Source organism: Thermoactinomyces daqus (genome assembly GCF_000763315.1).
In the GTDB taxonomy this organism is placed as follows: domain Bacteria; phylum Bacillota; class Bacilli; order Thermoactinomycetales; family Thermoactinomycetaceae; genus Thermoactinomyces_A; species Thermoactinomyces_A daqus.
This window is the reverse complement of record NZ_JPST01000021.1, coordinates 171,246-228,916: the sequence shown is the minus strand read 5'-3', so window position 1 is coordinate 228,916 and position 57,671 is coordinate 171,246. Positions and strand designations below refer to the sequence as shown.

54 protein-coding genes, 3 tRNA genes, 1 pseudogene and 1 other annotated feature (2 of these 59 cut by a window edge) are annotated in these 57,671 nt (G+C 50.0%); of the genes and pseudogenes, 7 read left to right on the top strand and 51 right to left on the bottom strand.

Annotated features, from left to right (window positions below):
* Positions 1–52: the 3' portion of a glycoside hydrolase family 10 protein gene (locus JG50_RS0111100; protein WP_052154222.1), read on the top strand. Its footprint begins 1,529 nt before the window's first position; only the last 52 of its 1,581 coding nucleotides appear in the window; the start codon falls outside the window, past its left edge; its stop codon occupies positions 50–52.
* Between the two features lie 286 nt (positions 53–338).
* Entirely contained in the window at positions 339–860 is a 522-nt protein-coding gene (locus tag JG50_RS0111095; RefSeq protein WP_033101145.1) for a DUF2062 domain-containing protein, read from the top strand.
* Positions 861–1,017: 157 nt separating this feature from the next.
* On the opposite strand, the gene leuB is transcribed toward JG50_RS0111095, so the two are convergent.
* The 6 genes from leuB to ilvD form a co-directional block, all read right to left on the bottom strand.
* Complete coding sequence (leuB, locus tag JG50_RS0111090; protein WP_033101144.1) at positions 1,018–2,124, bottom strand: 3-isopropylmalate dehydrogenase; 1,107 nt, start codon at positions 2,122–2,124, stop codon at positions 1,018–1,020.
* Between the two features lie 15 nt (positions 2,125–2,139).
* Positions 2,140–3,711, bottom strand: coding sequence for a 2-isopropylmalate synthase (locus JG50_RS0111085; RefSeq protein WP_309485158.1), 1,572 nt, complete (start codon positions 3,709–3,711; stop codon positions 2,140–2,142).
* A 9-nt stretch (positions 3,712–3,720) separates the two neighbouring features.
* Positions 3,721–4,728, bottom strand: a complete 1,008-nt coding sequence (ilvC, locus tag JG50_RS0111080; RefSeq protein ID WP_033101142.1) for a ketol-acid reductoisomerase — start codon at positions 4,726–4,728, stop codon at positions 3,721–3,723.
* Positions 4,729–4,767: 39 nt separating this feature from the next.
* On the bottom strand, positions 4,768–5,265 hold the full coding sequence (gene ilvN / locus JG50_RS0111075; protein WP_033101141.1) for an acetolactate synthase small subunit: 498 nt from the start codon (positions 5,263–5,265) through the stop codon (positions 4,768–4,770).
* Positions 5,266–6,990: a biosynthetic-type acetolactate synthase large subunit gene (gene ilvB / locus JG50_RS0111070; protein WP_033101206.1), complete on the bottom strand. Its 1,725-nt coding sequence runs from the start codon at positions 6,988–6,990 to the stop codon at positions 5,266–5,268.
* A 588-nt stretch (positions 6,991–7,578) separates the two neighbouring features.
* The gene (gene ilvD, locus JG50_RS0111065; protein ID WP_033101140.1) at positions 7,579–9,249 is read right to left on the bottom strand and encodes a dihydroxy-acid dehydratase; all 1,671 of its coding nucleotides are present in this window, start codon (positions 9,247–9,249) and stop codon (positions 7,579–7,581) included.
* Positions 9,250–9,624: 375 nt separating this feature from the next.
* Between ilvD and JG50_RS0111060 the strand changes: the two genes are divergently transcribed.
* On the top strand, positions 9,625–10,041 hold the full coding sequence (locus JG50_RS0111060) for a MarR family winged helix-turn-helix transcriptional regulator (RefSeq protein WP_052154221.1): 417 nt from the start codon (positions 9,625–9,627) through the stop codon (positions 10,039–10,041).
* Between the two features lie 96 nt (positions 10,042–10,137).
* On the top strand, positions 10,138–11,754 hold the full coding sequence (locus JG50_RS0111055; protein WP_052154220.1) for an MDR family MFS transporter: 1,617 nt from the start codon (positions 10,138–10,140) through the stop codon (positions 11,752–11,754).
* A 100-nt stretch (positions 11,755–11,854) separates the two neighbouring features.
* Here JG50_RS0111055 and rplT read toward each other — a convergent pair whose 3' ends face one another.
* From rplT to JG50_RS0110975, 15 genes are all read right to left on the bottom strand, one after another.
* On the bottom strand, positions 11,855–12,208 hold the full coding sequence (gene rplT / locus JG50_RS0111050; protein ID WP_033101139.1) for a 50S ribosomal protein L20: 354 nt from the start codon (positions 12,206–12,208) through the stop codon (positions 11,855–11,857).
* 42 nt (positions 12,209–12,250) lie between these two features.
* The gene (rpmI, locus tag JG50_RS0111045) at positions 12,251–12,448 is read right to left on the bottom strand and encodes a 50S ribosomal protein L35 (protein ID WP_033101138.1); all 198 of its coding nucleotides are present in this window, start codon (positions 12,446–12,448) and stop codon (positions 12,251–12,253) included.
* Positions 12,449–12,468: 20 nt separating this feature from the next.
* The gene (gene infC / locus JG50_RS0111040; protein ID WP_081943868.1) at positions 12,469–13,047 is read right to left on the bottom strand and encodes a translation initiation factor IF-3; all 579 of its coding nucleotides are present in this window, start codon (positions 13,045–13,047) and stop codon (positions 12,469–12,471) included.
* Positions 13,010–13,148, bottom strand: a sequence feature (ribosomal protein L20 leader region). Its footprint overlaps the gene before it by 38 nt.
* A gap of 194 nt (positions 13,149–13,342) precedes the next feature.
* Positions 13,343–15,250, bottom strand: coding sequence for a threonine--tRNA ligase (gene thrS / locus JG50_RS0111035; protein WP_033101137.1), 1,908 nt, complete (start codon positions 15,248–15,250; stop codon positions 13,343–13,345).
* Positions 15,251–15,592: 342 nt separating this feature from the next.
* Positions 15,593–16,462, bottom strand: a complete 870-nt coding sequence (gene ytxC, locus JG50_RS0111025) for a putative sporulation protein YtxC (RefSeq protein ID WP_033101135.1) — start codon at positions 16,460–16,462, stop codon at positions 15,593–15,595.
* A gap of 236 nt (positions 16,463–16,698) precedes the next feature.
* The gene (locus JG50_RS0111020) at positions 16,699–16,962 is read right to left on the bottom strand and encodes a hypothetical protein (RefSeq protein ID WP_033101134.1); all 264 of its coding nucleotides are present in this window, start codon (positions 16,960–16,962) and stop codon (positions 16,699–16,701) included.
* A 278-nt stretch (positions 16,963–17,240) separates the two neighbouring features.
* Positions 17,241–17,870, bottom strand: coding sequence for a metal-dependent hydrolase (locus JG50_RS0111015; protein WP_033101133.1), 630 nt, complete (start codon positions 17,868–17,870; stop codon positions 17,241–17,243).
* A 180-nt stretch (positions 17,871–18,050) separates the two neighbouring features.
* Positions 18,051–19,163, bottom strand: coding sequence for a cyclic dehypoxanthinyl futalosine synthase (gene mqnC / locus JG50_RS0111010; RefSeq protein ID WP_033101132.1), 1,113 nt, complete (start codon positions 19,161–19,163; stop codon positions 18,051–18,053).
* Positions 19,164–19,315: 152 nt separating this feature from the next.
* Positions 19,316–19,885: a nitroreductase family protein gene (locus JG50_RS0111005; RefSeq protein WP_033101131.1), complete on the bottom strand. Its 570-nt coding sequence runs from the start codon at positions 19,883–19,885 to the stop codon at positions 19,316–19,318.
* Between the two features lie 152 nt (positions 19,886–20,037).
* Positions 20,038–20,127, bottom strand: a tRNA-Leu gene (locus tag JG50_RS0111000).
* 10 nt (positions 20,128–20,137) lie between these two features.
* A tRNA-Gly gene (locus JG50_RS0110995) sits at positions 20,138–20,212 on the bottom strand.
* Between the two features lie 4 nt (positions 20,213–20,216).
* A tRNA-Phe gene (locus JG50_RS0110990) sits at positions 20,217–20,292 on the bottom strand.
* 130 nt (positions 20,293–20,422) lie between these two features.
* Positions 20,423–21,874 (bottom strand): replication initiation and membrane attachment family protein, encoded by a 1,452-nt coding sequence (locus JG50_RS0110985; protein WP_033101130.1) that lies wholly within the window; start codon positions 21,872–21,874, stop codon positions 20,423–20,425.
* Positions 21,875–22,047: 173 nt separating this feature from the next.
* Positions 22,048–22,539 carry a transcriptional regulator NrdR gene (gene nrdR, locus JG50_RS0110980; RefSeq protein ID WP_033101129.1) on the bottom strand — a complete coding sequence of 164 codons (492 nt, stop codon included), beginning with the start codon at positions 22,537–22,539 and terminating at the stop codon, positions 22,048–22,050.
* A gap of 105 nt (positions 22,540–22,644) precedes the next feature.
* Positions 22,645–23,586: an EamA family transporter gene (locus JG50_RS0110975; protein WP_033101128.1), complete on the bottom strand. Its 942-nt coding sequence runs from the start codon at positions 23,584–23,586 to the stop codon at positions 22,645–22,647.
* A 176-nt stretch (positions 23,587–23,762) separates the two neighbouring features.
* On the opposite strand from JG50_RS0110975, the gene JG50_RS18865 reads away from it, so the two are divergent.
* Positions 23,763–24,233, top strand: coding sequence for a GyrI-like domain-containing protein (locus JG50_RS18865; RefSeq protein ID WP_052154219.1), 471 nt, complete (start codon positions 23,763–23,765; stop codon positions 24,231–24,233).
* A gap of 226 nt (positions 24,234–24,459) precedes the next feature.
* On the opposite strand, the gene JG50_RS0110965 is transcribed toward JG50_RS18865, so the two are convergent.
* The 18 genes from JG50_RS0110965 to citZ all read right to left on the bottom strand — a co-directional run bounded on the left by JG50_RS0110965 (position 24,460) and on the right by citZ (position 43,339).
* Complete coding sequence (locus JG50_RS0110965) at positions 24,460–25,488, bottom strand: glyceraldehyde-3-phosphate dehydrogenase (protein WP_033101127.1); 1,029 nt, start codon at positions 25,486–25,488, stop codon at positions 24,460–24,462.
* A 117-nt stretch (positions 25,489–25,605) separates the two neighbouring features.
* Positions 25,606–26,250, bottom strand: a complete 645-nt coding sequence (locus JG50_RS0110960; protein WP_052154218.1) for a lytic transglycosylase domain-containing protein — start codon at positions 26,248–26,250, stop codon at positions 25,606–25,608.
* Positions 26,208–26,822, bottom strand: a complete 615-nt coding sequence (coaE, locus tag JG50_RS0110955) for a dephospho-CoA kinase (protein WP_033101126.1) — start codon at positions 26,820–26,822, stop codon at positions 26,208–26,210. The genes JG50_RS0110960 and coaE overlap by 43 nt, the downstream gene beginning before the upstream one ends.
* 15 nt (positions 26,823–26,837) lie before the next feature.
* On the bottom strand, positions 26,838–27,500 hold the full coding sequence (gene ytaF / locus JG50_RS0110950; RefSeq protein WP_052154217.1) for a sporulation membrane protein YtaF: 663 nt from the start codon (positions 27,498–27,500) through the stop codon (positions 26,838–26,840).
* 67 nt (positions 27,501–27,567) lie between these two features.
* Positions 27,568–28,392: a DNA-formamidopyrimidine glycosylase gene (mutM, locus tag JG50_RS0110945; RefSeq protein ID WP_033101124.1), complete on the bottom strand. Its 825-nt coding sequence runs from the start codon at positions 28,390–28,392 to the stop codon at positions 27,568–27,570.
* 15 nt (positions 28,393–28,407) lie between these two features.
* A complete protein-coding gene (gene polA, locus JG50_RS0110940; RefSeq protein WP_052154232.1) occupies positions 28,408–31,071 on the bottom strand; it encodes a DNA polymerase I in 2,664 nt (887 codons plus the stop codon).
* 198 nt (positions 31,072–31,269) lie between these two features.
* The gene (gene phoU / locus JG50_RS0110935) at positions 31,270–31,932 is read right to left on the bottom strand and encodes a phosphate signaling complex protein PhoU (RefSeq protein WP_033101122.1); all 663 of its coding nucleotides are present in this window, start codon (positions 31,930–31,932) and stop codon (positions 31,270–31,272) included.
* A 26-nt stretch (positions 31,933–31,958) separates the two neighbouring features.
* Positions 31,959–32,714: a phosphate ABC transporter ATP-binding protein PstB gene (gene pstB / locus JG50_RS0110930; RefSeq protein WP_033101121.1), complete on the bottom strand. Its 756-nt coding sequence runs from the start codon at positions 32,712–32,714 to the stop codon at positions 31,959–31,961.
* A 22-nt stretch (positions 32,715–32,736) separates the two neighbouring features.
* Positions 32,737–33,507 carry a phosphate ABC transporter ATP-binding protein PstB gene (gene pstB, locus JG50_RS0110925; protein ID WP_370589205.1) on the bottom strand — a complete coding sequence of 257 codons (771 nt, stop codon included), beginning with the start codon at positions 33,505–33,507 and terminating at the stop codon, positions 32,737–32,739.
* 66 nt (positions 33,508–33,573) lie between these two features.
* A complete protein-coding gene (gene pstA, locus JG50_RS0110920) occupies positions 33,574–34,464 on the bottom strand; it encodes a phosphate ABC transporter permease PstA (RefSeq protein WP_033101120.1) in 891 nt (296 codons plus the stop codon).
* Between the two features lies 1 nt (position 34,465).
* Positions 34,466–35,332, bottom strand: coding sequence for a phosphate ABC transporter permease subunit PstC (pstC, locus tag JG50_RS0110915; RefSeq protein ID WP_033101119.1), 867 nt, complete (start codon positions 35,330–35,332; stop codon positions 34,466–34,468).
* Positions 35,333–35,477: 145 nt separating this feature from the next.
* Positions 35,478–36,371 (bottom strand): phosphate ABC transporter substrate-binding protein, encoded by an 894-nt coding sequence (locus tag JG50_RS0110910; protein ID WP_081943863.1) that lies wholly within the window; start codon positions 36,369–36,371, stop codon positions 35,478–35,480.
* Between the two features lie 299 nt (positions 36,372–36,670).
* Complete coding sequence (gene pnpS / locus JG50_RS0110905; protein WP_033101118.1) at positions 36,671–38,401, bottom strand: two-component system histidine kinase PnpS; 1,731 nt, start codon at positions 38,399–38,401, stop codon at positions 36,671–36,673.
* Positions 38,398–39,111, bottom strand: a complete 714-nt coding sequence (locus JG50_RS0110900) for a response regulator transcription factor (RefSeq protein ID WP_033101117.1) — start codon at positions 39,109–39,111, stop codon at positions 38,398–38,400. The genes pnpS and JG50_RS0110900 overlap by 4 nt, the downstream gene beginning before the upstream one ends.
* Before the next feature lie 224 nt (positions 39,112–39,335).
* Positions 39,336–39,806: a hotdog family protein gene (locus tag JG50_RS18860; protein WP_052154216.1), complete on the bottom strand. Its 471-nt coding sequence runs from the start codon at positions 39,804–39,806 to the stop codon at positions 39,336–39,338.
* Positions 39,807–39,894: 88 nt separating this feature from the next.
* The gene (gene mdh / locus JG50_RS0110890) at positions 39,895–40,833 is read right to left on the bottom strand and encodes a malate dehydrogenase (protein ID WP_033101116.1); all 939 of its coding nucleotides are present in this window, start codon (positions 40,831–40,833) and stop codon (positions 39,895–39,897) included.
* A gap of 23 nt (positions 40,834–40,856) precedes the next feature.
* The gene (icd, locus tag JG50_RS0110885) at positions 40,857–42,152 is read right to left on the bottom strand and encodes an NADP-dependent isocitrate dehydrogenase (RefSeq protein WP_033101115.1); all 1,296 of its coding nucleotides are present in this window, start codon (positions 42,150–42,152) and stop codon (positions 40,857–40,859) included.
* Positions 42,153–42,226: 74 nt separating this feature from the next.
* Entirely contained in the window at positions 42,227–43,339 is a 1,113-nt protein-coding gene (citZ, locus tag JG50_RS0110880; RefSeq protein WP_033101114.1) for a citrate synthase, read from the bottom strand.
* Between the two features lie 435 nt (positions 43,340–43,774).
* Between citZ and ytvI the strand changes: the two genes are divergently transcribed.
* Positions 43,775–44,899, top strand: coding sequence for a sporulation integral membrane protein YtvI (gene ytvI / locus JG50_RS0110875; RefSeq protein ID WP_033101113.1), 1,125 nt, complete (start codon positions 43,775–43,777; stop codon positions 44,897–44,899).
* Positions 44,900–45,099: 200 nt separating this feature from the next.
* Complete coding sequence (locus JG50_RS0110870; RefSeq protein ID WP_052154215.1) at positions 45,100–46,044, top strand: glycerophosphodiester phosphodiesterase; 945 nt, start codon at positions 45,100–45,102, stop codon at positions 46,042–46,044.
* A 21-nt stretch (positions 46,045–46,065) separates the two neighbouring features.
* On the opposite strand, the gene JG50_RS0110865 is transcribed toward JG50_RS0110870, so the two are convergent.
* The 12 genes and pseudogenes from JG50_RS0110865 to JG50_RS0110810 all read right to left on the bottom strand — a co-directional run.
* Positions 46,066–46,461: an FxsA family protein gene (locus JG50_RS0110865; protein WP_033101112.1), complete on the bottom strand. Its 396-nt coding sequence runs from the start codon at positions 46,459–46,461 to the stop codon at positions 46,066–46,068.
* Between the two features lie 3 nt (positions 46,462–46,464).
* A pseudogene (locus tag JG50_RS0110860) lies at positions 46,465–46,815 on the bottom strand (acyl-CoA thioesterase); the annotation flags it as partial.
* 472 nt (positions 46,816–47,287) lie between these two features.
* Entirely contained in the window at positions 47,288–49,039 is a 1,752-nt protein-coding gene (gene pyk, locus JG50_RS0110855; RefSeq protein WP_181735393.1) for a pyruvate kinase, read from the bottom strand.
* A 23-nt stretch (positions 49,040–49,062) separates the two neighbouring features.
* Entirely contained in the window at positions 49,063–50,022 is a 960-nt protein-coding gene (gene pfkA / locus JG50_RS0110850; RefSeq protein ID WP_033101110.1) for a 6-phosphofructokinase, read from the bottom strand.
* A gap of 229 nt (positions 50,023–50,251) precedes the next feature.
* Positions 50,252–51,220, bottom strand: coding sequence for an acetyl-CoA carboxylase carboxyltransferase subunit alpha (locus tag JG50_RS0110845; protein WP_033101109.1), 969 nt, complete (start codon positions 51,218–51,220; stop codon positions 50,252–50,254).
* Positions 51,217–52,077 (bottom strand): acetyl-CoA carboxylase, carboxyltransferase subunit beta, encoded by an 861-nt coding sequence (gene accD / locus JG50_RS0110840; protein ID WP_033101108.1) that lies wholly within the window; start codon positions 52,075–52,077, stop codon positions 51,217–51,219. The genes JG50_RS0110845 and accD overlap by 4 nt, the downstream gene beginning before the upstream one ends.
* Before the next feature lie 133 nt (positions 52,078–52,210).
* The gene (locus tag JG50_RS0110835) at positions 52,211–52,891 is read right to left on the bottom strand and encodes a FadR/GntR family transcriptional regulator (protein ID WP_033101107.1); all 681 of its coding nucleotides are present in this window, start codon (positions 52,889–52,891) and stop codon (positions 52,211–52,213) included.
* Positions 52,892–52,906: 15 nt separating this feature from the next.
* Complete coding sequence (locus tag JG50_RS0110830) at positions 52,907–54,145, bottom strand: NAD(P)-dependent malic enzyme (protein ID WP_033101106.1); 1,239 nt, start codon at positions 54,143–54,145, stop codon at positions 52,907–52,909.
* Positions 54,146–54,356: 211 nt separating this feature from the next.
* The gene (locus JG50_RS0110825; protein WP_160173855.1) at positions 54,357–54,737 is read right to left on the bottom strand and encodes a hypothetical protein; all 381 of its coding nucleotides are present in this window, start codon (positions 54,735–54,737) and stop codon (positions 54,357–54,359) included.
* A gap of 207 nt (positions 54,738–54,944) precedes the next feature.
* Complete coding sequence (locus JG50_RS0110820; RefSeq protein WP_033101104.1) at positions 54,945–55,412, bottom strand: hypothetical protein; 468 nt, start codon at positions 55,410–55,412, stop codon at positions 54,945–54,947.
* Between the two features lie 149 nt (positions 55,413–55,561).
* Entirely contained in the window at positions 55,562–56,062 is a 501-nt protein-coding gene (locus tag JG50_RS0110815) for a phosphatidylglycerophosphatase A family protein (protein WP_309485153.1), read from the bottom strand.
* Between the two features lie 283 nt (positions 56,063–56,345).
* Positions 56,346–57,671, bottom strand: partial view of a DNA polymerase III subunit alpha gene (locus JG50_RS0110810; RefSeq protein ID WP_033101103.1) — the 3' end only. It continues 2,097 nt past the right edge of the window; 1,326 of the gene's 3,423 nt are visible here — the last part of the coding sequence; its start codon lies beyond the right edge, outside the window — the gene reads right to left on this strand; it ends in the stop codon at positions 56,346–56,348.

Genomic DNA, 57,671 nt, shown 5'->3' with positions numbered 1-57,671 from the left:
CGATCGGCTGCATAATGAAAGTAAACCAAGCAATCCGATTTTTGTCCGTTAAAAACCGTTTTAGGCATGGAGTTCGTTCCATGCCTTCCCTTCCCCGAATTCACACATGAGGCCGATTTTTAATAAATTGTAAAAGACTTGAAAAAATAAGCTGAGAGTCTGCTTTATAATGAAATTAATAAGCAATGTTCTATCATATGGAGCACAAACATTGGAATTAAAAGGATTTTTTCAATCGTTCCATAAAAGCTAAAATAGAGATAGAGAAACGAATCGGCAGCCAATCCCCTTGCTGATTCGTTCCGAAGTGGGCAGGGCTCTTTTGGGAGAGGGAAACCATGATGAAAACAAAACGAAAGCATAATTGCATAAAACGGCTGGGCAGGACCTTTCGCTTTAATTTTCTCAAGTTGTTGCGTTCACCCGGCGGGGCGAAAAAAGTATCGCTGGGGTTTGCGCTTGGTTTCGGTTTGGAAATGATCGTCATCCCCACATGTTCGCTGATCTATATCCTGTTTTACCCGATCGTCCGCCTGTGCAAAGGTTCGCTTCCGGCAGCGATTATCGGCAACATCATCGGGAAATTAACCTTCTTACCCGTCATAATGCTCCCGGTCTCCAAGAAACTGGGCGAATGGATCTACCCGGTGAATACCGGGACGATGAATTTTGAAGATCACTCTTTTACCGAGATTTTTTCAGGTAATTTGCAAATTCTTTGGGACATTTTGCACGGCGGATTGCACGTCCTGATCGGGCAGTCCATTTTGGGAGCGCTGTTCGGGTTTATCTCCTACTTTATTATTTATCGTTTGTATGAAAGTAGAAACTTCTATAAATTGCTACGAAACTGTTCATAATTTACGCCCCTTCCTTCATGGGAATCAGGGGCGTTTCTTTTTCCGCAATAGCGATTTTCAGATCAACAGATTTTCTATTTTAAAATAGAAGGCCCCCGCTTTTCCGTTTGGGCCAAAGGGAACGACAGGGAAGTGCGGGGGCCGTGGATTCATGTCTTCAGGCGGTCTCCTCGATCGGCCACTCCGTCCGGCGTAACTCTTCAACCACGAGATCGCCGAACTCCTCCGTACTGACCGCCAGTTGATTCTCGCTGGCCAAATCAGGTGTCCGCACCCCTTTTTCGAAAACGGTGCGAACCGCTTGTTCAACCGCGGCGGCGGCTGCCTCATAACCGAAGGAGTGACGAAGCATCAATGCCGCGGAGAGGATCGCTGCGGCCGGATTGGCCACGCCTTGCCCGGCGATATCCGGTGCTGATCCATGAACCGGCTCATACAGACCGATCGTACCTTCTCCCAGGCTTGCGGATGGCAACATTCCGATCGATCCGGTTAAAATCGCCGCTTCATCGCTTAAGATGTCGCCAAACATATTCTCCGTCACGATGACATCAAAAGTGGCGGGGCGGCGAATGATTTGCATCGCACAGTTATCGACCAACATGTGCTCCACCTGGACATCAGGATAATCTTTGGCTACCCGGTTGACCACTTCCCGCCAGAGCCGGGAGCTTTCCAAAACATTGGCTTTGTCAACCGAAGTAACCCGTTTTTTCCGGCCGCGTGCAATCTCAAACGCCAAGCGAACAATGCGCTCAATCTCGAACTCGTGATAAATCAACAGATCCGTCGCCACTTCTCCCTCAGGCGTTGTTGTCCGCTCTTTGTCGCCAAAGTAAATGCCGCCGGTCAATTCGCGAACCACCACCAGATCAACTCCGGCAAGCACCTCAGGCCGGAGAGTCGAGCTGTTTTCCAAGCCTGCAAACAGGGTGACGGGACGCAGGTTGGAATACAGTCCCAACCCTTTCCGGATACCGAGGAGAGCTTGCTCCGGTCTCAATTCCGGCGGATAGGAATCCCAGTCGGGTCCGCCAACGGCTCCGAGCAGAACCGCATCGGATTTTTCGCAGAGCTCCATCGTTTCCGGGGGGAGGGGAATGCCCACCCGGTCGATCGCTCCTCCCCCGATCATTCCGTACTGAATGGAGAACGAAAATCCAAATTCTTTCTCAACTTGCTGCAAAACTTTTACCGCTTCCTGGGTGATTTCCGGACCGATGCCGTCTCCCGGCAAAACGGCAATTTTTTTCACTTCGCTCACCTGACTCCACTCCTCTCAAGATGCCGTTATCTTCGCCATTCCGTCCCCGGCAGCCGCGCCTGTTCGCCTGAGCAGGCGATTCACCGCATCCAGATATGCCCGGGCGCTCGCTTCCAACACGTCGGTGCTGACTCCTCTTCCTCTCACGGTCCACTCACCTTGGCTCAACTGAACAAAAACCTCTCCCAATGCGTCTTTTCCCTGTGTAACCGAATGGATGCGATAATCTTTCAATTCCACCTGTACGCCGGTCAAACGGTCAATCGCCTTAAAGATCGCATCGACCGCCCCGTTTCCGCAAGCGGCTTCTTCCGATACCGAACCATCCGAAACCCGCTTGATCTGAAGGGATGCGGTAGGCAACGAATGACTCCCGCAGGTGACCAGCAATGACTCAAGTGTATAAGCATCTTTTGCATCGCTCATTTTTTCCTCGACCAAAGCAACGATATCCTCGTCCGCGACATCCTTTTTGCGATCGGCGAGTTCCTTAAAACGGATGAACAATTGATTTAATTGCTCTTCATTCAATTCATATCCCAACTGCAACAACTTATCCCTGAAAGCATGCCGGCCGGAATGTTTTCCCAAGACAAGGCGGCTTTCCGTCAGACCGACGGTCTCCGGCCTCATGATCTCGTAAGTTTCCCTGTTTTTGAGCATTCCGTCCTGATGAATGCCGGATTCATGTGCAAACGCGTTGGCACCGACCACCGCTTTATTGCCAGGAACCATCATGCCTGTCAATTTGCTCACCATGCGGCTGGTGCGATGGATTTCCCGCAAATTGAGAGTCGTTTGCAGCTGGTAATACTGCTCCCGCGTCTTGATCGCCAAGGCAATTTCTTCAAGCGCGGCATTGCCGGCCCGTTCACCGATTCCATTGATCGTGCATTCCACCTGGTCGACCCCGGCTTCAATCGCCGCCAGGCTGTTGGCCACCGCCATGCCCAGATCGTCGTGGCAGTGTGCGCTCAAACGAACCTGCTCCACTTCAGGCACGGCCTTTCTTACATTCATGAACATCTGCGCATACTCATTCGGAGTGAGATACCCCACCGTATCCGGCAGATTGATCACGCCTGCCCCCGCTTTAATCGCTTCCCGGACTACTTCGGCCAGAAAGTCGATTTCCGTTCGACCCGCATCCTCACATGAAAATTCAACGATCGGAAACAGCCGTTTAGCATACCGGATCGCTTCTCGCACCCGCTCAATGACCTGTTCCCGGCTCATCCGGAGCTTATACTCGCGATGAATTGGCGAGGTTGCCAGAAAGAGGTGCAGATAGGGTGATTCGGCTGCGCGCAACGCCTCCCACGCCTGATCGATATCTCCCTTGACCGAGCGGGACAAACTGCAAACAGAAGCATTTTTCACCCGGCTGGCAATCTCACGCACTGCTTGCATATCTCCGGCTGAGGAAGCGGCAAACCCGGCTTCGATCACATTTACTCCCAACCGTTCCAGCTGGATGGCAATTTCCACTTTCTCACGAGGGCTGAGGTTCACACCGGGCGACTGCTCCCCGTCGCGAAGGGTTGTATCAAAAATGGTGATCGTGCGCATAACCGCTTCCTCCTTTATGATTTATCTTTATTGTTGAATCGGTTCTTTTTGGCTCACCCATACCATCATCTCTCTCAGCTTCGCTCCGACTCTCTCAATCTCATGCTCTTTCTCCGCTTCTCTCATCGCCGTAAACTGCTTGCGGCCGGTTTGATTCTCCTCAATCCAGCGGCGGGCAAATGTTCCGTCCTGAATCTCTTTTAACAGCTGCTTCATCGCTTCACGACTGCTTTCAGCCACAACCCGTTTTCCGCTCACATAATCCCCGTACTCCGCCGTGTCACTGATGGAGTAACGCATGCCGGAAAGGCCGTTTTCATACATCAGGTCAACGATCAACTTCAACTCGTGCAAACACTCAAAGTAGGCGACTTCCGGCTGGTACCCGGCCTCAACCAGCGTCTCGAATCCGCTTTTGATCAACTGGCTGACCCCGCCGCACAATACCGCTTGCTCTCCAAACAAATCCGTTTCGGTTTCTTCTTTAAATGTCGTTTGGATCACTCCCGCTTTGGTGGAACCGATTCCTTTGCAGTAAGCCAGAGCGAGCGCGTGCGCATTGCCAGTCGCATCCTGATGAACCGCGATCAGGGCGGGAACCCCGAAGCCTTCGCAATATACCCGTCTTACCAAGTGACCCGGCGATTTGGGGGCTACCAGAATCACATCGACATCTTCGGGCGGAACAATCTGGCCGAAGTGGATGTTAAAACCGTGGGAGAAAAAGAGAGCAGATCCCGGTTTCAGGTGCGGTTCCACTTGTTCCTTGTATACTTTGGCCTGAAGCTCATCAGGAAGCAGAAGCTGCACCACATCGGCCCGTTTCACCGCTTCATCCACTTCAAACACCTGGAATCCATCGGCTTCGGCTTTTTCCCATGACTTTCCTTTTCTCAGCCCCACGATCACGTGTACCCCGCTGTCACGCAGATTTTGCGCCTGGGCATGCCCCTGGCTTCCATACCCGATTACCGCTACTGTTTTTTCCGAAAATAATGACAAATCTGCATGATGCTCATAGAACATTTGTGCCATCTTCATTCCTCCTCAGAGAATTGGTCCTTTTTTTATTGGTCAAACAGTCGCTTTTACCTTGTTTAAACCGCGTTCCAGGGCAATCGCACCGGTGCGGGCAATCTCAATGATGCCGTACGGGCGCAGCAGTTCAACCATTGCTTCCAGTTTCGCCGGTTCGCCCGTTACCTGAATGGTAAGCGACTGTGGACTCACATCGACGATCGAGGCGCGAAAAGGTTCGACAATGCCGAAAATCTCGGCTCTCACCGCCGAAGTTGCTTCCACTTTGATCAGAAGCAGCTCCCTTTCGACGGTCTTTTCTTTTTCCAAATGTTCAACCTTAATCACATCAATCAATTTTTCCAATTGTTTTCTTACCTGTTCCAATGTCTGGTGATCGCCGCCGGTGATAATGATCATGCGGGACAGGCCTTCTTTCTCCGACTCTCCTACGCTGATGCTCTCGATGTTGTAATTGCGTTGCCCGATCAGACTGGCAACGCGGGCCAACACCCTTGGCTGATTGTTTACCAGTACGGAAAGGATATGCCTCATCTAGATCTCATCTCCCATTACCATCTCATCCAAGCCTGATCCCGGCGCCACCATCGGATAAACATTCTCTTCCGGGGAAACCCAAAAGTCGACGAGGGCCGGTCCCGGGTGGGCCAAAGCTTCTTCCCAGCATTTTTTCGCCTCGTCTTTGGTGTGGGCCCGCCAGGCTTTTACGCCATAGGCTTCCGCCAGTGTGACAAAATCAGGGCTGCCAGCCAGATCGACTTCGCTATACCGCTTTTTGTAGAAAATTTCCTGCCACTGGCGTACCATGCCGAGGCACTGATTGTTGATGAGCGCCACTTTCACGGGGATATTTTCCAGTGAAACGACGGCCAGCTCCTGCGCTGTCATCTGAAAACCCCCATCGCCGACGACTGCGATTACCGTCCGATCCGGATAAGCGAGTTGTGCCCCGATCGCTGCCGGAAAACCGAATCCCATCGTTCCCAGCCCACCGGAGGTCAGCAGGGAACGCGGATGGTGGAAACGGTAGAACTGAGCCACCCACATCTGGTGTTGTCCGACATCGGTCGTAATGATCGCTTCCCCTTGAGTCGTGCGGTAGATTTGCTCAATCACCCATTGCGGTTTCAGGCCATCTTCCGTCTCTTTGTATTGAAGAGGGAACCGCTGCTTCCATTCATCCAGCTGATCCATCCACTTGTTTGAGCGACTGCGTGGAACCTCCTGATTGATCAGCTGAAGCACGGATTTGACATCCCCGTTCAGCGGAATGTAGGTCCGCACATTTTTGCCGATTTCCGCCGGGTCGATATCGATGTGGGCGATTTTGGCTTTTTGCGCAAACTTGTCAATGCGCCCCATGGTAACCCGGTCATCGAATCGCGCCCCGATCCCGATCAGAAGATCACACTCCAGCAGGGCGTGATTGGCTGCATAAGTCCCGTGCATTCCCGGCATCCCGAGCCAATGCGGATGGGTTCCGGGAAAACCGCCGATGCCCATCAAAGTGGTCGTGACCGGAATGCCCGTTTTTTCCGAAAACGCGATCAATTCACCCGCCGCACCGGAGCTGACAACCCCGCCTCCAGCCAAAATCAGCGGTTTTTTCGCCTCGGCAATGGCTTCGTAAAGCTGTTCGACTTGTTCCCTTCCGGGCGTTCGCCAAGGATGAAACCCGGGAATCTCAACGCTTTCCGGATATTCAAAAGCGGCTTTCGCATTGGATACGTCCTTCGGGATGTCGATTAACACCGGACCCGGCCTGCCCTGAGTCGCAATCGTAAACGCCTCTTTGACGATCCGCGGCAGGTCATTCACATCGCGCACTAAATAATTGTGCTTTGTAATCGGCATGGTAATGCCCGTGATATCTGCTTCCTGAAAGGCATCGGTTCCCAAAAGGGACTGATCCACATTGCCGGTGATGCAGACCAGCGGAACGGAATCCATCATCGCGGTGGCAATCCCGGTCACCAGGTTGGTTGCTCCCGGACCGGAAGTGGCCACGACGACGCCAGGTTTCCCCGTCGCACGCGCATAACCGTCCGCCGCATGAATGGCACCTTGCTCATGGCGGGCCAACAGGTGGCGGATCTGCCCATCATAAAGCGAATCATAAATCGGTAACACAGCTCCACCCGGATAACCGAAAATCACCTCGACTCCTTCCTGGATCAAACATCGAAGCAAGATTTCTGACCCGGTAAACTTTCTCTCCTCAACCTTCGTCTCAACTAACTGACCAGACAGGGTTTCCATCTGGGGAGCCACTGGCATTTCTCCTCCTTTTAAAAAAGCAAAAATAAAAAGAACCTGATCCGCCCTTTGCTCGCATGCCAAGCAGCGCTCATTGGGACGAACAGGTTCGTGGTACCACCCAATTTTGTCGACTTCTCGCGAAAATCGACCTCACTGAGTATGGATCAACTCCATACTCCTGCCGTTAACGGGACAACCGGTAGTGTACTACTCAGCGCTGCAAAGCGCCTTTCGACACTCAACTCCAAGGTGAGAGATGTACAAGGCTGCGGTTCCGGTCTCAGCAAACCCGGACTCTCTGTATCGCGCCTCCTTGCCATCGTCCTTTTCATCGTCTTAACTTATCGAATTATCCGACGAATCGGCATTGCAAAAGCAATCCCTGCAATTATTGGAGGAAATATTGGATCGGATAAATAAAGAAGCTTCAATCTTGTAACCCTCGGGTAAAGATTTTGATTATTTAGCTGATATTATAGTCATCATCCTAAACAGCTGTCAACACAGTTTCTCTCATTTTTTTATTACAAATTTGCAATCGTTTACAAAATTCTAATAATCCGCTCCCGACAGGGAACGGAAGAAAAGTCACACCTCTCTTAACACAGCTCCGGTATTGGCCGAAGTGACAAGACTCGCATACCGGCGCAAATATTTTCCGGAAACCTGAACGTCCGGAGCTTGCCAGCGGGCACGTCTGGCAGCCAGTTCTTCTTCATGGACATCCAGATGAAGGGTTCCTTTTTCCAAGTCGATCTCAATCCGGTCTCCCGACTGAACCAAAGCAATCGGTCCGCCTTCTGCGGCTTCAGGTGAAACATGGCCGATGCAAATGCCCCTTGTCGCTCCGGAAAAGCGGCCGTCTGTGATCAGCGCGACTTCCTTGCCCAGGCCCATTCCAACAATGGCCGAGGTCGGTGAAAGCATTTCAGGCATTCCCGGCCCGCCCTTGGGACCTTCATATCGAATGATGACCACATGGCCCGGTTTTACCTTGCCCAAGGCGATCCCGGCCAAAGCGGAATCCTGTGATTCAAAAACAATGGCTTCGCCGGAAAACTTCGTGATTGACGGATCAACGGCTCCCGCTTTGATAACTGCGCCATCCGGAGCAAGATTTCCGTACAAAATTTTCAGACCTCCCGTTTGGCTGTGGGCCTCTTCCACCCGTTTGATCACACGGGGATCTTTTATTTCGGCTCCGGCGATATTTTCCCCAAGCGTCCCCAGTGTCACCGTCTTCGTGTCGAGATGAAGCAAACCGTCGATGCGGCTTAACTCATTCAAGATCGCCGAAATCCCGCCGGCGCGGTCCACGTCTTCCATATGCCACTGCCCGGCCGGGCTCACCTTGCAAATATAGGGAACGCGTTTGGAAAGTTCATTGATGCGGGACAACGGATACTCCACCCCGGCTTCATGGGCGATCGCCATCGTATGCAGAACGGTGTTGGTGGAACCGCCCATCGCCATGTCCAGGATAAAGGCATTGTCCAACGCTTTTTCCGTCACAATATCCCGCGGTTTGAGGTCGGCTTCGATCAGGCGGATGATTTGCCGTGCCGCGCGCCGCGCCAATTCTTCCCTCTCAGGAGTCCGGGCGAGAATGCTTCCGTTCCCCGGCAGAGCAAGCCCGAGCGCCTCGGCCAAGCAGTTCATCGAATTGGCGGTGAACATGCCGGAACAGGAACCACATCCCGGACAACCGAATTTCTCAAGGGTTTCCAATTGCTGTTCATCAATTTTCCCCGCCTGATACGCTCCGACGCCTTCAAAAACGGACGAGAGGTCCACTTTGTCTCCTGCCGGCGTCACACCTGCAGCCATTGGACCACCGCTGATGAAGATCGTGGGAATATTAACCCGGAGCGCGCCCATCATCATACCGGGTGTAATCTTGTCGCAATTGGGGATGCAGATCAGCCCGTCAAACCAGTGGGCGAGCGCGACCGTTTCCACCGAATCGGCGATAATTTCCCGGCTGGGCAGAGAATAGCGCATTCCGATATGGCCCATGGCAATCCCATCGTCAACACCAATCGTATTAAACTCAAACGGAACGCCACCAGCTTCCCGTACGGCTTCCTTCAAAATTTCGGCAAAACGGTTAAGGTGGATGTGCCCCGGAATAATTTCCACAAACGAGTTGCATATGCCTATAAACGGTTTGCCAAAATCCTCTTCCTTGACGCCGGCCGCACGGAGCAATGCACGGTGGGGAGCCCGGTCAATTCCTTTTTTGATTCGGTCACTTCGCATCTTATCACCTTCCCTGGATGGTGCAAACTTTTTTTCATATCAGTTTATATCAAATATTTTTTTATGTCACTCTCTTATTTTCGTAAATGTAAGTTGCCGACCGGGTCGATGGAGAAGCGCTCACGCCGGACCGAAACGGGATGAGCGTTCGGTCTCCAACATTCCTGAACGAAATACGGTATTTTCCTGCGTGCAAATCAACCTGCCTGACTGGGCAAATTCCACACTCGGCTCTATATAGATAAATTAATATTTTTAATAAATAAATTTATATTGCCTGAATAAACGAAAAAAGATATAATGATGGTTAAACTATTTCACTTACTTAAACATTAGTATTATGAATCCAACTGTATGAATTAAGGAGATTTTCTTATGTCAGACCGATTGGAAATGAGTCTGGAACTCGAACAGGTTTTTCGCCATATTTTGCGTGATTTGCGACGGGATTTGGCAGAAATCTGGGGTGATCGAATTAACGGAGCGGAGTTTGGCGTCTTAAAACAATTGGAGCAAAAGAGCCCGCAAATCGTGACGGCGCTGGCACAGGAATTTAATGTTTCCGTAAGCCACATCACCCATGTCGCCGACCAGCTGGAAAAGAAAAACCTGGCCTACCGAAAGCGTTCCAAGCTGGATAAGCGGGTGGTGGAATTGCACATATCCGAACTCGGAAAAAAAACAATTGAAGAATTGTCTTATAAAAAATCGGAGTATTTTCGCCGTAAGTTTGAAAAATTAACCACCGAAGAGATTGAAACACTTTTGACTTTGCTGCAAAAGATAAGTTAAACAGATAAACAGATAATCTCTTTTTGCTCCAGTCCGGGATCATGACAGCAGTCGACCCTTGACCATTCAATCATTCCAAAAAGGGGTTACCAGTCGGTGGAACACTTATCCTCCAAGCAGAAGATGACCATCATGGTCGCGATTGTTGCCAGTTTACTGTTTGCGGCATTGAATCAAACGATCGTGGGAAACATCATGCCGCGGATTATCGCCGAACTGAAAGGAATGGAGTATTTCCAGTGGGTGTTCACCATCTATATGCTCACCTCGAGCATTACCGTGATTTTGGTCGGAAGGCTGTCAGACAACTATGGGCGGAAGCCATTTATCCTGATCGGCTTGGGCATCTTTGTGATCGGGTCACTTCTTTGCGGTACTTCATCGACAATTCTTGAATTGATCTTGTTCCGCGGATTGCAGGGATTTGGCGGAGGGATGGTGATGTCCACCGCCTTCAGCGCTGTCGGAGACCTGTTTTCACCCAGAGAACGCGGGCGCTGGCAGGGAATCATGAGCGGATCGTTTGGCCTGGCCAGCATTTTGGGGCCTGCCCTGGGCGGGTATATCGTGGATCACTTGGCGTGGCATTGGTGTTTCTGGATTTTCCTACCCTTTGGCATTATCGCATTCGTCTTGATCTGGTTCCTTTTCCCGTCCGTTCCCAGAAAAGGGCCTGTCTCAATCGACTACCTGGGCTCCCTTTTCCTGATGATCACCATGATTCCCTTGCTGCTGGCCTTTTCCTGGGCCGGCACGCGATATGCATGGACATCACCGGTCATTCTCGGACTCTTCGCCGGATCTGCCGCTTTCCTGATCCTTTTTCTGCTGATTGAACGATCGGCACAAAATCCGGTTTTACCCCTCAGCCTTTTTCGCACATCCATTTTCTCCCTGTCCAATGCGGCTCTTTTTTTGATCGGATTTGCCATGTTCGGTTCGATTATGTACACCCCCTTCTTCATTCAGGGGGTGCTGGGGCTGTCGGCAACCCATTCCAGCTTTCTCATGATGCCGATGACCCTCGGCATGGTGCTCGCCAGCACCGGGTCCGGGCAAATCGTGACCCGCACCGGACGGTATAAATGGATTGCGCTTACCGGGCTGGTCATCATGGCCTTTGGCGTATTCAGTATGACAACCCTCACGGAAAACGCCGACAATTGGCAAATCGCCTGGCGCATGCTGTTGATCGGCATCGGGCTGGGCAGCAGTTTCCCGATCTTCAACCTGACGATTCAAAATGCAGTCGATTACAGGTTTCTCGGGGTGGCCACTTCCGCTTCCCAATTATTCCGCCAGATGGGCGGTACGGTTGGGGTTTCCATCATGGGAACGGTGATGAATACAGCGATTCAAAGCCGGATGGGCACCTTGATGGCCAATATCCGCCACCATTTGCCCGCTGCGGCCAGAACCCCGCAGATGCTGAAGAAAATCGCATCGCTCGGCAATCCGCAACTGCTGATGGATCAAGCCCAGCTCATCCAGATTCGCTCCCGTTTGCCCGGTTCGCTCATTCCCGTGTTCGACACCATCGTTTCATTCTCAAGGGGAGCGCTTACCATCGCGATTCACCATGTTTTCTTCATTGCCGGCTTGATTTTGCTCATGGCGATTCTCATCGCGCTTTTGGTCAGGGAAATCCCGTTGCGCACCTCCAATGCGCAGGCGGTGGAAGAAGATCCCGACTGGCAGCGAAAAACAGCTTAATTCTCTTACACTCTCGCCACAGAGAGTGTTTTTTATGCAAAAAAGGCCCTTTTCCTCCCGGGAAATCCGGGCCGGAAAAAAGCCTTTTTGTGAGTCTGGGTTACTTTGCGTTTTTCGCAACGTTGACCAGTTCAGCAAATGCTTTTTGATCGCTGACGGCCAGTTCAGCCAGCATTTTGCGGTTGATGTCCACACCTGCCACTTTCAAGCCATGGACAAATTTGTTGTAGGAAAGACCGTTCATCCGCGCAGCAGCATTGATCCGGGTAATCCACAGTTTGCGGAAATCGCGTTTGCGTTGACGGCGATCGCGATAAGCGTACATCAAGGATTTCATCACTTGTTGTTTCGCCGTGCGGAACAAACGGTGTTTGGAACCAAAATAACCTTTCGCCAGTTTCAGTACCTTTTTGCGACGAGCGCGAGTAACGGTACCACCTTTCACTCTAGCCACAATAAATCCCTCCTGAAGTAACTTCTGTCTCTAATCAATTGCTTACATATATGCGATCAGTTGCTTAATCCGTTTTACATCGCCGGAATGAACGAGTGCGCTTTTGCGAAGCTTGCGTTTGCGCTTGGCAGTTTTTCCTTCGAGCAAGTGGCTTTTAAACGCATGGTTGCGTTTCACTTTGCCTGTTCCCGTTTTTTTGAAACGCTTTGCTGCAGCGCGTTTGGTTTTCATTTTTGGCATCGCGTGTATCCTCCTTGCAACTACTGTTTCGGTGTTAAAATCATAATCATTTGACGGCCTTCAAGCTTTGGCGGACGCTCGATGTCCGAGATCTCCTTCACCTCGTCCGCCATGCGATCCAAAATCCTGCGGCCAAGCTCCTGGTGCGTGATTTCACGTCCGCGGAAACGGATGGTCAACTTCACCTTATTCCCTTTTTGCAAGAACTTCTTCACGTTGTTCAGCTTGGTTTGGACATCATTTTCTTCGATCGACGGACTCAGACGGACTTCTTTAATCTGAATGATCTTTTGGTTTTTGCGGGCTTCTTTCTCCCGTTTGCTTTGCTCATAGCGGTATTTGCCATAGTCCATGATTCGGCAAACAGGCGGCTTTGCTTGCGGTGCGACATTGACAAGATCCAGATTCGCTTCCTGCGCCAAGCGTAATGCTTCCCTGAGCGGTTTAATCCCCAACTGCGACCCATCGACTCCGATCAAGCGAACCTCACGAGCACGGATCGACTCATTAACTTGGTGCTGATGTTCCTTGCTGATAACCTGCCACCTCCGGAAAAGTATTGAAAACAAAAAAATGCGGGCGCAAGTAAACGCCCGCATTTAAATCCCATTATCACAAGGAAATTCAACCGTTTCCTAATGACCTGTCAACAGCAACACAGCGTCGATCAGGTGAGAAGCGGGCGCTTCTTCTTGCATGATGAAGATATCGTATCATACGCTAACAGGAAATGTCAAGCTTACGCCGTTTCACGATCACAGACAGACAACAGGGTATCGAAAAATATCCCTGCTGTCAAGCGAGTCCTGATCTCATCCTGCGAAGCCCCTTTATGCCCATTGAAGGCAAGGGCACTCCGAGCGGATTGGCCTACAACCTGCCTGTGCGGTGACTTTATCTTCTTTCGCCGATCTCCTCTTTCAGCTCACGGATTACCTCATCCAGCGGTTTGGCGCCGAGATCCCCTTCGGTGCGCTTGCGGACGGCTACCGTTCCGGAATTCAGCTCTTTTTCCCCGACGACAAACATGTACGGCACTTTTTGCACCTGAGCTTCACGGATTTTATAGCCGACCTTCTCGTCACGCGCATCCAGTTCGACGCGGATGCCGGCTCTTTGTAATTCATCCGTCACTTTTCGGGCATATTCATTATAATCGCGGGAAACCGGAATCACGCGCACCTGAACCGGCGCCAGCCAAAGCGGGAAGGCACCGCCGTAGTGTTCGACGAGAATGCCGATAAACCGATCGATGGAACCGTAAATGGCGCGGTGAATCACCACTGGCCGATGCCGTTCATTATCTTCGCCGATGTAGGAGAGATCGAATTTCTCCGGCATCTGGAAATCGAGCTGAATTGTGGCGCATTGATGGCTGCGTTTCAGGGCGTCACGAATGTGGAAATCGATTTTCGGACCGTAGAAGGCGCCATCCCCTTCATTGATCCGGTAGTCGATTCCGGCGCGGTCCAACACGCTTTTCAGAGCGGACTCCGCTTTTTCCCACAATTCATCGGATCCCATCGAATCTTCCGGACGGGTGGAAAGCTCAACGGAATAAGGGAATCCGAAAACAGAATAAATTTGGTCAATCAGTTTCAGCGCATTCATCACTTCTTCTTCGATCTGGTCCGGGCGCACGAAAATGTGGGCATCATCCTGGGTAAACGTTCGAACGCGCAACATTCCGTTTAAAGCGCCCGACAACTCATGGCGGTGCACTTGCCCGAACTCGGCCAGACGGAGCGGGAGATCACGGTAAGAGCGAATCTCATTTTTAAAGATCAGCATGTGCCCGGGGCAATTCATCGGCTTGACGGCAAATGTGGCTTCGTCCACATCGGTGAAGTACATGTTTTCCCGGTAATGATCCCAGTGGCCCGATTGTTCCCAAAGGCGCTGATTCATCATGAGCGGCGTGCGCACTTCTTTGTATCCCGCTTTGGTTTGCATTTCGCGTGAAAGCTGCTCCAACTCATTGCGCAGGGTCATCCCGTTCGGCAGGTAGAACGGCATCCCCGGAGCCTCTTCGGAGAACATGTACAGCTTCAGTTCACGCCCCAGTTTGCGATGATCCCGTTTTCTGGCTTCCTCCAGAAAATGCAGGTACTCTTCCAACTCCGATTTTTTCGGCCAGGCCGTGCCGTAAATGCGCTGGAGCATTTGGTTGTCGGAATCGCCGCGCCAGTACGCCCCGGCCACACTGAGCAATTTGAAGGCTTTGATTTTCCCCGTCGACGGCAGATGCGGACCGCGGCAGAGATCGAAAAACTCTCCCTGCTCATAAATGGTGATCACGGCATCTTCCGGCAGGTCGCGAATAATCTCCAGTTTCAAATGGTCTCCCACTTTTTCGTAAAGGCGGATCGCTTCTTCCCTGCTGACCACTTTGCGGACGATCGGCAGATTCTCTTTGACGATCTTGTTCATCTCCGCCTCGATCTTCGGAAAGTCTTCCGGCGTCAGGCGCACCGGCAAATCGACATCATAGTAAAAGCCGTCTTCGATGACCGGACCGATTCCCAGTTTCACGTCAGGGTAAAGCCGTTTTAAAGCCTGTGCCAGCAAGTGCGCCGTACTGTGCCGGTATACCTCGACTCCGTCTTTGTCTTCCAGCGTCAGAATTTGCACCTGGGCGCCGTCGGGAACTTCCCGGTTCAAATCGACCACTTTTCCGTCGATTTTTCCCGCCACCGCTTTTTTGAGCAAACTTTTGCTGATCGATTCCGCCACGTCGCTTACAGTCACCCGGCGGTCGTATTGGCGAATCGAACCGTCAGGCAATTTCACTGCCATTTCCATTTTGCTTCTCCTCCTTCAGTATAGGAAAAAATAAAAAACGCCCGATCCCCGGAAAGGGACGAGCGTTGCTGTCGTGGTTCCACCCTTTTTCAATCCCGTTGCAAACAAAAAGAAAACCAACGGAATCCTCCAACACAATAACGGTGTGTTGCCGGCAACGGATACTGGCAAACTTCCGCGTTCCCCGTTGCAGCTTGAAGGGGGTAAGCACCTTCCCAGCGGGTACAGGGGTTTGCAGCCGGTGACCCCCGCTCTCTGAAACCATGGAAAACTGCTCGTGTCCTTCGCATTGCCGCTAAAATTGAAATTTTTATGTATTATACTCATTTCCCCGCATTTTAGTCAAGCATCTTCTCCCCATTTTACTGCCGGTTTGCACCGGCTGCAACCATCACAAAGCATAATGCGGCCTTTAAAGATTTGCAGCAGGGTGCGGATCACATTTTCATGCCGTTGTTCCGTATGTACGACCACCCGTTCAGGCACGGCTGTCAGCAAGGCGCCCAGAATATAATCCTCATTGGAAAAAGGAGTTTCCCATCCTTCATACCCCCATTCATTCAATTCTTTTTGCGGAAGCGTCCGGCCGTCTGCCAACAGCAGCCGAAACCCGCCATCCGCCTGGTGAACAACATGAATCAAGGGAACCTTGGGAACTTGGAGTTGAACAAATTGGCGCAACAGACGGATAAATTCCTTATATTCCTGATCAAGGCGATAGGAGGCGACTGCTTCTTTGACACAGGAGGCCAGTACGCGGAAATGTCCTTTCATGCGAAAGCGCACATAACCGTCAACAGCCAGCCGGCAATTCTCCCGCAAGTACCATTCCACTTGTTCCGCCAATTTCTCCCTGCGGTCAGCGTAGACGGATTTCTTGTACTCCCAGGCGCTCGACTTCAGTTGCCTGAACACCTCCCGCCTGATTCTCCCGACCTCTTCATGCGAACGAAAAGGATCATACCGGCGGATCATCCAATTGATCAGGTCCGGTTCAATCTGATCGCATATGTAGCGCGCCACGGCCCAACCCACTTTTTTTCTTATTTCTTCTTCACGTCCCGGCGGAAATTGGAACCAAAAAAAATGTCTTCCTTCAATTTCCGCCAACGTCAACGAACAACGGCGTTCGGCCAACAGATTTTGCAGATAGGGCCGCAAGCGCAGTACTTTTTTTCGGTCATGAAAGCGAACGGAAATTAAATAATTCACCCAATTCCCCCTTTCGGCAAAAGCTTAATAACAATATATGGGATTGCGGGAATCTGTATACACAAATCGCCCGGCTTTACAGAAAACCCTGTCGCAACAGCCGGTCAATCTTGCCTCCCGCCACAAGCATGGAACGCGCCATTTCCTTCGGTGTATCACATTTAAGCCGGGGGAATTTGGATGCAGCCGGCAAGGCGGACAGCGCACAAAAGAGCCGGATTGAATAATAACAATTTTTATTCTTCTGTCCATTGTTTCGTTTTCATGTTAAAACGCCTCCCGCCATCATGGAATTGCAGGTAACAAGGAAGAGGAAATGAATCTCCACCTGCTTCCAAAAACCGGTCTGAGAACCACTCGTACAAATATTCTTCAGCGCATTCGTCAAATTCTTCCATTTCACCATCATCCAGTTCGGTTGGATCAAAGTAACGAACAGATGAGAAGTCAAACCCCAGATCTTGTAACTTCGCTTCATAAATCGAACAGGACCCTTTCATTGGTATTGGACGAATTCCATAGAATCCCTCATATCCTTCTACATAAAATAAGATCCATTGGGTATCCGGAGGATAAGCTTTCCAACGATCGTTCTCTCCATCATCCCTTAATCACCTGCGATATTTTTTCTAAGTTTGTGATTCACATATGAATGGCGCTTGGTCCCCCTTATACAAACGGGGAACTCTTCTTTCACGTCTGCGGCTTAAACCATCTGCCAAGTTTACCTCCTGGCAGAGGTCAAGGGCAACACCCTGCCCCGACCTGCAACAGCGGTTTAAAACCAGCCCGATGAAGCCGCCTGCTGATAAAAAATATGGCCGACCAGATAAACAAATCCGATTGCAGCCAAAACCAGCGATAACGTGCCGATCAGATGATCTTCCTTTCCCCCGCTTTTAATATGAATCCCCAGTTTTTTCAGATTGAATTTTTTATGATAAGGCCACAAATAAGGTACACCGGCCGTGGTTAATGTGTCCGCAAATAAATGGGACAAATAGCCCATGACCACTGCAAATACATACGGGGGCGAAATCAGGTACGTAACCCAGCCAACGTAGAATACCGACAGAACCGAATGGGTAACCGTCCGATGAGGAACATAAGCCACCCCGGCTGCATAAATGCCAATGAGAAGAACCCACAACGGCAATCCTTTCACAAAATAAAGCGCAGCCATAATCACCCCCAATGCCGCTAACGCAAAGGAACGATAGGTTCGCTTCAATGAGGGAAAGATAAAGTTATTGATCAGACTCCCGTCTTCATCAATGTCCGGCAGAAGCGAAGCGAATCCCGACAGCACAATTGTCAAGCTGAGTTCGGCTACGTCATCACTCCCGGATGAACAGGCCAGTCCCACTCCTGTGGCGATTCCGATAGCCACATGCGTTTTTCCTTGCACTGTTTCTCCTCCTCCAAGAATGCCAATATGTAAAAAGTTCCATACAACCTTCTTAAAAATATCAAAGTTTTATAATAAAATCCATTTCACAAGAACAGTTTTATTATTTATAAAATAAATTACCAAAGAAAAAAACCCTGATCAGAATATACTCTGACCAAGGTTTTTGTGGTGTTCTCGCTAATTCTGCATGACAAAATCGCGGGCGGCAGTCTCGTTCTCCCCGAACACATGCAAAATTTGATATTTGGTATTGCGTTGGGCGGGGATTTTTCCTGCTTCCCGGATCAGGCGCAAAATCAGATTGGTATTCACTTTATGTGTCGTTCCCGCAGCTGACACCACGTTTTCTTCAATCATCGTACTGCCAAAATCGTTACAGCCATACTGGAGCGACAACTTGCCGATTTCCGGCCCCATCGTCACCCAAGAAGATTGGAAATTAGGGATATTATCCAACATCAGCCGGGCAATCGCCACCGCTTTCAGATACTCTTCCGGCGGAAGTTTTTCCCGTTTCAGATTGGTATGATCCGGCTGGAACGTCCAGACGATGAAAGCGAGGAAGCCTTTGGTTTCGTCCTGCGCTTCCCGGATGCGAAGCAAATGGTTAATACGGTGTTCGTAGGTTTCACCAAATCCGATCACCATCGTCGCGGTCGTATGCATGCCAACCCGGTGCGCTGTCTGCATCACATCCATCCAGTCACGCCAAGACCCTTTCAAACGGCTGATTTTCCTTCTGATCTCATCATCCAGAATCTCAGCCCCGCCGCCCGGAAGCGAATCAAGGCCGGCTTCCTTGAGCTGGCGAATCACTTCTTCCAGTGATAATCCGGATACTTCCTTCATTTTGAGAATTTCCGCCGGTGAGAAGGAGTGCATCGTAATGCCGGGAAATCGCTTTTTGATCTCACGGAGCAAATCAGTATAATATTCGAACGGCAAATCCGGATTTGTTCCGCCTTGCATCAGGATTTCCGTCCCTCCTACATCAACGGTCTCCTGGATCTTTTGAAAAATCGTCTCATTGGGCAACACATACCCTTCCGGAGACCCCGGCGCGCGATAGAAAGCGCAAAAACGGCAGTAAGTATCGCAGACATTGGAATAATTGATATTTCGCCCGATCACAAATGTAGTTACCGGCTCGGGATGCCACTTCTTCATGATCTGGTCAGCGGCCCGGCCCATTTTTTCGATTTCGTCGCTTTCCCATAATGCGATCCCATCTTCCAATCCCAAACGCTCACCGGCCAATGCCCGTTCCAATATGGAATCGATCTTCGTCATATATTCTCACCCTCCCTGACCAGGTCGGACAATCATTTGATTCAGGCGTGTTGAACGGATATCCTGTATCGGTATCAACATACCCGAATGAGATTACCTTGTTTATCGTATCACAAATGACGGGAAATTGTCATAGCCAGGGATAACGGCAACTATCCGATCCAGGTGGTTTTATCAGCAAACGGGGTCCGTTTTGCGGCAGGAGGCCGGAGATCCGGATAACCGGTATAAACAAAGCCGACGATTTTCTCATGGTCTGCCAGTGCAAATTCCTGTCTGGCCGCCGGATGATATGCCGCTTTTCCGGTTCGCCAAACGGCTCCCAAACCAAGCGCATGCGCGGCGAGCAACATATTTTGCACAGCCGCATGACAAGCCGCCAGCTCCTCTTCCTCAAGCACATTGGGACGGTCGGCAGGAGAAGCGACCACCACGATTACCACCGGAGCGCGAAACGCCTTGTTCAATTCACGCCGTAATTGCTCCTCTTTTTCCGCCGGCGAGAGTTCCTCGTTCTTTTCGTTCGCCACGGCCATCATCACATTGCCCAAACGCTTCCGGCCTTCCCCCGTCAGAACCAAAAAGCGCCACGGCTCAGTCCGGTGATGATTCGGAGCCCACGTCGCCGCTTCCAGCATTTTTTCGATTTTCTCTTTCGGCACCGGGTCCGGCTTGACCTTGCCGATACTCCGCCTTGTGCGAATCGCTTCAAAAAGTTCCATCCGTTTCCCCTCTTTTCGCTCCATCAATTGATAATCGTTCTCATTTTACTTCATTGTACGCCAGAAGCCGTTCACCCGTCAATCAAAACAAAAAGCCCCCGTCAATCAAACGGAGGCAAAAAAATAACCTTCCGGGCGGAAGGACTTGGACCTGGTGCCGAGGGTCGGACTCGAACCGACACGGTAGTACACCCACCGCAGGATTTTAAGTCCTGTGCGTCTGCCAATTCCGCCACCCCGGCTTATAAAAAATGGAGCGGAAGACGGGATTCGAACCCGCGACCCTCGCCTTGGCAAGGCGATGCTCTACCCCTGAGCCACTTCCGCAAGATGGTGGTTCGGGACGGAATCGAACCGCCGACACGAGGATTTTCAGTCCTCTGCTCTACCGACTGAGCTACCGAACCAAACAAAGCTATTTGATTGGCTGACAAAAGAGATTATAACACGGGGAAAGATGGATTGCAATTGTTTTTATTATTTTTTTGTGATCACAAATTCCGAGAAGTATCATCCATCGGTCTCCCCGTGATTTGCTCAGGGAGTATTCTTATTTTCTTTTTGCGCAGCGCTAAATTTTTCGTTCATTAAACGAAGCTTTGCCCGGATTTGTGCCTGCCTGTCCTCCGTTTCCCTCTGCTGCGCCGGTGATTCTGCGGAAACGGCCTCCGCTTCAAATTGCTTTTTCAGCATTTGCGGCAACTTCTCCTCCTGTTTGGCCTGTCCCTTCAGACGCGTCTTTTTCCGTTTTGGTTCCCATATTTCCTTCCGAGCCTGCTTCAGGGCATCCTGTATAGTTTCAATCCCCAGCCGTTTCCACTGGCCGGCAATTTTCTCGACGAGATTGCGCGGCAATTTATAATCATATTTCAGCAGCACATATTCCAGCAGGACGTTAATCACTGCCGGCGGCAAACCATATTGGCGAATAAGCCTTTCCACCAATTCCACATCGCTGTCGGGAATCCGCGTTCCCTTATGATAATAGGAAAGCAATTCCAATGGGGAAATTTGGGCCAGTTGCTTAAAATGCTTCTCCTCTTCCGACAGAGACGCTTCGTCATGGCTCTTCGGGGCCTCCGGAGTTTCGTCGGTGCTGGTTGACGGTTTCAGCGGCTTGCGGGTTACGACCGGATTGTCGCCAAACCGCAACCGGTATTCGCTTTTTATATAGGAGCGCAGCCGATCTGTGTCGATCTGCCCATTTCTCGTAACATAAGGATTTTGCAATGCCTTCAGGAGATCCCAGTCATCGAGCTGATACAAAAAGCAAATCTCTCTCAATTCCCTTTTTAATTCATCTGTCCAGGCATTTTCATCAACCAAGGATGAAAGTCTCATTTTTATCAGGGCAAAACCATCGTCCGGGCCATCCAATTGCGGCCACTTTCCTTCATGCAAGCTCTCATCGATCTTTGCAACCGGCCCGACCGCCTCTTTCCCCAACTCCGCGGCCCGCGCCAACTCAGCCGGAGAAAGGCTTTTAAATACTTCCTGAAATGAACGGGTGAGATTGACCGTCAACGTGTTTTGATTCTTCTCTTCCTTTTCCTGTCCGCCAGTCAGCCAATCTTTCATCGCCAAGAAACGCTCTTTGCCGATCTGGTTATATAACGCGAAGCTGAGAACATCGCTTTGGAAAAATTTAGCCGGAGTGAGAGGCGGGATCAGCTCATATTCATAAAAATGGCCGTGCTCCTGATCTTTGATTTCGAAGGTGGAAATCAAACCGACTCCTTCGAGCAAATAGCGTGATTCCAAAAGTTGGTCAAATGTAAGCCGACAGAGATTAAGCAAATAAGAATGGCTGTGAAAATCGGAAAAACCGGCACGATGAACCGGCACTTGATAATAAAGCGTCATGTATAGAGAGATCGCCGTCGTGCCCACAATCGGCTGGTACAGATGAAGCAGGCAAAGCGAATCGGCGGTGTGAAGCGGACGGTGCGTACGGCATCGCCAGCCGAGATCTTTCCAAAAAAATGACATCGTCAGTCCCCCTCTACTTACAAAAACCCCGAAACGCTGTACCATTTTATCAGGTGATCCGGCATCTGCCAAGGATGCTTTTCCGGTTCATACAGACGAGGGATCAAACGTTTTTTGCGAAAATGTGTTGCAGATCAGCCGGCAGGACACCGCCGCCCTCCCGGTTTTTCAGGTCAGGATTGACGCTTTTTTTCTTCCTGCAGGGCGCGGCGCGAACGGTTGAGCAAATCTTCCAGTTCATTGACAAAAACGTTGATATCCTTAAATTGGCGATAGACAGAGGCGAAGCGGACATAAGCCACTTCATCAATATCCACCAGGCGCTCCATCACCATTTCACCGATCTCCTTTGAAGGAACCTCCGCCGAACCGGCCTGGCGCAAGCGGCTTTCGATCTCGGCCACCAGCGACTCCAACTTGGCCAGCGGAACCGGCCTTTTTTCACACGCGCGAATCAGCCCCCGCAACAGCTTCTCACGGCTGAATTCCTCACGGCTGCCATCTTTTTTGATCACGATCAGAGGTTGCTCCTCCACCATTTCAAAGGTGGTAAACCGCTGTTCACACTTTTCGCATTCTCTCCGGCGCCGGATGGCCCGCCCATCGTGAACGGGACGTGAATCAAGAACCCGGCTGCCGTTATTGCCACAAATTGGACATTTCAAAGATACTCTCCCCTTCATTCCGATTTTGATCCCATAACACACCCGAAGTTTTATGACCGTTTATTCTATTCACATCCGTAATCTGCTCGCATCGGCCCGACTACTTCACACCACTGTTTTCTGATCCATCGGGACCACTTTTTCCTCTTTTTTGCGTGACAAAATCGCAACAGTGGAAATGATGCAAAGTCCTCCCGCCAACTCAAACGCTCCGGGAATATGATGAAAGCAAAAAACCGACATCACCGCCGCCGACAAAGGTTCGGCGCTGCCCAGAATTCCCACTTCATCCGGAGATAAATAACGAAGGCTGTCCAGATACAGATAAAAAGAGAGCAGCGTGCCAAATATGACCACAAAACCGACCAATGCCAGTACATGGGGCGTCATCATATCGGCTTTTATCCTCCCCGGGGCATTCAGATTGACCAGCCCCATGCCGATCCCCCCGACCAGCATCCCCCACCCGACGATGACAACCGAACCGAAGCGGCTAATCAATCGTCCGGGGTAAACGGTGTAAAAAGCGGCGGTCAGTGCGGACACAAGCCCCCATAAAACCGCGGGGAGCGGTACGGTCAGCCCTTTTAATGAACCATTGGTTACCAGCAAAAACGTGCCGAGCATAGCCAGCACAAGCGCAACTATATCGTTTTTCCCCGGGAGTTGCCTTATTTTCAGCGCCATATACACGGTGATGAAAACCGGGCCGAGATACTGCAAAAGCGTCGCAGTCGCAGCATTGCCCGATTGAATCGAGGCATAGTAACTGTATTGCACTCCGAGCATCCCGATCAAACCAAAAATAAGAATTTTCAACCCGGTCCGCGGATCTTTCCAAACAGCCCAAATTCCCTGTTTCTTCATCCCCGCCCAGAACAACAGGAGAATCCCGGCACACAGCAGACGGATCGTCACAAGCCCTCCCGCCTGGAAACCGTATCGTTGAAACAGAACTTGGGCCACGGTTCCGGAAATTCCCCACAGGGAACCGCCGACAATCACCATTGCAATTCCCTTCAGCCGCTTACGAAGCAAAGCGTTCACACGATCCCTCCAGCGTCCTTCTCTCTATTTCTCATCCTTTTACCAAATCCAATAACTTTATCATAGCGGATTAAGTTTATCGGGAAAAGAACCGCTTCTTACTTGTTACTTTTTGAATTTTCCTTTACAATATCAACAAGAACATAGATTCCTTTTCCTTCACCAAGGGGGGCCACATGCAAGGTCGAATTTTAACCAAAGACTCTTTCCAAGTGGTCGGGATCGGTTGGACAGGACCCTATACCTTGTCACGTGAGATTCCGAAACTGTGGGAACAGTTTGTAAAAAGGATACACGAAATTCCGCACCAAGTGAAACCGGGCTCTTTTGTCTGTCCTTGCCATGACCGTGTCACCGATTTCACCTGCTATATTGCCGTTGAAGTATCCGAAGCGGAAAATGTACCCGACGGAATGCTGGCGTTGACGGTTCCAACTCAGCGGTACGCTGTTTTTACCCATAGAGGATCGATTCGCAATGTTCCGGCAACCTATCAACGCGCATGGAAATGGATCGAAAAGATGGGTTATCGCAAGGATCACAGCACATTGGGGCTGGAGGTTTATGACCATCGCTATACGCCGGTCACCCACTCGCTCGATGCTCCGGACAATATGTTTGACATTTACATCCCAATTAAAAGATAAGAAATTCCCCTGAATTTTTCAGGGGAATTTCCGCTTGTTTACGCAATAAAAAGTTGAAATTTGTGAGACCTCGATATATTTTTCCAAGCTCCCTGGCCCATCGTCGCTGCCGAAAAAAACCCGTCCTCTTCCATCGAACACTTGGCGCTGATCCTGCCAACTTTCCAACACCGTTTTCTTCATTTTACCGACAGCCTCAAATTCTCCTGTTTTTTCAGGAGTTTGCTTATGCGGTCACCTTTTTCGCCGCCAGGAGCCGTTCACCGACATATTCGACCAAGTCCACAACCCTGCAGGAATATCCCCACTCGTTGTCATACCAGGCCAGCACTTTTACCTGCTTTTCTCCGATTACCATGGTGGAAAGGGCATCGATGACCGAGGAATGATCATTTCCGTTAAAATCCGACGAGACCAGCGGTTCCTCGGTGTAAGCCAGAATCCCTTTCATCGTCGTTTCCGCTGCTTGTTTCAGTACTGCGTTTACTTCATCTGCTGTTACTTTTTTCTGCAAATCGGCGACCAGGTCGACAACAGAAACGTTGGGAGTCGGCACCCGCAGCGCAAATCCGTTCAATCGTCCCTTCAATTCCGGAATTACCAGACCCAGCGCTTTGGCAGCACCCGTTTTCGTCGGGATGATCGATTGGGCACATGCCCGCGCCCGCCGCAGATCTTTGTGCGGATTATCCAGATTTTTTTGATCGTTGGTATAGGAATGAACAGTGGTCATCAGTCCGTATTCAATGCCAAACGCTTGGTGCAATACCTTGGCTACAGGCGCCAGACAGTTGGTCGTACAGGATGCGTTGGAGATAATATGATGCTCTCCGGGGTTGTAAACTCTTTCATTAACCCCCATCACAATGGTCACATCTTCATCCTTGCCCGGTGCCGTGATAATCACTTTTTTCGCTCCGGCCTTCAGATGCTTGGACGCCCCTTCCCGGTCGCGAAACTTCCCGGTCGCTTCCACCACGATATCGATATCCAGCTCAGACCAGGGAAGCTGTTCCGGGTCCCTGTTGTTTACCAGTTGAATGAATTGATGATCAACGATCAGTCCGTCTTCTTTGGGGGTCACTTCTTTATCAAACATCCCGTGGATGGTGTCGTACTTAATCAGATGGGCAATCGTTTCCGGCGGATAACTGGCATTGATTGCGACCACTTTCACCATTGAATTCTGAATCAACCGGCGAAAAACCATGCGCCCGATCCGACCGAAACCGTTTATCGCGATGCGAATTGCCATAAAGATAATCTCCTTCCACCATATGTTACATACCAATTCCCTCTTATTATTATAATCAGTATGTCACATTTTGCAACAGACAAACATAAAACCCATTCCACAGCGGAATGGGTTTTCTCAATTTTGCCTGTGATTTTTTTGTTTTTGCAGGTAATTTTCATAACGGTCATTATATAACTGCTTATATTTTTCATAGTAGAAGCTGACGCGCTGGACATAATTACGCGTTTCCCAGAAAGGGATTTGCGATGCGTGCTGGCTTGTTCCATCCCAAGTCCCATTTTTAAGCCAGCGGTCCACTTTCCCCGGACCGGCATTATAAGCGGCCATGACCGCCACTTTGTTTCCATGGTACCTTTCCGTCAGGGAAGCAATATACCAGCTGCCCAGCTGAATATTGATCGCCGGGTCTTTGATGTAGTTCACAATTCCCGGGGAAAAACCGCCCCGTTTCACAATATCATCCACCGTTCCCGGCATCAGTTGCATCAGCCCCTGAGCTCCGACACGCGATTCACCGTCCGGGTCAAACTGGGTTTCGGCCCGGATGATCGCCATGATCAAAAAGGGGTCGGCTCCCGTATTTTGAGCGCTATTAAAGATGTTTTCTTCATACCTCAGCGGATACATCAAACGATTAAAGAGTGGAGATGCCACAAGCAAAAAAATCAATAACAGCACAAAGGCGATCAAAAGGACTCGTTTGGAAGGCAAGGCATCTACGGCTGGTCTGATCCACTTTTTAATGTTAGATATCTCCATAACTGATCAACCTGTCTTTCTGTTTCTTCCAGAGATCCGCTGTTGTCAATTATATAATCGGCCACCTTTTTCTTTTCTTCGATACTGAGCTGGGATTGCATCCGTTTGATCGCTTCCGTTTTCGTCAAGTGATTCCGCTCCATCAGCCTTTTCAGTTGAATCGCTTGAGGTACATATACCACAATAACTTGTTCAACAAATTGTGTCAAATTTTCTTCTATTAAGAGCGGAACATCCCAAATAACAATGCTTTTCGGGTTTTTGTCCAGACTTTCCGCCGTCATCCGTTTCATCTCATCCATAATCAGCGGATGCAACAGAGCATTCAGACGCAATCTCGCTTCCTCATCAGCAAATACGAGTTCCCCCAGTTTCGCACGATCCAGCTGCCCGTCCGCTGTCAACATTTCGCTGCCGAAAGTCTCTTTGATCCGGTTCAGGCCAAGACTCCCCGGTTCCACCACTTTCCGGGCGACCTGGTCGGCATCAACCACGACGGCGCCACGCCTTTTCAACATTTCAGCCACGGTGCTTTTGCCGGTGGCAATACTCCCTGTAAGTCCAAGCAACATCTCATCATCGCCCCTCTAAAAAAAACGAAGCAATCCCAATACGATCAAAATCAATCCGGGCGCATAAGCCACGAATCGCTGGTTAAAGCGCCCGGCATAGGAAAAACCGAGCCAGATGCCCAGCCGCAAAAAAAATGCGCTCATCACCATGATCACCGCCGCTGTCGGCAAAGGTGAAAAGCCGGCCAACGCCACTCCCAATCCGGCGCCAAACGAGTCCAGTGACAGGGCGGCCCCCAGCAACAACGCTTCCGAACTGGAGATGGAGCCCGAATTATCCAGATCCGCGGCAAGGGGTGTCTTCAAGATTTGCACGACGAGCCCGAGCTGGCGGATTTTAATCGTCCATACTTTGGGTTCCATGATGGCGGGATTTTGCCTTGCACCCGTTCCATTTTTCATCTCAAGTTTATTTTTGTCTCCCTGGTACAGTGCATAACTTCCGAGCAAAATCAAAATAAAAGCACCGACAAAATGGGTGACTGCGGGCGCCAGCCAGACAGCGATCCATTTTCCCACGACCATCGACAAGTAAATAACAGCCCCGGAACATCCGGCAATAATCACGGTCGATAGCAACGGGATACGAATTTTTCGCATTCCATATGTCGTACCGGCTCCGAAGCTGTCCAAACTAAGTGCAAAGGCAATCCCGATGATCGAAAATATATGCCACATCACCGTCACCCCTCATCTCAGTAGGCTGTTGCGTATCCTATCTTATGATGAAGGGCTCAAGCATGTGTTATTTTTCGCATTCCGGACAGAAGTGAGTGCCCCGTCCCGCTACCACAATCCGCTCAATCGCGTTGCCGCAGCGCAGACAAGGCTCATTTTTCCGCCCGTACACTTGAATCTGGAGCTGAAACATCCCCATTTCGCCCTCGCCGTTGACATAAGAGCGAACCGAAGAACCTCCTGATTTTATCGCTTCGGACAATGTCTTTTTTATACTGTGGTACAAACGCTCCACCTCGGCCGCCGACAAGGAAGAGGCCGGCCTCTCCGGATGAATTCCGGCTGAGAACAGCGACTCGTCCACATAAATATTGCCGAGCCCGACCAGAAATTCTTGATTTAAAAGAACGGCTTTGATTTTGGTCATCCGCCTCGTCAACGCCGCTTGAAACCATTCAAGTGTAAACTGATCGGACAGCGGCTCGGGCCCCAGTTTTTTCAAAGGAAGATGCTGTTCTTCCTCTCCCGCGGGGAACAAATGCATCGTTCCAAACTGCCGCACATCACGATAGCGCAGTTCCGTTCCGTCCGTGAAGTGAAAAATCACGTGCGTGTGTTTCTCATACGGCTCATTTTGCCTGGCCAACCGGTATTTACCCTCCATGCGCAAATGAGAAACAAGAACCCATGGCGGGCAAACGATCTTCAAAAATTTGCCCCGGCGCCCGATTTCCGTGATCGTCGTTCCGACCAACTCTTTCCTGAACAGCTCGACATCTGCGGGCTCCCGGATCAGACGGGGCAAATGAACCGTCACATCGCAAATCGTTTTCCCCACAACAAGTTTGTTTAATGTTCTGCGTACAGTCTCTACCTCTGGTAACTCCGGCAACGCTGTTTCCTCCTGTCACTTCGCTTCATACCAGTTTTTCCCGCAATTGACATCAACCACAAGCGGAACCGACAGTTCAAGAGCGTGTTCCATCACATCCCGGACGAGTTCTTGCATCGCAGGCAGCTCGCTTTCCGGCACTTCCAAAATCAGTTCGTCATGAACCTGAAGCAGCATGCGTCCTTTCAACCCGCGCTCCCGGATCTGCCGGTCAAGGCGAACCATGGCGATCTTAATGATATCCGCTGCCGTCCCCTGAATCGGAGTATTCATCGCCGTCCGCTCGGCAAAACTTCTCTCCCCGAAATTGCGGGAATGGATTTTGGGCAAATAGCGGCGGCGTCCGGATAAAGTGGTCACATAGCCTTCCTGTTTCGCCTGGGCGATAATCGAATCCATATACTTTTTCACCCCAGGGTACGTTTCAAAATAACGCTCAATAAATTCCCGCGCTTCTTTTTGCGGGATATCGAGGCCCTGAGCAAGTCCGTACCCGCTGATCCCGTACAAAATCCCGAAGTTGACGGCTTTAGCCTGACGGCGCATCAGGCTGGTCACTTCATCTTCCGCCACGCCGAAAACATCCATCGCTGTCTGCGTATGAATGTCTTTGCCTTCCTTAAACGCTTTTTGCAAATTGGCATCGCCGGAAATATGGGCCAGCACCCTCAGTTCAATTTGCGAATAATCGGCGGAAAGCATGTACCAACCCGGCTCGGACGGGATAAAAATCTGTCGGATTCTCCTCCCTTCCTCCATCCGGATCGGGATGTTTTGCAAGTTGGGTTCCGTCGAGCTCAAGCGGCCGGTTGCGGTGACCGTTTGATTAAACTGGGTGTGGATCTTGCCATCAGATCCAATCTCTTTTTTCAATCCTTCTATATAAGTAGAATACAGTTTTCCTACCTGTCGGTAGTGTAAAATTTTCTCGACAATTTCATGTTGCGGGGCCAGTTTTTCCAGGACATCGGCACTGGTGGAATACCCCGTTTTCGTCTTCTTGATCACCGGCAGGCCCAATTTGTCAAACAGGATTTCTCCCAATTGCTTGGGGGAATTGATGTTGAAAGGCACCCCGGCCAGTTCGTAAATCTCCTCCTGAAGCAAATCCATGCTCCGTTTCAGCTCCACCCCGAGCTCGTCCAAGCGTTCCCGATTAACCAAAACCCCGTGCCTCTCCATGTTGGCCAGCACGGCAGCCAGGGGCATCTCCAAATCAAACATCAGCGCATCCAATCCGGCCTCTTGCAATTGCCGGTCAAGCACTGGATACACTTGATAAATCGCTCTGGCTTTGCGAGCCAGATGTTTTTCCAATTCCTCCCCCTGCAACTGGCGACGTTTGGCCCCTTTTCCGTAGACTTCCTCATCAGAAGGCAGGTAACCCGCTTCAGCCCGTTTCACGATTTCATTCAGTTCCATCTGCGACTCCGACGGATCCAGCAAATAGGCGGCCAACAGCACATCAAAGGAAAGGCCGGCCACATCAAGTTCCTTTCGCTTCAGCGCGAGACTCGTCTTTTTGACGTCGTAAACCACCTTGTGTCGTTCGCCGTCCGCCAGATATTCGCGAAACGCCTGCCAGTCCATAGCCTCTTCAATCGGAATGTAGAGCTGTTTTTCCCCGTCTGACAGTGCCAGGCCGATCACATCAGAATGGTGCGGATTTTCCCCGGTCATCTCCACAAACAGCGCCAATCCGCTTTGTTTTAAAAACGGTTCCCACTCGTCCCGCGCTTCCTCGCCAAATACTGTCACTGATTCGATCGCGTCCTGTTCTTCACAGACGGTCTTCGTCTCCTCTTCATCGGCGCCGCTGAACTTCTTCAAGCGATCCAGGAGCGTTTTAAATTCCACTTTCCGGAAGAAGTCGGCAATCCGGTTCACATCCAATTCCGCCAGCAACAGATCTTCCAATTGCAGATCAAGGGGAACTTCCGTGTAAATCGTCGCCAGCTTTTTGCTCAACAAGGCTTGATCACGGTATGTTTCCACTTTTTCCCGCAATTTTTTCCCGGGCAACTCGCTCACATGGTCAACGATCTCTTCCACGGTCGGAAATTGTTTAAGCAGTTTCAGCGCTGTTTTTTCTCCCACTCCGGGGATGCCGGGAATATTGTCGGAAGCGTCTCCCATCAATCCCTTCAGATCAATAATCTGTTGCGGGGTCAATCCATACCGGTCCGCCACGGCCTTCCGGTCGTACCGTTCCGTCTCGGTGACGCCTTTTCGGGTGAGCAATACGTTCACTTGCTCATTCACCAATTGCAGCAAGTCTTTATCCCCGCTGACGATCAGGACTTCCAAATCCTTGCCGGACCCTGCGCGGGCAAGTGTCCCGATAATATCATCGGCTTCATAATTCTCAATCGCATAATGCCGAATGCCAAACGCGTCAAGCATTTCCCGGACAAGCGGTATTTGCTCGGCCAGCTCTCCCGGCGTTTTTTGCCGTGTTCCCTTGTATTCCTGGTAATCTTGATGCCGAAACGTCGTTTTTCCGGCGTCAAAGGCAACCAGCATATGCGTCGGTTTTTCTTCTTCCAACACCTTCAGCAACATCATGGTGAATCCATAAACGGCATTGGTGTAGATTCCGCTCGAGTTGGTCAGGAGCGGCAATGCAAAAAACGCCCGGTAAGCAATACTATTGCCATCGATCAACACCAGTTTACCCACTTTTTTCACACCTTTATCCTTAATTCGCCTTTTCCGGTCCGTTTGTACAGGTTCAGGTCAACATTCTCATTCTATCATGCCCGTTTCCCTTCCTTCCAGCAAATTGGTAACAAGTTCCGAACAAATGATCCTACTTCAAAAAACAGAAAAAAAACCGCCTCCGCCGAAGCGGAAACAGTTTGCCCGCGATTCCCCCAATCAGCAGTTCAGATCAGCCTGTTTTCCTGTTTCGATATAGATGATGTTTTCCGCAATATTGGTGGCGTGATCAGCGATCCGCTTCAGATAACGTGCGACAAAGCAGCATTTTAACGCAACCTCGGCATAACGGTTACCGGTCGGAAAGTACACTTTCATCTCCTTAACAATGGAATCATATAGCCGGTCCACCTCATCATCGTCTTCGGCCAATCGTTGGGCCAACATCGTATTTCCGTCTATATAGCTGTTAATCCCGTCATTCACCATTTTCTGAACCCGTTTGGACATGGTTACGATTTCTTGCAAAGGATTAAACTCCGGAAAATTCATTTTCGCCAAGGAAATCGTCTCGATGGCGATATCTTTCGCCAGGTCTCCCATTCTTTCCATGTCGGCCGCTATTTTCAGCGCAGAGATCAGTTTTCGCAAGTCACCGGCAACCGGCTGTTGTGTTGCAATCAGTTTTGCCACCAGTTCATCGATCTGAACCTCGATTTCATCGATCTGACTGTCTTGCCTGACAATCTCTTCCGCCAACAGCTCATCGCGGCCGACAAGTGCTCTCATTGCTTTATCTATCGCAATTTCAATATGGGCTCCCATTTTCAGGAGCATCGCCTGCACATCGTTTAACGACTGGTCAAATTGGCGCGTAATCATGTCCGTCCTCCCATCCCCGTGCGAGCCTATCCAAATCGTCCGCTGATATAATCTTCCGTGCGCGGATCACTTGGATTGGTAAAGATCTGATCCGTAGGACCGCTTTCGACAATTTCTCCGTTCAAAAAGAAAACGGCAGTATCGGATACGCGTGCTGCTTGTTGCATATTGTGTGTCACGATAATAATGGTGTACTGGTCTTTCAGCCTCATGATCAATTCTTCCAACCGTTCAGTGGAAATGGGGTCCAATGCGGATGCAGGCTCATCCATCAGAATCACTTCCGGCTGCACCGCCAATACCCTGGCCAGTACCAGGCGCTGTTGCTGTCCTCCGGACATTCCTAAGGCGGAGCGGTGCAAACGATCTTTCACTTCGTCCCATAAATTGGCCTCCGTCAGTGTCCGTTCCACGATCTCATCCAATCTCTTTTTATCCCTGATTCCGTGTAGTCTCGGCCCATAGGCGACGTTGTCATAGATGGAAAGCGGAAACGGATGGGGCTGTTGAAACACCATCCCCACCTTCTTCCGCAATTCCACCAGATACACTTTTTCACCATAAATATTTTGACCGTCGATATGGATCGTTCCGGTCGTTCGCACACCCTTGATCATATCGTTCATGCGATTGATACTGCGCAAAAATGTGGACTTGCCGCAGCCCGATGGACCGATCAGTGCGGTAACCTGATTTTCTGCGAGATCAAGATCAATATTTTTCAATGCATGATTGGTTCCATAGTAAAGCTGAAAACAGCGAACACGAACTTTTTGCGACATCCTTCCCCCTCCTTTCCCCCGCTTAACCAAACCGCCCTGTCAAATAATCTTCCGTCTCTTTTTTCCTGGGATTAACAAACAATACATCCGTCCGGTCATGTTCAATCAATTCTCCCATGTAAAAATAGGCGGTGTAATCGGAGATGCGGGCAGCCTGCTGCATATTGTGCGTCACGATGGCGATGGTAAACTCGTTCTTCAACTCTTGGACCAACTCTTCGATTTTTCCTGTTGAAACCGGGTCAAGGGCGGAAGCAGGCTCATCAAGCAGGATAATCTTGGGCTTCATGGCAATGGCCCGGGCAATGCACAAGCGCTGTTGTTGCCCGCCGGACAACGCCAGGGCGGAAGTATGCAAACGATCTTTCACTTCATCCCACAATCCCGTTTTTCTCAAGCTTTCCTCGACCAACTTCTCTTGTTCCTTCTTGGAAATGCCGTAAAGGCGGGGAGCAAACACGATATTTTCATAAATGGATTTGGCAAATGGATTGGGCCGTTGGAAAACCATGCCGATCTGGCGGCGAAGCTGAGTCACATTAATTCTGGAATCGTTGATATTCACACCTTCGACCAAAATCTTGCCCATTACTCTTGTCCCGGGAATCATATCATTCATCCGGTTAAGGCAGCGCAAAAAAGTGGACTTTCCACAACCGGATGGGCCGATTAATGCTGTCACCGTGTTTTGATATAGCGGAAGATTGACTTGTTTAATCGCATGCTTTTCACCATAATAGACATCCAAATCCAGTGTTTCCAGCTGGATCGGCCGCGTTTCATCCGTCAACAACGATCTTCCATCGGTTTTCGGCTGGAACCGGAAAGGGGTGATTAATTTTTCCATCCGCCATCCTCCTCACCTTGTCGAAGTCAAACGGGCATGGATCAGGCGCCCAAACCACCGTGCAAACAAATTAAAAATCAATACGGCGATGACCAGCAGTGCAGAGGCCCCGCTGGCAATCTCTTTCGCATCCGGAACAATTCCCTCGGAATTGATTTTCCAGATGTGAACTGCCAGCGTCGATGCCGGCCGGAAAGGATTGAGGGGTGAAACAGGCGAGGTAATATCCCAATTGCTGAAATCGAGATCAGGCGAAGACATCCCCGCCGTGAACATCAGTGCCGCCGCTTCCCCAAACACCCGTCCGGCCGCCAGGATCGTTCCTGTCAAAATGCCGGGAAGCGCCGCCGGCAAAAGAACTTTGACAATGGTGTGCCAATGGGTGACTCCCAAAGCAAAACTCGCTTCTTTTTGTTCCCGGGGCACGGTTCCGAGCGCCTGCTCCACAATCCTTACCATCAACGGCAGATTAAACACTGTCAGCGTCAACGCGCCGGCAGCCAAAGAGAACCCCCAACCGGTGTATTGGACAAATACCATCAATCCAAACAATCCGACAACAATGGAAGGAAGGGATGATAATACCTCAATGCTTAACCGCAGGACATTCGTAAGTTGACCCGGTTTGGCATACTCCGCCAGATAAATTCCGCCGCCGAGACCGAGGGGAACGGTGATGATCATGGTTAAAACAAGCAGATAAAAGGAGTTAAACAGCTGGGGGCCGACTCCTCCGCCGCCGGTTAAAACCGAACCCGGCGCTTCGGTAACAAAATCCCAATTGATCACATGCAAACCTTTAAACAAAATAAAACCGATCATCCCGGCCAAAATGCCAATTATCAGGATGGCGATCAAATAAAAACAGAGAGTCGCGATCCGGTCTGTCACCTTCGCCCTCATATCAAACCTCTCTCCTTCGCGCAATAAAACGGATTGCCAGGATCAAGATGAGAGTCATCAGCAGCAAAATAAGCGCCATCGACCATAAGACGTTGTTATAAGTGGATCCTTGCACCGTATTTCCCATATTGAGTGTAATCACGCTCGTCAATGTGCTCATCGGTTTCAGCAGGTGAAAAGGGAGATCCGCCGTATTTCCGATCACCATTTGCACGGCGAGCGCTTCGCCGAATGCGCGGGCAATTCCCAAAACGACAGCGGTCAGCAATCCCGGCTGTGCCACGCGGATTACCAGCCCGGAAATCGTTTGCCATCTCGTCGCTCCCAATGCATAGGAACCTTCACGGATCCCCTGCGGAACCGAATGGATGGCATCGGCACTGATACTGATGATCGTCGGCAAAATCATGACCGACAAGACGATGATCCCGGCCAACAAGCCAAATCCCACCTCGCCGAAAATCGAACGAAGAGCCGGGACGATGAGGGTAAGCCCGATAAAACCATACACAACCGACGGAATGCCCACCAGGATTTCCACCGCAGGCTGCAAGATTTTCCGGCCTGCCTTCGGAGCGATCTCCGTCATGAAAAGAGCGGCCCCAATTCCAAGCGGCCCGCTGATCACGGCCGAACCCAGGGCCACCATCAGCGATCCCAGGATAAAATCGAGGGCGCCGTATTGCGGTCCGCCCTGCTCAGCAGATAAAGAAGGCCCCCAATTGCCGGAAAAGAAGTCGGCGAGGGTAACCTCTCCGTGAAGAAAAGGGGCGATCCCTTTGGAAGCGATAAAGTAAAGCAACGAAAACAGGGTGATGATCAATACCCATGCACTGACCAGCGTCATCACTTTTCCTCTGTATTCAATGCGAGTCCATTTCTAATTCGGTTTGGTCAGCTCTTTTTCCATCGATGAAACGCGAACGGCTGCTTGTTCCATCTTCCCACACCCTTTCCGAATAAACAGCACAAGGGATAGAGAGAATTCTATCCCGCGCTTGAATCATCAATCTTTACTCCGGTTTGACACTCCCGTCGGCATCACGCTCCACCTTCATTTGGCTGACGGGAATATACTCCATTTTTTTGACCAGCGCTTGTCCTTCCCCGGAGAGGATATATTGAATAAAAGCATTTTCCGTTTTGCTGTTTTTGCCGTTTTTATTGGTGTACATATGCTCATAGGACCAAACTTTCCATTTGTTCGTACAGACATTTTGGTTGGTCGGTTCGACACCGTCCAGCTTCAAAGCTTTCACCGAGGAGTCGATATAGGAGAAAGCGAGATATCCAATCGCACCCGGCGTTTCGGAGACGATCTTGCGCACCGTGCCGGAAGAATCTTCTTCAATGCCTCCCTTCGCGCGGAACTCCGTATTTCCTTTCAAAGCATATTTGGCAAATGTCGCCCGGGTTCCGGAACTTTCCGGACGGTTGACCAACACGACAGGCAGGTCTTTTCCCCCGATCTCTTTCCAATTTTTGATTTTGCCCGTGAAAATGTCGATCAGCTGCTGCTGGGTTAGGTTATCCACACCCACATCGGGGTTGACAACCGGTGCGAAACCGACGACAAACACTTTATGATCAACCAATTGGGATGGGTCGATATTCTCATTCGATTTTTCTTCCGCAAACAAATCGGAATTGCCGATGTCGGCCGTATCATTCATCACCGAACTGAGTCCCTGTCCGCTTCCCCCGCCTTGAACATTGATTTGGACGTTTGGATTTTTGGCGGAATATGCTTTGCCCGCTTCCTCAACCAAGGGTTGCATGGCCGTAGAGCCAACGATGGTTAAAGAACCGCCTGCCTGCTGTTGTCCGGACGTACCCTCGCTGCAACCTGTCAGCGCTCCGAATGCCAAGGCAAATACGCCTCCAAGTAAGAGACTTTTTTTCAACATGATGAAAAGTTCCCCCTAATCAACGTCATGATCATCGCAAAAACAATGATTTCAATTTGAACTATAATCTACTTCTTTTATATAAAAATGAATGCAATGTAAATGTTTGATAAACAAAAAAAGGGCATCTGCCCCTTCTACAGCGATCAGGTGGTTCAGACGCCTTGAATCTAGAAATTTTTAACAATAACATGCACAATTGGGTTTCGCACTTCTAAAAGCGAAACGCAGCGGCCGATCAAACCATCAGCCTGATCCGCCGCTGCATTCTCTGTAAAAGAATTATTTCGCCGTACAGCTCAATCAGACGGGGATAACGGAAAAGTGAGGATAAACGACGTCCCTTCCCCCACCTTGCTCTCGACCTGAATTTTCCCATGGTGCACTTCGACCAGGTGCTTGACGATCGCCAGACCGAGGCCGGTACCACCCGAATTTCGCGCCCGTGCTTTGTCGACGCGGTAAAACCGTTCAAAAATGCGAGGAAGATCACTCTCCGGAATACCGATCCCTGAATCGCCGATGATCAATTGCCAATCTGATTTTCTCCGCCGCGCTACCACGGTGATATGCCCTCCCGCAGGGGTATAGTGAATGGCATTGGTCAGCAAGTTTAAGATAATCTGCCGGAAACGGTCAGGATCCACCTCAACCTCAAACAGCTCGTCGATCTCAATCGTCAGATTTTGGTCTTTGGCCTTCAACTGATCCCGCACCATTTTTTGGGCAGAGTAAATCAGCGTATCAACCGGGACTATTTCGGTCTTCAAATGAAATTGTTTGGATTCGATCCGGGACAAATCGAGCAAGTCGCCGATTAATCGCTGCAACCGCAAACTCTCCTCATGGATGATTTGCAAAAATTCCTGACATGTCTCCCGGTCGTGCATCGCCCCGTCCAGCAGCGTTTCGGCAAATCCGCGAATGGAAGTGATCGGGGTTTTCAATTCATGTGAAACATTGGCCACAAAATCCCTGCGCAGTTGCTCCAAGCGGCGGATGGCCGTCAAATCATGGAAAACCACAACCACACCGACACCGTTTTTCTCCACCCACATCGGAGTGAGATGCGCGAGCAACATCCGTTCTTCAGGGTAATAGAGATGAATCTCTTTCCGCAGGCGAATGCCCGATTCGGCACACTCGGTGATCAATTCGCTCAGATCATAGGGATAACTCAGCTTCTTGTAAGAATGGCCGATCAAATCAGACGCCGGCATGGAGAACATGCGTTCAAAGGCGCGGTTGGCCAGGCTGACATTTCCCGTCGGGTCCACTATGATCAGGCCGCTTTCCATCGATTCAATCACACTGTTCAATCTTCGTTCAGACTTGCGAATCGTTTCCATCTGCTTTTGCAAACTGCGGGCCATCCGGTTGATCGCCTGCCCCAGATGGGCGACCTCATCCCGTCCCTCCTGCTGAACCCGGCGATAAAAACGTTTCTCCGCGATATCCCTGGCGACTTGCGTGATTTCTTCAAGCGGGCGGGTCACTCCGCTGGCGATGCGCGAACTGAAAAAAGCGGCCAATGCATAGGCGAACAAGAGTCCAAGAGCCAGTGAGAACCAAACTTGATGCAAAGAACGATTGACTTCCCGGATGTCCAATGATAAGCGAACAGCCCCCACGATATGACCATTCCGTTCGACAGGTAATGCCGCATGTAAAAAGTCATTGCGGATGGTCGGATCGGGAATGTGGTTTTTCAGGGCTTCTGCCACTTCCGTAAACTCTTTGCCGTCGAACGATTTCCCTTCAGAGTCGCCAAGCACCCGTCCGTTCCGGTCAAAAAAGGTAACCCTCACGTCAAGCGTCTGTGCATAGACCTGCGCCTGATGCTGTAACGATCTGTCTGAATCCCACCGGGTTGTTTCCGCCAGCATTTTCCCTTCTTTTTGCAAACGGCCGGACAGGGAATCCAGATAGGATGTTTGTAACAGAAGCGCGACAAAAATCCCTGTCCCGAGAACGGAACAGCCGATTAAAAGCAGAAATGACCAGGTAATTTTCGCTTTTAACGTTTTCATGCTCGTTTCGGGCCTTCAAATTTGTAACCGATTCCCCGAACGGTTTTAATGAAGAAAGGATTTTTAGAATCGGTTTCAATCTTATCCCTGAGGTGGCTGACATGGACATCCACGATCCGTGAATCGCCGACATAATCATAATTCCATACCGCATTGAGCAATTGGTCGCGCGATAGAACTTTTCCCCGATGATTGGCCATATACAACAGAAGTTCAAATTCCTTCGGCGTCAGTTCGATTTCTTCCCCGCTTCTGCTCACAACATATCCTTCCGGGTCGATCTCCAGGTCACCGATCTTGATCAGCTCTTGATGCTCCCCGCTTCCGAGATTCTTTTTCAGCTGATCCACCCGTCGGAAAATCGCTTTCACCCTCGCTGTCAGCTCACGGGGACTGAACGGCTTGGTCATGTAATCATCGGCGCCCAATTCAAGCCCCAGCACTTTGTCGAATTCATCTGTTTTCGCAGTCAGCATCAGGATGGGGATATGGGTTTTTTCCTGCCGCATCCGGCGACACACTTCCAAACCGTCAACTTTGGGCAACATCAGATCCAAAACAACCAGATCCGGTTGGCTTTTTTCGAGCATCGCCAGTGCCATCTGGCCATCATAAGCGACTTCCACTTCATATCCTTCTTTTTCCAAATTAAACTGCACCAGTTTGACAATCGATGCTTCATCATCAACGACCAGGATCTTCTTACCCAAGGTGATCCCTCACTCTCCGAAATCATGTTTGAACAAAATAAATCATACCATAACAAAGTTAAGATTCCGTTAAAAATGGCACCCAATACATCGGGTACCAAATAAATGCATTCTTTTCTGTCATCCCTGTTGAATCGCTGACACCGGCAACAGCCACTCGTTTGCATGTCAGTTTTTTCACTTTTGGAAGCGCTGTCAAAAAAGAGCCTGCTTTGTTTCTCTTTTCAGAAATTATCTAGCAAACCTTGGAGCGGTTTGAGCGGTTCGGGCGGCACAACGGAGAATTCGCAATTCAAAATCACCTTCTCTCCTCTTCGAGCGCTTGCCTCTATGATAATCCGCTTCTCAGTCTCGATTTTGCCGGCAACTTGCAAATACAGTTCCATTTCTTCGTCGAGATGGGCCACTCCCGGCATGTTCACCTTCATTTCCCGAACGACGCTCCCCGGGCCAGGCAATCGCGTGGAAACGAGCGCGGTCAACCAGCCGACAAGCAACCCCGGCGGTACGATCACCCGTTCAAATGGCGTTTGTCCGGCATAATTTTCCGTCAAATACAGCGGGTTAAAATCACCGGCGATCCCAAGATAGCCGAGCACATCACGAAGCTCGACAATTCGTTTTTGCACGACGCTCTCTCCGATTTGCACCTGATCAAAGCATTGGCCATCTGTCAAAATTCTCCCAAAATCCAATCGAATCCCCTCCTTATGTATATTTTTATTTTACTTAAAAAAGAAGCCCGGAGGAAGGCACCCCGGGCAATTCGTTTCTCCGATTATTTCAATTTAAAACTTTCATCACTTTGCGCACGGACTCAGCAGATTTATCGAGTGCTTTTTTCTCTTCGTCTGTCAATTCAAGCACGATCACTTTCTCCAAACCGTTGCCGCCCAAAATGGTCGGTACACCGAGATAGAGGTCATTGTAACCGTACTCCCCTTCAAGGTAGGCAACAGCCGGCAGAATGCGCTTTTTATCTTTCAGGATCGCTTCCGCCATTTGCACGAGAGAGGCCGCCGGTGCGTAATACGCGCTTCCGTTGCCCAGCAGGCCGACGATTTCACCGCCGCCTTTCCGCGTGCGCTCGACAATCGCTTCCAAACGCTCTGCCGGAATCAGTTTTTCCAGCGGAATGCCGCCTGCATAAGAGTAACGCACGAGCGGAACCATATCATCCCCGTGTCCGCCGAGCACAAATCCGGTCACATCTTCAACCGACACATTCAGCTCCTGCGCCACAAAAGTGCGGAAACGTGCAGTATCCAGGACACCGGATTGACCGATTACGCGGTTTTTCGGAAAGCCGGAGGTGCGGTAGACTTCATAAGTCATGGCGTCAACCGGGTTTGTCAGGACGATGATGATACAATTCGGCGAATACTTCACAACATTCTCTGTTACCGAACGGACGATCCCCGCGTTGATGTTGACCAGATCATCCCGGCTCATTCCCGGTTTGCGGGCCATTCCTGCAGTGATGATCACCACGTCGGAATCTTTGGTATCTTCATAGTTGCTCGTACCGATGATGTTGGCATCGAATCCTTGCACCGGGCTTGCCTCAAGCATGTCTAACGCTTTTCCCTTGGTTGGGCCTTCCGCTTGGGGAATATCAACCAATACGACATCGCCCAGTTCTTTTTGAGCCAGCATGAGCGCTGTGGTACTTCCGGTAAATCCTGCACCGATGACGGAAATTTTTCTGCGACGAATGGCCATCTTCGTTTCCTCCTTCAATCCACTTACATATTTTTAATCAGATGATCGGCGAACTCGGAGCATTTCACTTCGGTCGCCCCTTCCATCAGACGGGCAAAATCATAGGTGACCGTTTTTTCACGGATGGTTTTGCCCATGGCTGCATAGATTAAATCGGCTGCTTCTTGCCATCCCAAGTGCTCCAGCATCAGGACGCCGGACAAAATAACCGAACCGGGGTTAACTTTATCCAGGCCGGCGTATTTGGGAGCCGTGCCGTGAGTCGCCTCAAAGATGGCATGGCCCGTGCTGTAATTGATATTGGCACCCGGAGCGATCCCGATTCCGCCCACCTGTGCGGCCAGCGCATCGGAAATGTAATCCCCGTTCAAATTGAGTGTGGCGATTACATCATACTCGGCCGGACGGGTTAAAATCTGCTGCAGGAATGCATCGGCAATCACATCTTTTACGATCACTTTTCCTTCTGCTTCCGCTTTGGCCTGAGCGCTGTTCGCCGCATCCGTTCCTTTTTCCGCCTTGATGCGGTCATATTCAGCCCAGGTAAAGACGCGATCCTTGTAGTCACGCTCTGCCACTTCATAACCCCAGTTTTTAAATGACCCTTCGGTAAACTTCATAATATTTCCTTTATGTACCAGGGTTACGCTTTTGCGCCCGTGGCGAAGTGCATACTCAATCGCAGCTTTTACCAGCCGTTCGGTTCCTTCACGCGAAACCGGTTTAATGCCGATTCCGGAAGTTTCCGGGAATCGAATTTTCTTGACGCCCATTTCCTCTTGCAAGAAGCGAATCACTTTTTTTACTTCTTCGGATTCGGCTTCCCACTCAATCCCTGCGTAAATATCTTCTGAGTTTTCCCGGAAAATGACCATATCGACATCTTGCGGGCGTTTGACAGGGGAGGGGACACCTTCAAAGTAACGAACAGGACGGAGGCAGACATAAAGATCGAGCTCCTGGCGCAAAGCGACATTCAGGGAGCGGATTCCTCCGCCTACAGGTGTGGTGAGCGGTCCCTTGATGGCAACCAAATACTTGCTGATCGCGCTCAGGGTGTCTTCGGGCAGCCATTCCCCAAATTTTTGGTATGCCTTTTCACCGGCGAATACCTCATACCAAGCAATCTCTTTTTTTCCGTTGTACGCCTTTTTCACGGCCGCGTCAAGCACGCGTTTGGCGGCAGCCCAGATATCCGGCCCCGTCCCGTCTCCCTCGATAAAGGGAATGATCGGTTGATCCGGAACATTCAGCTTTCCGTTTTCCACGGTTATTTTTTCCCCTTTGACCGGGGCTTCAAGATGTTTAAATTGTGCCATGCTACCACTCCTGACTTTATAGATCGAAGAAAGGACGGTAAAAAACCCCGTCCCATTTATTCTAAACGATTTTCTCAGCGTTGGTCGATTGGAACATATGACTGGTTGGTCAGTCCGGTGTATTCTGCACGTGGCCTGATGAGACGGTTATTCGCATATTGTTCCAGTACATGCGCGGTCCAGCCGGTCACACGGCTCATGGCAAAAATCGGCGTGAACAGATCGCGCGGGATTCCAAGGTAGGTATAAACCGATGCAGAATAGAAATCAACATTCGGCTTCAAGCCTTTTTTCTCATATACCAGCTTTTCGATGGCGGCAGACATTTCATACCACAGGGAGTTCCCGCTTTGCTCGGCCAAGCGGCGAGACATTTCACGCAAGTGTTTGGCGCGCGGATCACCATCTTTATAAACGCGGTGGCCAAATCCCATGATTTTTTCTTTGTTGTCCAGCTTACTTTGGATATACGGCTCGATCCGTTCAAAAGTACCAATTTCTTCAAGCATTGCCATCACGCGCTCATTGGCTCCGCCGTGCAACGGACCTTTCAGGGTACCGATGGCAGTCGTGATCGAGGAGTACAGATCCGACAGGGTTCCAGTTGTGACGCGGGCGGCAAACGTAGAAGCGTTCAATTCATGGTCTGCATGGAGTACCAGCGCTTTATCAAAAGCTTTAACAGACACATCCGAAGGAATTTCTCCATTGAGCATATAGAGAAAATTGGCGGCAAAGCCCAGTTCTGCTTTCGGAGAAACCGGTTCCAATCCTTGGCGAATACGAGCGATCGCCGTGATAATGGTCGGCAATTTTGCCGTCAATTTAATCGCCTTAATATAATTGGCATCCTCACTGTTTACTTCTGCCTCTTCATCATAAAGAGCAAGGGCGGAAACAGCTGTTCGGAGGAGTGACATCGGATGGACGTTCTTCGGATACGCTTTCAATTGTTGCAAAAGTTCATCAGGAATGGATGCGTGCTGGCTCAGATCCTTTTTCAATTGGTCGAGCTCGGATCGGGTCGGCAATTTGCCGTGCCACAAGAGGTAAGCCACTTCCTCGAAATTGGCATATACCGCCAAATCATCAATATTATACCCGCGGTAGGTGAGTACGCCATCCACGATGGAGCTAATTCCAGAAGTACAAGCAACTACGCCTTCTAACCCTTTAGCAACCGTCATATGATCCGCTCCTTTTCTGAAAACTTGCAAGAGGGCACTCTGACTTAAAACTTGCAATTGAAATGTTTAAGACAAGAGACGATGAATGAATCATCATTCTCTTTATTTATTATAAAATATCTTTTTGAGTAAAACAGCACTTGTTCGTATTTACACAAATTTTGCAAGATTCGAGTGCAGGAATCAAGTACAATGTTTGCCCTTAATATCACTTAAGTATGCAATATTAAAGGAGAGTCAGTTTTTTTGGTCAGTGCCCACTCTTCCTACCGTTTTTTATTTTATCATAAATTGAACAAATTCGCACATAACGCGTATTTATTTATTTTTAACATGCGCACCCTGAAAGTGGAAGATAACTGGACTTCACTGTGGATTTCAACAAAAAATGGTATAATGAGTCAGAAAGGATTACACACGAGGGGGTCCATACAGATGAATTTAAACCCTTGGGTTGGACCGGTTACCCGAGCCGTCATCGTGCTGGCAATCATTATTTGTACATATTTGCTCATCTCCTTTGCCCTCCCTCTGGTTTATCCGTTTTTGATCGGCTGGCTCATCGCCATGGCAATCGAACCGATGGTCAGGTGGCTTGAACGGCGGGCCCGCATGCCCCGTTGGGCGGGTGTCACTGTGATTCTGTTTATATTGCTGGTTCTCCTGAGTTCTTTACTGATTTTCATCGTGGCCGAAGTGGTCGTTGAACTGGCCAAGCTGGCCGAATTTCTGCCGGTTCTGTTTAACAAGGTCGGCCAGATGGTCGTGGGTACATTTACCAAAAATCAGGACTTTCAGCGGATCATCGACACCGTTCAGTCCTATTTGGAAAAAAATCCCGAACATCAACAGCGCATTGCTTCCAGTATCCAGGAGAACATCGGCATTCTTGCCAATAAAGGGACGGAGATGATCACCGACATTCTCTCGGGAATCGGGTCGTTCCTCAGCAACTTGCCTTACTACATCACCGTGCTGGTTTTTATCACACTGGCTTCGCTGTTTATCGGGCTGGAATGGCCGCGGCTCCGCTCGATCTTGATTTCGCTTATACCAAACAAGATTCACAAGACAGTCGGCTTTGTGCTGGATGATTTGAAAAGAGCGCTGTTCGGATTTATTCGCGCCCAGCTCACCCTGGTCTCCATCACCGCGTTGATCATGTTTATCGGTCTGGTGATTTTGCGGGTTCCCTACGCCTTTACGATCGCCATCATCGTGGGTGTCGTCGACCTGCTCCCTTATCTCGGGGTCGGGGCAGTGGTCATTCCTTGGATTATCTATCTTTTCCTGACCGGAAATATTCACCTCGCTGTCGGGCTGTCGATTGTCTACGGAGTGATTATCATCGTCCGGCAATTGCTGGAACCGAAACTGGTGGCAAGCAATGTGGGAATCGACCCCTTGTTGACGCTGATCGCCCTGTTTATCGGATTAAAGCTGATCGGATTCTTCGGATTGATCTTGGGGCCGGTTACCGTCGTTTTCCTGCAGGCGCTTCATCGCACCCATGTGTTTAAGGATATTTGGCAGTACATTGTTGGCAAACCTGCTGAGTAGGGACTAATACCGGAAACAGGTTGCGTCCCGTACCTTGTATGCTCATCATCCAATCCCATTGCCCGCTTCACGCCAACGGTCAACTCATTCCCCGGGCAATGGGATTCTCTTGCCTGAAATATTTTTTGAAAGATCCGTCATGAAACTCTCCTTTCCACATTGGAAATCTTCACAAATCACCTCTGACAGGAGCCATCAAGATGAAAACAACAAAGAAATGGTTTATCGGCATTCTCATTGCTCTCCTGCTTCTCGTCTTTGTCAATCTGTTGCTGGCAACGTTCTTCACCCCGAAAATGCCCACAGTCTTACCGGAACTGGAGCGGCCGGTGCAAATCGCGCATCAGGGCGGGGCATCACTCGCTCCGTCCAATACGATGACAGCCTTTGATCTGGCACATGCGCTTGGCACACCGGTGCTGGATCTGGATCTTCATATGACGAAAGACGGGCATCTGGTAGCCATTCACGATCCGACCGTCAACCGGACGACAAACGGAACGGGTTCGATTAGCAACCATACCCTGAAAGAACTCAAAAATCTGGATGCCGGCTACAAGTTTACCGATTTGCGCGGGGAACATGCCTATCGCGGAATGGGTGTCACGATCCCGACATTGGAAGAGATTTTTCAAACCTACGGCCCCGATTCCTTTTTCAATATCGAGATTAAAGATGATAATCCCGCCGGACAGATTCCGCAAATCGAGCATAAGCTGTGGATGCTCATTCAAAAATATCATCTCGAGCATAAAGTGATCATCAATTCGTTTGATGATGACATCATCCGCTCTTTTAAACAAATATCGCACAGACAGGTCGCACTTGGCGCCAGCCGGGCCGAGGTGAAGCGTTTTGTGATTCTCAGCAAATTGCACTTGTCCGGTTTTTACCGACCGCAAGCCAATGTTCTGGAGATTCCCGTGGAAAACAGCGGCGTCAATTTGCGGGACAAACACTTGATCGAGACGGCACATCGCTTCAACATGCAGGTTTATTATTGGACCATCGACGATAAAAAAACAATGCGGGAATTGCTGAATTTGGGAGCAGACGGCATTTTGACCAACCGTCCGGATCTGTTAAAAGAAGTGGTTGAGGAACAAAAGAAAAAAAGACAGGGGGGCAATGCTGTTGTCAAATGATTTCTTGGCGGCGATGGGAAACTAACGCCGCCAAATCCATATTTCCCCGCGCTCCCATTTGGCGTAAAGCCATCGCTTCAGCAAAAAAGCCACTATTCGGCGCGTATAGGGAAAAATGAGGAAGAAACCGAGAATATCGGAAAAAAATCCGGGCGTCATCATCAGAACGGCTCCGGCAAGGATCGACGCTCCTTCCAGCAGTGTTTCCCCGGGTGGTTCTCCATTTTGCAGTTGCTTCTTCAACAACTGAATCGTCGCCCATCCTTCCCTCTTGGCCAAATATCCCCCGATGATCGCTGTCGCGATCACGCACAGCACGGTCGGAAATGCACCGATCCACTCCCCCACTTTGATCAGTCCCCACAATTCGATGACAGGCACAAGTATGATGGCAAGCACAATGAACCAAAACACCATTCCTCATCCTTTTTTCGGATTGTGCATCTGAACCAGCAGCTCATAAATCTCCGGAAATGCACGTTTTATGTTTACTCTTTTCATCTCTTTATTCACCCACAGGTGTGTCGTCGTCCCCTTCGCCAGCTTTACACCGGTCTCCTTGTTTGAGATCTCGTACGAGAAAACGACTTTGGGACCGGATAACTCCTTCATCTCGGTACGGATCAAAACCAGGTCATCATACTTGGCTGAATGCATATACTTACAATGGATGTCCACCACGGGCAAGAGCAGACCGTTTTCTTCCAGCTTACGGTAAGAGGAACCGAATTGGCGGATCAGTTCCGTTCGGCCGATCTCAAACCACACGAGATAGTTCGGGTTTCATTACAAGGTACATTTGCATACTCTTCCATTAAGTATTCCCTCCAACCAAATGAAGTATCAGACAAAAGCATTCACAGAAAAAAGGAATTGGTTTGTGAGCGAAGCATTCCAGCCATTGCCATCAGTTTTTTTCCAATTATGACTTTTGTCTTATTGCCCCAGATCGCCACTCTTTTTATAATAGTCAATAGCCGATGGGTTAAAACCGGGTTGTACACATATTTGCCCGCCCGACTTCACATAATGAGAACAGCCAATTCCTTTTTTACAGATAAAATCAATTCTGAAAAAAGTGCAACCTAAGAAAGAAAGGAGCATCGTCATCATGAAACTCAGAAAGAGAAAACAACGGCGCAAAAGACTCCGTTGGTGGATCTACCCCCGTTTAGGACTGCTGTAAACCCCATTGATTCCGCACTTATTCGAAAAGCGCTGGATGTCTCCAGCGCTTTTTTTATTATAGCACGTTGGCTTTACCGGAATAGATTTGACCGCGATCCGCATCAACCGTGACCATGGTCTCGGCAGCCAACAGGCTGGTTGCATTTTCCACGCCCACGACCACCGGAATTCCGAGGCTGACACCCACAACCGCCGCATGGGAGGTCAATCCACCTTCTTCCGTAATAATCGCGGCGGCCCGTTTGATTGAATCAATCATGTCCTTATCCGTGGCGCGAGTAACCAGTATCGCCCCATCGACCATTTTTCCCTTCAGTTCTTCAGCCGTATTGCCAACGACGACCGGCCCGGTGACCACTTGCTTGCCGATCCCTTGTCCGCTGGCGAGCACTCCGCCGATCACATGCACTTTCATCAAGTTGGTTGTACCGGATTTCCCGACCGGCACGCCGGCGGTGATCACCACCAGATCCCCTTGTTTTACACACCGGTTTTCCAGGGAAGCGGATATGGCGGTGGCAAACATTTCGTCCGTTGTCGGCGCTTCCTTGCCCAAAACAGGGTATACGCCCCAGACGAGAGAAAGTTTTCGGATAATATCTTCATTTGGCGTAACAGCGATAATCGGGGCCAACGGCCGGTATTTGGAAACCATCCGTGCAGTGAAACCCGTTTCCGTCGCAGTGATGATAGCCGAACAATCCAAGGTATGAGAAGTATGTACAACCGCCTGGCTGATCGATTCGGTGATCGTATTGCCGATTTCTCTCGTCCGCTGCCGGAACAGTTCCCGGTAACGAAGGGAGGATTCGGTGCGCAGAGCAATTCGTGCCATCGTTGTTACCGCTTCAACCGGGTATTTTCCGGCAGCCGTTTCACCCGAAAGCATAATGGCATCCGTACCGTCCAAAATGGCGTTGGCGACATCGCTCGCCTCAGCCCGGGTGGGTCTGGGGTTGCGCTGCATCGAATCCAGCATCTGCGTGGCCGTGATCACCGGTTTGCCCAGCTGATTGCATTTGCGAATCATCTCTTTTTGCACGACCGGCACTTCTTCAACCGGGATTTCCACTCCCAAATCCCCGCGCGCCACCATCAGCCCGTCGCTCACTTCCAGGATGGCATCGAGGTTTTCGATTCCTTCCTGATTTTCGATCTTGGAAATGATCGGGATGTTCGCACCATGCTCTTCCAGTATCCGGCGAATCTCCAGGACATCTTGCGGTTTGCGCACAAAAGAGGCTGCTATAAAGTCTACTCCCTGTTCGATTCCAAATAAAATGTCTTCTGCATCCTTTTGCGTAATTCCCGGCAGATTGATTTTGACCCCCGGGATATTTACGCCTTTGCGGTTTTTTAACGTGCCACCGTTTTGGATCGTGCAGTGAATTTCCGTTCCCTCTACAGCATCCACGGTCAATCCGATCAAACCGTCATCGATCAAGATCAATGAACCGACTGCGACATCCTGCGGCAAACCTTCATAAGAGACGGAAATCCGGCTTTGATCTCCCAAAATATTCTCTGTGGTCAAAGTGATTTTTTCGCCGGCGACCAGCTCGACTGCAGGTACCCTCAGATCGCCGGTCCGAATCTCCGGACCTTTCGTATCCAGGAGGATGGCCACATTTTTCCCTTCTGCTTTGGCCGCTTCGCGGATATTTCTGATCCGTTTTCCATGTTCTTCGTGCGATCCGTGTGAAAAATTGAGGCGTGCGACATTGAGGCCGCTCGAAATCAGCTTGCGCAGAATTCCAATCTCTTCACTGGCCGGGCCAATCGTACAAACAATTTTCGTCTTTCGCATCATCCTTTTTCATCCCCTACTCACTAAATGGATAAAATTTTGGCTAAATCATACAATTGCAAATCAGGCTTGTGTTTCATGGAAAAGGCTTTGTCAAAGTCGATTCCCACAACCTCATTATTCCGGATCGACACCATTTTGTCTTTTTTCCCTTCCAACAGAAGCTCAACGGCTTTTGCTCCCATCCTGCTGGCCAAAACCCGGTCAAATGCCGTCGGGGAACCGCCTCGCTGCACATGGCCCAATACGGTTACCCGCGTTTCACATCCGGTGATTTCTTTGATCTTCTCTCCAATCTCGATGCCGCTTCCAACCCCTTCCGCCACAATGATAATGCTGTGTTTTTTCCCGCGTTCATTGCTGTGCTTCAAACGCTCCACAATCTCGTTCAAATCATAAGGTGCTTCAGGAATCAAAATCGATTCCGCTCCGTCGGCAAGCCCCGCCCAAAGAGCGATATCACCGGCATCCCGGCCCATCACTTCAACCACATAAGTCCGCTCATGCGAATAAGCCGTATCACGAATTTTATCGATACAGTCAATCACGGTATTAATCGCCGTATCAAATCCGATCGTAAAATCCGTTCCAGGAATGTCATTATCAATCGTTCCCGGAACTCCGATGGTGGGAAATCCGAGAGCTGTCAATTTTTTCGCTCCCTGAAAACTCCCGTCCCCGCCGATGACAACCAATCCGTCAATCTTGTTCTTGCGCAACTGTTCAACCGCTTTTTTGCGCCCTTCCTCGGTTTTAAATTCTTCACAGCGGGCACTGTATAAAATCGTTCCTCCACGATGGATAATATCACCGACATCCCCGAGCGAGAGAAGTTTCAGATCACCTTGAATTAGTCCCGTATAACCACGATAAACCCCAAAAACTTCCACACCGTGATAAGCCCCGCTTCGTACAACCGCCCGAATCGCGGCATTCATTCCGGGGGCATCGCCACCGCTGGTCAAAACAGCAATCCGTTTCATGATGTATCACCACTATTAAAAGAATATCCCATCCCTAAGGGACAAAAAATGTCCATGCGGGACAAAAAGAAAAACCGCTGATCGGTTTTTCAACTGGTGAACAAAGTTCCAAAACAGGAGTCCGTCAGGTCTTGGTGCTTCTCTTTGCTCCGGTTTCTTTTTTCACAAAGGTCGCTGCAGAAAAGCACCAATCCCCTCCCGTTCCAAACTTGTCCACAGCCTCTGTTTTTTACTTTGCCACCAAGGAAGTGAATTCTCCCATACCAGCGTATTTTTTATAACGATCCTCCAACAGTTCGTCCGGCGTCAATTGCAAAAGCGACTGCAAATGTTCATTTAACGCCTGTTTGATATAGTTTGATTGTAACATGGGATCTTTATGAGCTCCACCTTTTGGTTCGGGAATAATCTCATCGATTACCCCCAACTCTTTCAAGTCTCCTGCCGTGATCTTGAGGGCTTCGGCGGCTTCCTGGGCTTTGGCGGAATCCCTCCACAGGATCGCGGCTGCTCCTTCCGGGGAAATGACGGAATAATAGGCATGCTCCAGCATTAGCAGGCGATTTCCCACTCCGATCCCCAGAGCTCCGCCGCTGCCTCCTTCCCCGGTAACCACGCAGATGATCGGAACGGTGAAGCCGGCCATCTCCCGGAGATTGCGGGCAATCGCTTCACTTTGTCCGCGCTCTTCCGCCTCCACCCCGGGGTGAGCGCCCTGAGTGTCAATGAAACAGATAATCGGGCGTCCAAACTTGTTGGCCTGCTGCATGAGGCGAAGCGCCTTGCGATACCCTTCCGGATGCGGCAAGCCAAAATTGCGGGCGATCTTGTCTTTGGTATCCGTTCCCCGTTCATGTCCGATCACGGTCACCGGTCTCCCGTTGAACTTGGCGATTCCTCCGACAATCGCCGGGTCGTCCCCGTACAGCCGGTCCCCGTGCAACTCGATAAAATCGGTAAAAATCGTATGGATATAGTGCAATGTCGTGGGACGGCTCGATTGCCGGGCGATCTGCACTTTTTGCCAGACCGTCAGGTTCCCGTAAATCTCATCTTCCAGCCGCTGCGCTTTGGCTTCAAGCGTGTTGATCTCTTCCGACATATCCAGTTGTTTTTCGGAAGCAAACTTTTTCAGTTCCGCAATCTTGTCACGCAACTCCACCAACGGCTTTTCAAAATCCAAGTAGCCATTTTTCATTTCGCTTCCCTCCCATATGCGTGAAGCTCCAGAATTTTCATGAGCGTATCACGCATCTGGTGGCGCTCCACGACCAGATCTAATTGTCCGTGTTTAAGCAAAAATTCGGCTGTCTGAAAGTCCTCCGGCAACTTCTGGCGCACCGTCTGTTCGATGACGCGCCGCCCGGCAAACCCGATCAGCGCCCCCGGTTCAGCAATATTGATATCCCCCAGCGAGGCAAAGCTGGCAGATACTCCTCCGGTCGTCGGATTGGTCAACACGGAAATGTACAAACCCTTTTCCCGATGCAAACGCTCCAGCGCCGCACTTGTTTTGGCCATCTGCATCAAGGAAAGGACCCCTTCTTGCATCCGGGCACCACCTGAAGCGCAAAACAGAATAAACGGATAGCGTTTCGTCGCCGCACGATCCGCCGCACGCGCAATTTTCTCGCCGACAACCGATCCCATGCTGCCCATGCGAAAGCGTGAATCCATCACACCGATCACGGCCGGATAACCGCCAATCGTCCCTTCTCCCGTAACAACTGCTTCATTCAGATTGGTTTTTTCCATATCTTTTTTCAGTTTGCTCATATAATTGGGGAACTGAAGCGGATCTTTGGATAACAAATCCCGATCATACTCAATGAAATGCCCTTCATCAACCAGGGAGGCGATTCGCTCCGGAGCGGAAAGCGAAAAGTGATAACCGCACGCTTTGCATACCTTCAAGTTCTTTTCCAGTTCCTTGGTGATCAGAATGGTGCTGCACCGCGGGCATTTTTGCATAATCCCTTCGGGGACCGCCTTTTTGACTTGCTCAGAAGGGATGGTTGCGTATTTCTTTTGCTTTCTGAATAAATCTCTTAACACAATAACACCTCATCTGAGTTTGAACTTAACCGATCATTTCAAGCACAGCTTCGCCTTTCAAATCCCGATTCTTTTATGCTCCCGTCATTATATCTCATTCCCTTGATCCGATTCAACGGAGCCATAAAAGACGTTAATGCGCGCATTCCATCAAGGAAAAAATCCGTTCAAACAGCATCATCGCTTCAAGCTCCTGCCGTTTTTTGAAAGCCAGGACAATTTCATGATAGTATCTTAACATTTTGTGCGCAAAATACTCCTGTTCCATCCACCCTTTTTGCCCGATTGCTTCTTCAAAATGAACAATCGGATACCAGATCCGGGTCAGCAAATAATTGTTAGCCATCCTGATAATCTGCGCATGAAAATCCCGTACTTCTTTTTTCGGATTGTTTTGCTTTTCAAGCAAGTGCTCAATTCGAGCCAATATTTTTTCCAGTTTGTCGATCTGCTCTTTCGTCGCTTTCCTCACCGCCATCCGAACCGCGCCGGTTTCGATCAGCATTCTCGTTTCCGTCAGATCCCCTTTTGACCGCTGGTCGCGCAAGATGAACCCGGCCAGCAAATCGACGAGGTGATGGGCATGATAAGGCTCCAAAAAAGTTCCTTCCCCCCGTTTGGTGCTGATGAGTCCCAACAGTTCAAGCGAGCGCAGTACCTCGCGCACAGTTGAACGGCCGGCGCCAAGGCGTTCGGACAACTCACGTTCGGATAGCAAACGATCACCAGGCTGAAGCCCGTTCTCTTCGATCAGTTGCTGAATTCCTTTGAAAATCTCCTTGAATTTGTTTGATCCGGTTTCTTGTTTCCTCACTTGGAACTTTCACCCTTATGATACAAAAGAACTTGTCAGGCGTATCGTTTTTCTGTAGATTTCCTCAGGATCCACCTGAATCCGGGCTTCTCCCGTCTCCATTGCCACCCTGGCCACTTCGGCAGCCACTTTGGCCGCCACACGCGGATCAAATGGCTTCGGAATCACGTAATGGGGAGACAATTCATGTTCTTCAATCAAATCAGCAATGGCGTAAGCAGCCGCAATCTTCATCTCTTCATTAATGCCTTTGGCTCTCACATCGAGAGCACCTCGAAAAATACCCGGAAAAGCCAGCACATTGTTAACCTGATTGGCGTAGTCCGAACGGCCGGTTCCAACTACCGCAGCGCCCGCTTCCATTGCTTCTTCCGGCATGATCTCGGGAACTGGGTTGGCCATCGCGAAGATAATCAGATCATTGTTCATCGAGCGGACCATTTCCGGGGTGACGGCCCCTGCCACGGATACCCCGATAAAGACGTCGCTTCCTTTAATCGCTTCCGCCAGATCACCGGTAATCCTCGTGCGGTTGGTTACTTTTGCGATCTCTTCCTTGATCGGATTCATCCCGAAGGATCGTCCTTCATAGATGGCTCCCTTGCTGTCGCACATGATCACGTCTTTGACGCCCATGCGCCGCAGCAACTTGATGATCGCAATCCCCGCTGCACCGGCTCCGCTCATGACAACGCGAATCTCATCCATCTTTTTGCCCACGACTTTCAGGGCATTGATCAATCCGGCCAATGTGACGATCGCCGTACCGTGCTGGTCATCATGAAAGACAGGGATATCGAGTTCCTTTTTCAGCCGTTCTTCGATCATGAAACAAGCCGGAGCGGCAATATCTTCCAGATTGATCCCCCCAAATGTCGGGGAAAGCAACTTTACAGTCTCCACAATTTTATCGATATCGGTTGTATCCAGACAGAGCGGAAAGGCATCGACACCTGCAAACGCTTTAAATAATACGGCTTTGCCTTCCATCACCGGAATGGCTGCGTGCGGACCGATATTTCCCAGCCCCAGTACTGCGGTTCCGTCCGACACAACTGCCACCAGATTTCCTTTCGCTGTGTAATCGTAAACGGTTTGAGGGTTGGTATGAATCTCCCGGCAAGGCTCAGCCACTCCCGGAGAATAAGCCAGGCTCAAATCGTGGGCCGATCCCACCGGAACTTTGGATTGAACGGTGAGTTTTCCGCGCTTCTCACCATGCAGCTTCAAAGCTTCTTCCCGCAAACTTGACAAAAAAATCGCTCCCTTTCCCGACTGTTGGTGGTCAGACCACCAGCATGTCCCATTATATCAAATTTAGGCAACTTAAAAAACGGAACGAACATGCGCTTTTTCGCTTTCTACATACGATTCCTCCGTCCGATGCCGGATCCCTGCTTCGTTCACTTTATCTTCCAAAAAAAAGAACACAGCGAAACCGGCTGTGTTCTGTCGAGGAGCAAGCTTATTTCAGAGTCACGGTCTCCGTTTGGTTGTTCCATTCCAGCTGCAGCTTCAACTCCTGAGGCTTGTCCTCCGCTTGTTGCGCAAAACTGACCGCTTCATATTGCCCGTTATCCCCCAAGACAAAATTTCTTGTATCGGCCACTTTTCCATTTTTCAATAGTTTGTATGTAACATTGCCAACCATCACCGCGTCGGAGCCCAGATAGCGAATGATCAGTTTCTTCTCAAAGACGGAGTCCTTCATCTGATATTGGAATACGGCAGACCAATGCTCACTTTTTCCGGACAAACTCCCCTTGCCCCCCTGTCCGGAACAAGCGTTCAACAACATGAAACAAAAGATCAACAGGAACCAAGCCACTCTCCATCGTAATATCATGTCATCAACCTCTGCTTTCCCATTAGCCGCCCTAATCCAAATTCCGGTTATATTAGCAAATCCTTAATTAAATTTATCATCTCCGCCAGATCGGTTCTATCATTTCTTCTCAAACTTCCATACGGCAAATTTTGCCACCCGCCCGATCGGTCGACGCTATTGTTCCGGTACAGGGCTCGTCCAACGATAGTTCTGACGCGCTGGAGATTATTTTTTCATCATGGCGACCATGGCATCATGGAATTTCATCAATTCCTTTTCCAGCCAGGAGTCAAATTCGAATATAAGTCCGCGAACATAGGCCGCTGCCTCTTCCTCGTCCCGGGTACGAAAACCCAGATCTTGATCCATCCAGATTTCCCACGCGCCGTCGGCCCATTTTACGGAGATCTGCACTCCATAGGCAACATCAAAAAAACGCCAAACCCCTCCTTCCTTGCGCACATGCTCCAGATAAGAAGAGAGCCGGGTGCGAAAGCGTTCATATACTTCTTCCAGCACCTGTTTCATTTTTGCTTCCTCTTCAATACGCTCTTCCATCTCCTCTTCCCCGCCTGAGATGATAAGATCGCTCTTTTCCTTCGCAAACCGCACCAGATACCGGCAACCTCCAAGCGGATCAACCAGTTCCCGCTTTCCTTCTTTTCGCATCAGCGATGACCATGCTCCATTCATGATGCAATCCTCCTCTTTCTATTTTCAGATAATAAGGAATGATACAAAATTAATCAATCCTCTTTATTATAAACAAGTAAGGATCACGAAAAAAACAGACATCTTCTTGCACCTGGTTTAAAAACAAGTCGTTTTCAATTGAGTTGATCTCAATCTTCCCGCCTTTGATCTCTGCTGTTCTCCGCATCTTTTTTCTTCAGCAGCAAACTGGCATCGTACCTTTTGATATTCGGATTCTGGTGCGCAATCCGGGCTGCGGCAGCAGCGGCGATCCCTGCAACCAGATCATCGAGAAAGACATGAATCTGCTCCCCGTGATTATTCAGCTTTTTCATAATGCCGACCTTATTTTTATCAAGGTATCCGAAACTGGTCAAGCCGATTGTTCCATAAACATTGGTAATGCTTAAAGCCAGAATTTCATCGATTCCGTAAAGAGGTTCGTCCGCTTCCATAATCGTTTGAAACGGTTCGGGCAGCTGCTTTTGCTCTGCCAGCATATCAAGGGAAACCCCGGTGATAATCGCATGCTGAACTTCTCTTTTGTGCAAAACGGCATCAACATTATCCACGCATTCGTCCAATGTCATGTTCTTATTGTATGGCCGCTGCAAATCGTAGACGATCCGTGCGATATCTTCCGTCGTCACTCCGCGTTTTTCCAGCAATACAACTGAGTGTCTGAGTGTTCATAAAACACAGTTTCTCACCTTCTCAGAAAAAGGCCCTTTGTCTCCTTGAAGAGCCGGTTTAAACCAATATATGCAGGCCGGATTTGGAACTTGCCCGGACAATTCCTTCCCTGACCGGCTGTCTGATGACCTTTTTTATCCTCCGACCGTTTTTTCGCAGAATCAGGTCGTGGTGCCTCCCGGATCCCTCCTGCATTTCCAACCGTCGCTCCGCGGGGCACCACTTCCCTTCATCGCTCGCTTAACTTTCATCCCTTTTCGCGATGCGGACGCTTCCTTCTCCCAAAAGCTGTTCCAACTTGGCCAGGCTCCCCTTGTTCACCGAAAGGCCATAGCGATCCGGTGGCAATGACAAAACCTTTTTGCTCCGCTCATAATACAAATAGACAGGCATTGTCCCGCGATACTGGCCAAGGATCTTTTTCAACTGATGAAGTGACTGCGGATCTTCCCTTTCTTGAGAAATCCTGAGATAAACGACCTGCTGCTTCGGCAGGCGACCGTCAGACAAATCTGCGATTTTAGCGGCGATCACTTTGACAGACTCATCCTGGCGGTCAACGCTTCCCCACACCAAAACCGGCTGATCTTCCTTCAGCCAGGAGCGCCATTCGGCAAACCGCTGCGGAAAAATAACGATCTCCGCCCTGCCGCTGCGATCTTCCACTGTGAGGAAAGCCATCATCTCTTTCCGTTTGGTCTGGACCAGCTTCAGATGTGTAATCCATCCGGCCACTGTCACTGATTGGCGATCCCGGCATTCCGGCAATTCATTTAAACGATGGGTGATCGTCCGTTCAATCATCGGTTGCCAGCGGTCAAGCGGATGGCCTGACAGATAGATTCCGAGCAGTTCGCGTTCCGCCTCCAGCTTTTCTTTTTCCGTGTAGGGAGAAACGGACTGAACCTCCGACAGCAATTGCTCGAAGGTAATCTGATTCCCATCCTGAAACAAGCTGATCTGATCCTTGCCCTGCCTCTTTCCGTCACGGCTGGCTATTTCGATCACATCATCCAGTGCCGCCAGTTTGTGCGCGCGGTCACCAGGCAGGCAATCGAGCGCACCGCAACGGATCAGCGCATCCATCACCCGTCGGTTGCATAAGCGCAAATCGACCCGGCGGCAAAGATCGAGCAAATCGGCAAATGGCTTTTCTTCCCGTTCCTTCAAGATATTCTCGATCGCCAGCGTCCCCACGTTTTTGACGGCCGCCAGTCCGAAGCGAATCGCCCCGTTTTCCACGGTAAACGAAACGCCGCTTTTCTGTATGTCCGGCGGCAAAACGGGAATGCCCATTCTCCGGGTCTCATCGATGTATTCTGCCAGCTTGCTCTGATTCCCGACGACTGTCGCCAACAGCGCCGCCATAAATTCGAGCGGATAGTGCCTTTTTAAATAAGCCGTCTGATAAGCCAATACGCCATAGGCGGCGGAGTGGCTGCGGTTAAACCCGTAATCGGCAAAGCGGACGATCAGGTCATAAACGCGATGACCGACTTCTTCGCTGTATCCCCGATTGATACAGCCTTCGACAAATGCCTTTCGCTGCGCGGCCAGGAGATCTTT

Coding starts and splice junctions, on each gene's coding strand:
- JG50_RS0111095 (WP_033101145.1), top strand. CDS start 339: ATGATGAAAACAAAACGAAAGCATAATTGCATAAAACGGCTGGGCAGG.
- ilvC (WP_033101142.1), bottom strand. CDS start 4,728: ATGGCACAAATGTTCTATGAGCATCATGCAGATTTGTCATTATTTTCG.
- ilvN (WP_033101141.1), bottom strand. CDS start 5,265: ATGAGGCATATCCTTTCCGTACTGGTAAACAATCAGCCAAGGGTGTTG.
- ilvB (WP_033101206.1), bottom strand. CDS start 6,990: ATGGAAACCCTGTCTGGTCAGTTAGTTGAGACGAAGGTTGAGGAGAGA.
- ilvD (WP_033101140.1), bottom strand. CDS start 9,249: ATGCGAAGTGACCGAATCAAAAAAGGAATTGACCGGGCTCCCCACCGT.
- JG50_RS0111060 (WP_052154221.1), top strand. CDS start 9,625: ATGTCAGACCGATTGGAAATGAGTCTGGAACTCGAACAGGTTTTTCGC.
- rpmI (WP_033101138.1), bottom strand. CDS start 12,448: ATGCCAAAAATGAAAACCAAACGCGCTGCAGCAAAGCGTTTCAAAAAA.
- infC (WP_081943868.1), bottom strand. CDS start 13,047: ATGCGGGCGTTTACTTGCGCCCGCATTTTTTTGTTTTCAATACTTTTC.
- thrS (WP_033101137.1), bottom strand. CDS start 15,250: ATGGAAATGGCAGTGAAATTGCCTGACGGTTCGATTCGCCAATACGAC.
- JG50_RS0111020 (WP_033101134.1), bottom strand. CDS start 16,962: ATGAAAGGGTCCTGTTCGATTTATGAAGCGAAGTTACAAGATCTGGGG.
- mqnC (WP_033101132.1), bottom strand. CDS start 19,163: ATGACGAAGATCGATTCCATATTGGAACGGGCATTGGCCGGTGAGCGT.
- JG50_RS0111005 (WP_033101131.1), bottom strand. CDS start 19,885: ATGGAACTTTTTGAAGCGATTCGCACAAGGCGGAGTATCGGCAAGGTC.
- JG50_RS0110985 (WP_033101130.1), bottom strand. CDS start 21,874: ATGTCATTTTTTTGGAAAGATCTCGGCTGGCGATGCCGTACGCACCGT.
- JG50_RS18865 (WP_052154219.1), top strand. CDS start 23,763: ATGCAAGGTCGAATTTTAACCAAAGACTCTTTCCAAGTGGTCGGGATC.
- JG50_RS0110965 (WP_033101127.1), bottom strand. CDS start 25,488: ATGGCAATTCGCATCGCGATAAACGGTTTCGGTCGGATCGGGCGCATG.
- JG50_RS0110960 (WP_052154218.1), bottom strand. CDS start 26,250: ATGGAGATATCTAACATTAAAAAGTGGATCAGACCAGCCGTAGATGCC.
- coaE (WP_033101126.1), bottom strand. CDS start 26,822: ATGTTGCTTGGACTTACAGGGAGTATTGCCACCGGCAAAAGCACCGTG.
- ytaF (WP_052154217.1), bottom strand. CDS start 27,500: ATGTGGCATATATTTTCGATCATCGGGATTGCCTTTGCACTTAGTTTG.
- phoU (WP_033101122.1), bottom strand. CDS start 31,932: ATGATTACGCGCCAATTTGACCAGTCGTTAAACGATGTGCAGGCGATG.
- pstB (WP_033101121.1), bottom strand. CDS start 32,714: ATGTCGCAAAAAGTTCGTGTTCGCTGTTTTCAGCTTTACTATGGAACC.
- pstA (WP_033101120.1), bottom strand. CDS start 34,464: ATGAGGGCGAAGGTGACAGACCGGATCGCGACTCTCTGTTTTTATTTG.
- JG50_RS0110910 (WP_081943863.1), bottom strand. CDS start 36,371: ATGTTGAAAAAAAGTCTCTTACTTGGAGGCGTATTTGCCTTGGCATTC.
- pnpS (WP_033101118.1), bottom strand. CDS start 38,401: ATGAAAACGTTAAAAGCGAAAATTACCTGGTCATTTCTGCTTTTAATC.
- mdh (WP_033101116.1), bottom strand. CDS start 40,833: ATGGCCATTCGTCGCAGAAAAATTTCCGTCATCGGTGCAGGATTTACC.
- icd (WP_033101115.1), bottom strand. CDS start 42,152: ATGGCACAATTTAAACATCTTGAAGCCCCGGTCAAAGGGGAAAAAATA.
- citZ (WP_033101114.1), bottom strand. CDS start 43,339: ATGACGGTTGCTAAAGGGTTAGAAGGCGTAGTTGCTTGTACTTCTGGA.
- ytvI (WP_033101113.1), top strand. CDS start 43,775: ATGAATTTAAACCCTTGGGTTGGACCGGTTACCCGAGCCGTCATCGTG.
- JG50_RS0110870 (WP_052154215.1), top strand. CDS start 45,100: ATGAAAACAACAAAGAAATGGTTTATCGGCATTCTCATTGCTCTCCTG.
- JG50_RS0110865 (WP_033101112.1), bottom strand. CDS start 46,461: ATGGTGTTTTGGTTCATTGTGCTTGCCATCATACTTGTGCCTGTCATC.
- pyk (WP_181735393.1), bottom strand. CDS start 49,039: ATGCGAAAGACGAAAATTGTTTGTACGATTGGCCCGGCCAGTGAAGAG.
- pfkA (WP_033101110.1), bottom strand. CDS start 50,022: ATGAAACGGATTGCTGTTTTGACCAGCGGTGGCGATGCCCCCGGAATG.
- JG50_RS0110845 (WP_033101109.1), bottom strand. CDS start 51,220: ATGAAAAATGGCTACTTGGATTTTGAAAAGCCGTTGGTGGAGTTGCGT.
- JG50_RS0110825 (WP_160173855.1), bottom strand. CDS start 54,737: ATGATATTACGATGGAGAGTGGCTTGGTTCCTGTTGATCTTTTGTTTC.
- JG50_RS0110820 (WP_033101104.1), bottom strand. CDS start 55,412: ATGAATGGAGCATGGTCATCGCTGATGCGAAAAGAAGGAAAGCGGGAA.